Source organism: Pseudomonas sp. PAGU 2196, from assembly GCF_022179005.1.
Taxonomy (GTDB): domain Bacteria; phylum Pseudomonadota; class Gammaproteobacteria; order Pseudomonadales; family Pseudomonadaceae; genus Aquipseudomonas; species Aquipseudomonas kermanshahensis.
Map to the genome: position 1 here is coordinate 55,492 of NZ_BNTL01000030.1, position 55,398 is coordinate 110,889.

A 55,398-nucleotide genomic window follows, 5' to 3' on the forward strand; every position below is an offset into this window, starting at 1 on the left:
AGGCACACGATACAGTTCGTGTGCCTCGATGTAGGCCAGTACGGCGTCCGGCACCAGGAACCTCACCGATTTGCCGCTGGCCAGCAGCTGTCGGATCTGTGTAGCCGACACCGCAAGCGGTGTCTGCCAGACGAACGAAATATTTCCCGCCGGGCCGGACATGGCGGTGGGATCGCTCTCGGAGCGCGCAGCCAACAGGTTGCGCAGCTCGTCAGGGGGTTCAACGTCGGCATCGGGGCGTTGCAGCACCAGGATGTGACAGTGTTGCAGCAGCTCTTCCCAGCGGTGCCAGGCGGGCAGGCCACAAAAGGCATCCCAACCCAACACCAGGAACAGCTGGTCGTCAGCGCCCAGTTCGGCGCGGATCGACTCCAGGGTGTCGATGGTGTACGACGGCTTGTCGCGGGCAAGCTCGCGGGCATCCACGCTCAGGCAGGCGACGCCCTGCACGGCGCTGCGCACCATGGCCAGGCGATCTTGCGCGGCCACTTGCGGGGTGTCGCGGTGCGGCGGCCGGGCATTGGGCAACAGCCGCAACTCGTCCAACGCCATCAACTCGGCCACTTCCAGCGCGCTGCGCAGGTGGCCGATGTGAACGGGGTCGAAGGTGCCGCCTAGAATGCCGATGCGCCGGACTGCCTGGGCCTTGCTCAACTCAGCAGGACTCCTGGCCGCGTAGCTGGCCGTCGCCGATCACCACGTACTTCTCGCAGGTCAGGCCTTCCAGGCCAACCGGGCCGCGGGCATGCAACTTGTCGGTGGAGATACCGATCTCCGCGCCCAGGCCGTACTCGAAACCGTCGGCGAAGCAGGTTGGGGTATTGAGCATCACCGACGCCGAGTCGACCTCTGCCATGAACTGGCGGGCCTGGCCCTGGTGCTCGGTGATGATCGAATCGGTGTGGTGCGAGCCATAGTGATTGATGTGTTCGATGGCCTGGTCTAGGTCATCGACTACACGAATCGACAGGATCGCATCCAGGTATTCGGTGTGCCAGTCGTCTTCGCTGGCCGGCTTGGCCTCGATGAGCGCACGCGTGCGCTCGCAGCCACGCAGCTCGACGCCCTTTTCCTGGAAACGGCGGGCCATTTCCGGCAGGAAGCGCTCGGCTACACGCTGGTCGACCAGCAGGGTTTCCATGGCGCCACAGATGCCGTAGCGGTAGGTCTTGGCGTTGAAAGCGACGCGCCAGGCCTTGTCCAGGTCGGCATGTTCGCTGACATAGACATGGCAGATGCCGTCCAGGTGCTTGATGACAGGCACCCGCGCATCGCGGCTGATACGTTCGATCAGGCCACGGCCACCGCGCGGCACGATCACATCGACGAACTCGGGCATGCTGATCAGCGCGCCCACGGCTTCGCGATCGGTGGTCTCGACCACTTGCACTACCGCCGCCGGCAGGCCGGCCTCGGCCAGGCCACGCTGAATGCAGGTGGCGATGGCACGGTTGGAGTGGATGGCCTCGGAGCCGCCACGCAAGATGGTCGAATTGCCGGACTTCAGGCACAGGCTGGCGGCATCGATGGTCACGTTCGGGCGCGATTCGTAGATGATCCCGATCACCCCCAGGGGGGCACGCATCTTGCCGACCTGAATACCCGATGGGCGGTAGCTCATGTCGCGGATGGCACCGACCGGGTCCGGCAGGCTGGCCACTTGGCGCAAGCCCGTGATCATGCCGTCGATACGCGCCGGGGTCAGCGCCAGGCGGTCGAGCAGTGCGAGCTCCAGGCCATTGGCACGGCCTGCGGCGAGGTCCAGCGCGTTGGCGGCGGTCAACTCGGCGCGGGCAGCGTCCAGTGCATCGGCAGCCGCTTGCAGGGCGCGGTTCTTCTGCGCGGTGCTGGCACGGCCGATCACCCGGGAAGCCTGGCGAGCAGCGCGACCCAAACGGGTCATGTAGTCAAGAACGGACTCAGTCATGGGTTCGGTGTCTTGGCGAAGGGGAAATCGGCTGATTATAACTGTCGCGCAGGTATACGCCCAGCGGCGGGTGGCGGATGGTACAAAATGGCGGGCTTGGGTGGTTTTTTTTGGGGCTAAGGAGATCGGGCGCCGCGCGGGCGGTGCTCTATCTTCCAGGCACCAAATCCCCCAAGACGAACACCTCTCAACTCCCCAAAGAAACATGCAGATACCATTCAACCACCCACCCGGTTCAGCCTCGATTAAGCCATTCATTGCTATCATCCAGCCCATTGAAGCCACGAACCGCCAGCATGCCAGCCCTGCCCGACCGCTTTTTCGACCGTGACGCCCAGACCCTGGCCAAGGAGTTGCTGGGCAAGGTCATCCGCCATCGCCAGGGCGACCTGTGGTTGGCCGCGCGCATCATCGAGACCGAGGCCTACTACCTGACCGACAAAGGCAGCCATGCCTCGCTCGGGTATACGGAAAAGCGCAAGGCCCTGTTCCTCGACGGCGGGCACATCTACATGTATTACGCCCGCGGTGGCGACTCGTTGAACTTCAGCGCCCATGGCCCGGGCAATGCGGTGCTGATCAAGTCCGCCTACCCTTGGCAGGATGACCTCTCGGACGCCAACAGCCTGGCGCAGATGCAACTGAACAACCCCGACGCCAGCGGCAACCTGCGCCCGGCCGAGCGGCTGTGCGCAGGCCAGACCCTGCTATGCCGTGCACTGGACCTGAAAGTGCCGCGCTGGGACGCGCAGCGGTTCGACCCTGAGCACTTGTACGTCGACGACTGCGGCATCGCCGTTCCGCGGGTGATCCAGGCTGCGCGCCTGGGTATCCCGCAGGGCCGCGACGAGCACCTGCCGTACCGCTTCGTCGACGCCGAATACGCCCGCTTCTGTACACGGAACCCGTTGCGACGCGGCCAAGTCGAAGGCCGAGACTTCTTCATTCATCAACAAGGAAACTGACACATGGGCCAATGGCTCGACAGCCTGACCGGCTGGCTAAGCGCCAACCCCCAGTGGCTTGGCCTGGCGATTTTCCTGGTGGCCTGCATCGAATGCCTGGCCATTGCCGGCATCATCGTGCCTGGCACCGTGCTGCTGTTCGCGGTCGCCGTGCTGGCCGGCAGCGGTACCTTCAGCCTGGGCGAAACGCTGTTGCTGGGTTTTCTCGGTGGCTTGCTGGGTGACGCACTGTCGTACACCGTCGGCAAGTATTTCCACCAGAACATCCGCCGCCTGCCACTGCTGCGCAATCACCCGGAATGGATCGGCAGCGCCGAAACCTACTTCCAGCGTTATGGCATCGCCAGCCTGCTGGTCGGGCGCTTCATCGGGCCGCTGCGGCCAATGCTGCCGATGGTCGCCGGCATGTTCGACATGCCACTGCCACGCTTCATCGCCGTCAGCCTGGTGGCAGGCGCCGGCTGGTCGGTTGCCTACCTGCTGCCTGGCTGGGCCACGGGCGCCGCCATGCGCCTGCCTTTACCGGAAGGCTTCTGGCTGGATGCGGGCATCCTTGCCGGTGCGTTGGCGGTGCTCATCGGCCTGAGCCTGAACAGCAGCATCCGCGATCAACGCCACGGCACTCGGCTGATCGCCGCGTTGAGCTTCGCGGCCTTGGCCGGGGTATTCCTGGGCTGGCCGTACCTGCACGAATTCGATCAGGGCGTGATGACACTGGTGCAGGAACACCGCAGCCAAGTCATCGACGGTACCGTGGTACTCGTGACACGGCTGGGTGATTTTCGCACGCAGTTTTTCCTCGGTGGGCTGCTGACCGGCCTGCTGCTGCTCGCCCAACAATGGCGCCATGCACTGTTTGCGGGCGGCGCATTGATGGGTACGGCGATTGCCAATGGCACGCTCAAGTGGCTGTTCGCCCGCGCGCGGCCCGAGGTGCTGACCGACCCACTGACCAGCTACAGCATGCCCAGCGGCCACAGCTCGGCGTCGTTTGCGTTCTTTTTGGTAATGGCGGTGCTGGCGGGGCGTGGCCAGCCGCCGCGGATGCGCCTGACCTGGGTGTTGCTGGGGTGCATTCCTGCCTTGGCGATTGCGTTGTCGCGGGTTTACCTGGGGGCGCACTGGCCGACCGATATTCTGGCCGGCGCCTTGCTGGCGTGCTGCGTCTGCGCGGTTAGCCTGACCTTGGTGCAGCATCGCCAGCCGCTTCCAGCACTGCCGCTGCGGGTGTGGTGGTTGGTGCTGCCGGCGTGTGTCGCGCTGCTGGCGTTCTTTGCCATGCACGCGCTGCCGCAGGCTTTGGAGCGGTATCAGTATTGAGGTCGCCTGCCCCGCGAAGAGGCCACAACAAGCCACAGTGATCAGTCAGGCAAACAGCTCACCCTGAATCCGCTCCAACAGCCTTTGAATCTCCTCCAGCCGCAACTGCGGCGAGTCGATGCTCAGCAGGTCCAGCTTGTCCTCTTCCATGAACGGCAGCAGATACGCCAGCTGATTGGCCAACGCCTGCCGCCCATCCACCGGCCGAGGCATGTCCAGCGCCTCGACCATCGGGTGCTCACCCAGGGCAACCAGCAACGCCAGCAGGTCGTCGTCCGCCTCGCCCAGCTGGCTATCAGCCAGCTCCGGCAACCACTGCACCTGCCCGACCAGTAACTGGTCCTTCTGCACCTCGGTCTGCTCCAGGTTGAAACGCCGCACCCCTTCGACACGGATACCCAGCAAGCCGTTATCCTGCTGCACGAAGTCGCGGATCATCGCCTCGCAACCGATCGAAGCAACCGTCGGTGGCGCTTTGCCAACCTGCTCCCCTTCCAGGATGCACACCACCCCAAAGCCCTCGCCCTGCTTCATGCAGCGGCCAATCATGTCCAGGTAGCGCGCCTCGAAAATCTGCAAATCGAGGAAGCACCCCGGAAACAGCACGGTATTGAGGGGAAACAGCGGTAGCGTCATCACAACTCCTCAAGCCACCAGGCTGACCGCCAGCGGTAGGAACACCGCCGTGGCCACCCCCATCAGGCTCATCGCCAGCGCGGCGAAAGCGCCGCATTCATCACTTTCCTGCAGGGCCACCGAAGTGCCCACCGCATGCGCGGTCACGCCCAGCGACATGCCGCGTGCCTCAGGGCTGTGCACACCGAGGCGGGTCAACAGCGCCGGGCCGAAGATCGCGCCGATGACCCCGGTGATCAGCACGAACACCGCGGCCAGCGCCGCCACGCCACCAATCTGCTCGGCCACCAGCATGGCGATCGGCGACGTCACCGACTTCGGCGCCATGGTCATCAGGATCATGTGTTCGGCGCCGAACCACCAGCCCAGCAGCAGGCAACAGACCGTGGCGAACAGGCCTCCGATTACCAGCGTAGTAAATGTCGGCCAGAACAGTTGGCGAATACGCCGCAGGTTGAGGTAGAGCGGCACAGCCAGGGCAACGGTGGCGGGCCCCAGGAGCGTGTTCATGATCTCGGTGCGCTGGCGGTACTCGCTGTAGTCGATGCCGCACACCAGCAGCACGCCAATTACCAGCAGCATCGACACCAGCACCGGCTGCAGGAAGATCCAGCGGGTCTTCTCATAGCCCGCAAGCACGACCTGATAGGCCCCCAGGGTAATGCCGATGCCAAACAAAGGATGGTGGATGACTGCATCGAGCGCGCCTTGCCAGTCGAGCATCATGGCTGCTCCTCGTGCTTGCCTTGGCGGTGGATGAGCTTCTGCATCAACACGCCGACGAACACCAGGGTCAGCAGGCACGAAATGAACAGTGCACCGGCAATCGCCCAGAAGTCGGCGGCGATGTCCTTGGCATACACCATTACCCCCACCGCCGGCGGCACCAGCAGCAGTGGCAGGTAGCGCAGCAAGCTGCTGGCGGCTTCATTGAGCGGCTTGCCGACCTCCCCCCTGGCCATCAGGAAGCACAGCAGCAGCAACAGGCCGATGATCGGCCCCGGCAAAAACGGCACAAACAGGTGATTGATCGCCGTACCCAGCAGTTGAAACAACACCAGCCAGGTCAAACCACGCAACAGCATAAGCACCTCCCTCGGGCATGGCGGCCATTATAAGCACGCTAAGGGTATAAGCCGATAATCGCCGAAAAACGCGCAACTTGACTGAAACGGTGGGGCGTGCTGATCTTGCACCTTCGTACCAACTTACAACCTGGAGAGTCGCGATGCCCTATGTACCGGTTACAGAGCTTTCGCAGTACGTTGGCAAGGAACTGGGCCGTTCTGCCTGGCTGAAAATCGACCAACAGCGCATCAACCTGTTTGCCGAAGCCACAGGCGATTTTCAGTTCATCCATGTGGACCCGGAGAAAGCGGCGAAAACACCGTTTGGCTGCACGATCGCCCATGGTTTCCTGACGTTGTCGCTGATCCCCACGCTGATGGAGGACATCCTGGTCCTGCCGCAAGGGTTGAAGATGGTCGTGAACTACGGGCTGGACAGCGTGCGGTTCATTCAACCGGTCAAGGTCGACAGCCAGGTGCGGCTGAAGATCGATCTCGACGAAGTGCTCGAGAAAAAACCCGGCCAGTGGCTGCTCAAGGCAATCGCCACGCTGGAAATCGAAGGGGAAGAGAAGCCTGCTTATATAGCGGAGTCCCTGTCGCTCTGTTTTGTCTGAGTGATCGCCGGGGCGCTGTGCGCCCCATTCGCGACAGGCCCCCGATACAATCCACAAACCCCGCGCACTCGCGTAAACTGCCAGCCTTCGCGCAGCCTCGGGCTGCCCCTGTCGATTTACCAAAGGTGCCCGCCATGCCCTGGCTGCAAGTACGCCTGGCCATCAGCCCGGAACAAGCCGAAACCTACGAAGACGCCCTGCTTGAAGTCGGCGCCGTCTCGGTCACGTTCGTGGACGCAGAAGATCAGCCGATCTTCGAACCCGACCTCAACACCACCCCACTGTGGTCGCACACTCACCTGCTGGCCCTGTTCGAGGCCGATGCCGAGCCCGAGCAGGTGTTCGCCCACGTCCGCCTGCTGACCGGTGCCGAACTGCCCGAGCACCAGGCTGAAGTGATCGAAGACCAGGACTGGGAGCGCAGCTGGATGGACAACTTCCAGCCGATGCGCTTCGGCCGTCGCCTGTGGATCGTGCCAAGCTGGCACGAAGCGCCGGACAAGGACGCGGTAAACCTGCTGCTCGACCCAGGCCTGGCGTTCGGCACCGGTACCCACCCGACCACCGCCTTGTGCCTGGAATGGCTCGACGGCCAGCAACTCCAAGGCACCCAGGTGCTGGACTTTGGCTGCGGCTCGGGGATTCTGGCCATCGCCGCCCTGCTGCTGGGCGCGCGCGAAGCGGTCGGTACCGACATCGACGTGCAGGCCATTGAAGCCTCGCGCGACAATGCCCAGCGCAATGGCATCGCCGACGATAAGCTGGCGCTGTACCTGCCCGAGCACATGCCGGCCATGCAGGCCGACGTACTGGTCGCCAACATCCTGGCCGGCCCGCTGGTCTCGCTGGCGCCGCAGTTGTCTGGCCTGGTCCGCCCCGGTGGCCTGCTGGCACTGTCGGGCATCCTTGCCGAACAAGGCGATGAAGTGGCTGCCGCCTACGCCGCCGACTTCGAGCTGGACCCGATCGCCGTACGCGATGGTTGGGTGCGCATCAGTGGTCGCCGCCGTTAAGCGCGCCTAGAATAACCTCTGTACAACCCCGGATCGCCGCATGACCGACAGTTTCGTCACCCAGTGCCCGCATTGCCAGACCAGCTTTCGCGTCACCCATCACCAGTTGAGTGTGGCGCGCGGCGTGGTGCGGTGCGGCCATTGCCTGCAGGTGTTCAACGCCGCAAAGCAACTGCTGGAGCAGAACCGCGCCGGTGATGCCAGCGTGCCTGTGGAACCTAGGGTGCCCGTGGCGCCAGTGGTACCCGTCGCACCCACAGCACCTGCCGAGCCGATTGCCGAGCCTGCGGTCACGCCCGATCCCCCCGCCAGCGAACGCCCAGCGCCCCCTGAGGACGACTGGGCGCTCACGGCCCAGGCCCTGGATGAACTGGACCTGGACCAAGAGCTGGCCCGCCTTGAACGTCGTGGCGAACCTGCCGCCGCTCGCCCGCCCAGCGCGGACAACGGTTTGCAGGCCCGCCGTGAAGAACATCAGCCAGACGCCCATACCGATGAGCTGTTTGGCAACGCCACCGACGACCGCTTCGAGCCTGAACAGGCGCCTGAACCTGCACCCACGCTACTGACACAGCACGCGCTGGAGCAGGATGCGTTCGAGCAGGAGTCACTGGACCTGGAGCCCGCCCCGGGCGATCGCACCGAGCCGACCCTGGGCGGGCACCTGGATCTGGACATCGACGACGAGCCCCCCGTACGGCGCGACATCGAGGCCGACGAGCACCATGCGTTCGTCAGCGAGCACTTCGCTGCCAGCCACGATCCAGCCCCGGAAAAGGGCCTCAGCGCGCGCGACGATGACGAGCTGGACCTGCACCTGTCGGCCCACGACGACGACCCTGTCGAGCCGTTGCCCGGTGAACGCCTGGAGCCTGGCCTGTCCAGCAAGCCCGAGCGAGCGCCGCGCAAGGAACCACTGGTAGACGTGGTCGACGACCCGCTGCAACTGGGCTGGGAAAAGCCCCAGCCCAACTGGAACAAGCGCTTGCTGTGGGGCTTCCTGACGCTGCTGGCTGCAGGCCTGCTGGCGTTCCAGTACGTGTGGTTCCATTTCGATGAAATGGCCCGCCAGGACCAGTACCGGCCGATCTTCCAGCAGGTATGCCCGCTGTTCGGCTGCGAAGTGCCAACCCGCGTCGACATCGCCCGCATCAAGAGCAGCAACCTGGTGGTGCGCAGCCACCCTGACTTCAAGGGTGCGCTGATCGTCGATGCGATCATCTACAACCGCGCCCCCTTCGCCCAGCCGTTCCCGCTGCTCGAGCTGCGTTTCGCTGACCTCAATGGCCAACTGATCGCCAGCCGGCGTTTCAAGCCCAGCGAGTACCTTTCCGGCGAGCTGGCCGGGCGCGGCGAGATGCCCAGCCAGACCCCGATCCACATCGCCCTGGACATCCTCGACCCAGGCCCCAAGGCCGTGAACTACAGCCTGAGCTTCCGCTCGCCGGAGTAATCGGCTGATCCTGGGGGCACTTTGTGCCCCCAGCCTCGCCTACCCACACCAAAAGTCATAAGCCGACAACTGTTCAGATTTTATCCAAATCCATCTTTATCCGGTCACCGAGAGCGGGTATCATGCCCACCCTTTTTCGAACTCCAAGATTCGGCCCCACAACAGGGATCACCTATGTCGGCGGTACGCATCGGCCCATACACACTGCGAAACAACCTGATCCTCGCCCCTATGGCCGGGGTCACGGACCAGCCTTTCCGAACACTTTGCAAGCGCCTGGGCGCAGGCATGGTGGTGTCGGAGATGGTGTCCAGCGACATGAGCCTGTGGAACAGCCGCAAGTCGAGCCTGCGCCGCATTCACGAAGGCGATCCCGAGCCGCGCTCGGTGCAGATCGCCGGCGGGGATGCCCAGATGATGGCAGCGGCGGCCAAGGCCAACGTCGAAGCGGGTGCCCAGATCATCGACATCAACATGGGCTGCCCGGCAAAAAAAGTCTGCAACAAAGCTGCAGGCTCTGCTTTATTGAGAGATGAAGCCTTGGTCAGCGAGATTCTCCACGCCGTGGTAGGCGCCGTGGACGTCCCGGTGACGCTGAAGATCCGCACGGGGTGGGATCGGGCGAACAAGAACGGCCTGAATGTGGCGAAGATCGCTGAACAGGCCGGCATCCAGGCGCTAGCGGTGCATGGCCGCACACGCGCCGACCTGTACACAGGCGAAGCCGAATACGACACCATCGCTGCCATCAAGCAGGCGGTGTCTATCCCGGTATTTGCCAACGGCGATATCACCTCGCCAGAAAAGGCCCGGGCGGTACTGGACGCCACCGGGGTCGATGGCCTGTTGATCGGCCGCGCCGCCCAAGGGCGGCCCTGGATCTTTCGCGAGATCGAGCATTACCTGCGGACCGGCGAACAGTTGCCGGCCCCGCAGCTGGACGAAGTGGAACGCATCCTGCTAGAGCACCTGGCCGCGCTGCATGCCTTCTATGGCGATGTGATGGGCGTACGTATCGCCCGCAAGCACGTTGGCTGGTACCTGGCAACACGACCCGGCGGCAAGGAGTTTCGCTCCCGGTTCAATGCTTTGGAAGACACACAAGCGCAGTGCGCCAACGTTCGCGCGTTTTTCAGTGAACGTCGACAGAGCCTTGAGACAGAGGACGGACAAGGGGTGGCCGCATGACGATGATGACCGAGACATTTGTGAGTGGAACAACGCCCGTGAGCGACAACGCCAACCTGAAACAGCACCTCAACACGCCGAGCGAAGAGGGCCAGACCCTTCGCGACAGCGTCGAGAAGGCGCTGCACAACTACTTCGCCCACCTGGAAGGCGCGACCGTCACGGACGTGTACAACCTGGTGCTCTCCGAAGTCGAGGCGCCCCTGCTTGAAAGCGTGATGAATTACGTGAAGGGCAACCAGACCAAGGCCAGCGAGATGCTCGGGCTCAACCGAGGCACCCTGCGCAAGAAGCTCAAGCAGTACGACTTGTTGTAAGCCAGAATCCCAATCAGAAAAGGCGGCTCCCTGAACAGAGGCGCCTTTTTTGCTGACTCCACCGCGTTATGGAATCCGAAATGACCGACCAGACTACCCGCCTGCCGATCCGCCGCGCCCTGATCAGCGTCTCCGACAAGACCGGTATCCTCGAATTCGCCCGTGAGCTGCAGCAGCTCGGTGTCGAGATCCTGTCCACCGGCGGCACCTACAAGCTGCTCAAGGATAACGGCGTGAACGCGGTGGAAGTGGCCGACTACACCGGCTTCGCCGAAATGATGGATGGCCGGGTCAAGACCCTGCACCCGAAAATCCACGGTGGCATTCTGGGCCGTCGCGGCATCGACGACGCCATCATGAACGAGCACGGCATCAAGCCGATCGACCTGGTCGCCGTCAACCTGTACCCCTTCGAAGCCACCATCTCCAAGCCAGGCTGTGACCTGCCGACCGCCATCGAGAACATCGACATCGGTGGCCCTACCATGGTCCGCTCCGCTGCCAAAAACCACAAAGACGTTGCCATCGTGGTCAATGCCAGCGACTACACCAGCGTCCTCGACGGCCTGAAAGCCGGCGGCCTGACCTACGCCCAGCGCTTCGACCTGATGCTCAAGGCGTTCGAACACACCGCCGCCTACGACGGCATGATCGCCAACTACATGGGCACCATCGACCAGGCCAAGGACACCCTGAGCACTGAAGCACGCAGCGAATTCCCGCGCACCTTCAACAGCCAGTTCGTCAAAGCCCAGGAAATGCGCTACGGCGAGAACCCGCACCAAAGCGCGGCGTTCTATGTCGAAGCCAAAAAGGGTGAAGCCAGCATCTCCACCGCCATCCAGCTGCAAGGCAAGGAGCTGTCGTTCAACAACGTGGCCGACACCGACGCCGCGCTGGAGTGCGTGAAGAGCTTCGTCAAACCGGCCTGTGTCATCGTCAAGCACGCCAACCCGTGCGGCGTGGCCGTGGTACCGGAAGACGAAGGCGGCATCCGCAAGGCCTACGACCTGGCCTACGCCACCGACACCGAGTCGGCCTTCGGCGGCATTATCGCCTTCAACCGCGAGCTCGATGGCGAAACCGCCAAGGCCATCGTTGAGCGCCAGTTCGTCGAAGTGATCATTGCCCCGAAAATCTCCCAGGCCGCCCGCGACGTGGTCGCCGCCAAGCAGAACGTTCGCCTGCTGGAATGCGGCGAATGGCCAGCTGAGCGTGCTGCCGGCTGGGACTTCAAGCGCGTCAACGGTGGTTTGCTGGTGCAGAGCCGCGATATCGGCATGATCACCGCCGATGACCTGAAAATCGTCACCAAGCGTGCCCCGACCGAGCAAGAAATCCACGACCTGGTGTTTGCCTGGAAAGTGGCCAAGTTCGTCAAGTCCAACGCTATCGTCTACGCCAAGCAGCGCCAGACCATCGGCGTCGGCGCCGGCCAGATGAGCCGCGTCAACTCCGCTCGCATTGCTGCAATCAAGGCCGAGCATGCTGGCCTGCAGGTTCAAGGTGCGGTCATGGCGTCGGATGCGTTCTTCCCGTTCCGTGACGGCATCGACAATGCGGCTAAAGTGGGTATCAGCGCCGTGATCCAGCCAGGTGGTTCGATGCGTGATGCCGAAGTCATCGCCGCAGCCGACGAAGCCGGCATCGCGATGGTGTTCACTGGCATGCGCCACTTCCGCCACTGATTACACGGATTCCGGGGCGAGCAGCGGGCCTGTGGGAGCGGGCTTGTCCCGCGAATGCGGCGGTGAATTCACCATCGCATTCGCGGGGCAAGCCCGCTCCCACAAGGCCCGCCGCCAGCCTCGAGACCACCTTGAATTGAGGTTTTGACATGAAAGTTTTGATCATCGGCAGCGGCGGCCGTGAGCACGCCCTGGCCTGGAAAGTCGCCCAGGACCCACGCGTCGAGAAAGTTTTCGTTGCCCCGGGCAACGCCGGCACCGCCACTGAAGCCAAGTGCGAAAACGTCGCCATCGACGTCAACGCCCTGGAGCAACTGGCCGACTTCGCCGAACAGAACGTACAACTGACCATCGTCGGCCCAGAAGCGCCGCTGGTCGCAGGTGTCGTCGACCTGTTCCGCAGCCGCAACCTGGACTGCTTCGGCCCCACCAAAGGCGCCGCACAGCTCGAAGGCTCCAAGGCCTTCACCAAGGATTTCCTGGCGCGTCACAAGATCCCGACCGCCGACTACCAGAATTTCACCGAAATCGAGCCAGCCCTGGCCTACCTGCAGGAAAAGGGTGCGCCGATCGTAATCAAGGCCGACGGCCTGGCTGCGGGCAAAGGCGTGATCGTCGCCATGACCCTGCAAGAAGCCGAAGACGCCGTGCGTGACATGCTGGCCGGCAACGCTTTTGGCGATGCGGGTTCGCGTGTGGTCATCGAAGAGTTCCTGGACGGCGAAGAAGCCAGCTTCATCGTCATGGTCGACGGCCACAACGTGCTGCCAATGGCCACCAGCCAGGACCACAAGCGCGTCGGCGACGCCGACACCGGCCCGAACACCGGTGGTATGGGCGCCTACTCGCCTGCCCCAGTCGTGACCGCCGACGTGCACCAGCGCGTGATGGACCAGGTGATCTGGCCGACCGTGCGCGGCATGGCCGAGGAAGGCAACGTCTACACCGGCTTCCTTTATGCCGGCCTGATGATCGACAAAGCGGGCAACCCCAAGGTCATCGAGTTCAACTGCCGCTTCGGCGACCCGGAAACCCAACCGGTCATGCTGCGCCTGGAGTCGAGCCTGGTGCTGCTGATCGAAGCCGCCTTCGCCAAGGCCCTGGACAAGGTTGAAGCCCAGTGGGACCCACGGCCGAGCCTGGGCGTCGTGCTGGCTGCCGGTGGCTACCCGGGCGACTACGCCAAAGGTGACGCGATCAGCGGCCTGGACGCTGCCGCCAAGCTCGAAGGCAAGGTGTTCCATGCCGGTACCACCCTGAAAGACGGCCAAGTGGTTACCGCCGGCGGCCGTGTGCTCTGCGCCACCGCCCTGGGCCAAACCGTCGAAGCCGCTCAGCAGCAGGCCTACCGCCTGGCAGAGCAGGTCAAGTGGGACGGCAGCTTCTACCGTACCGACATCGGCTACCGGGCCATTGCCCGCGAGCGCGGTGAACACCAGCAGTAACCTTTACCGAAGCGCCGTGACGCCTTGCGCCCACGGCCTTCGGCTCGTCGACAGGGCCCTTTCTGGGCCTTGCCTTCGACTTGGCGCGCCGCGCATAGTTAGTATCCGGCACATCGGCTAAGAAGGGATTTCGTAGTGCGTCGGCTTCGGATTGCCACAGCTCTGATCGTCAGCTTGCTGACCCTGCTCTGCCTGCTCCCGGCCTCGGCCGAAGAAGGCGGAGGCTGGTCTGTTCTGCTCGACGAACAGGCCAACCTGCAATTAAGCGACGTGCGCTCCGATCGCTACCGCAACCAGTTCAGCCCGCTGCTGCTCAGCGACCTGGATGCTGCCCCTGCCGAACAAGCCCTGTGGCTGCACTATCGCCTGGAACCCGGCGATCAGGAGCAACTGCTGCGGGTGTTCGCCCCAGACCTTTCAGGCCTGGACCTCTACGCCCTCGAGGGCGACAAATTACTGCGTCAGCTGCACCACGGGCGCCAGGCCGGCAATGCCAGCCCAACCCTGCGCGGCAGCGACCATGTGCTGCCATTGCCCAACAGCCGGCAGCCGCTGGACATCTACCTGCGCCTGGTGTCCGAGCACCAATTGCGCCCAGCCATCAGCCTTGAGCCCGCGGCCGTTGCCGCTTCCGACCAGACCCAACCGCTGCTGTTCGGCATGCTGTTCGGCGGCCTGGTGATGCTGATCCTGCACAACCTGATCCGCTTCCTCTATGGCCGCTCCACCACCACGTTAATTTTGGCGCTCTACCACGGCCTGATGCTGCTCAGCGGGTTGATCCTGCTCAACCTCAGCGGCCCCTGGTGGCACGTGTGGCACAGTGCGCAAACGCCAGCGGCCTACCTCACCCTGGTCCTCGCAGGCCTGGCCGGGCTGTATTTCACCCTGCATTTCTTCTCGCCATGCCATTCGCCGCGGCTCAACCGCCTGTTGCAGGGGGAGATGCTGGTGGCTGCGGTCAGCGGCCTGGTGCTGCTGTTCGTCGACACCTTGCCACTCAACCTGATGACCTATGCCCTGCTGGCCCTGGGAAGCGTCAGCATGCTGCTGGTCAGCGCCTATCACTGGTACAAGGGCTACGCGCCCGCACGCCTGTTCACCCTTGCCATGGGGGTCTACAACCTTGGCGGCCTGGTGCTGTTGCCCGCGCTTCTGGGGCTGACCCGCACGTCGACGCCGTGGCTGCTGTGCGTGCTCATGGGCTTGACCGTCATTTGCGGCCTGCTGCTTAACCTGGCCGTCAGCGAACGCCTGCGCCGCATGAGCGAAGAGCGCTTCAGCGCCAGCCGCGCCCTGGCTGCCAGCGATGCCGAGATCAACGCCAAGGCCGAGTTCCTGGCCAAGATCAGCCACGAAATCCGCACGCCCATGAACGGCGTGCTGGGCATGACCGAGCTGCTGCTCGGCACGCCGCTGTCGGTCAAGCAGCGCGACTACGTGCAGACCATCCACAGCGCCGGCAACGAGCTGCTGACGCTGATCAACGAGATTCTCGACATCTCCAAGCTAGAGTCCCGGCAGATCGAACTGGACGATGTGCAGTTCGACCTCAATGCATTGATCGAGGATTGCCTGAACATCTTCCGGGCCAAGGCCGAACAGCAGAACATCGAGCTGATCAGCTTCACCCAGCCTCAAGTGCCTCGCGTGATCAGTGGCGACCCAACGCGCCTGCGCCAGGCACTGTCGAGCCTGCTGGAAAATGCCCTGAAAAACACCGACCAGGGGGAGATCCTGCTGGTGGTGGCACTCGACCAACGTGGCGAAGCGCCGCGCTTGCGCATTGCCGTGCAGGACAGCGGCGAACCGTTGCCCGCCGCCGAGCGCGAAGCCTTGTTGCAAGCCGAGCTGCACAGCCATCACTTCCTCTCCAGCAACAAGCTCGGCGGCCACCTCGGGCTGGTCATCGCCAAGCAGTTGATCGGCCTGATGCAGGGCGAATTCGGCATCAAGAGCAGCAGCGGCATGGGCAACACCCTGTGGCTGACCCTGCCGCTGGACCCTTCGCGCCTGGAACAACCGCCCGCCGACCTCGATGGCCCATTGCGCGACGCGCGGGTACTGGTGGTGGACGACAACGACACCTGCCGCAAGGTGCTGGTGCAGCAGTGCAGCGCCTGGGGCATGAATGTCAGCGCGGTGCCTTCCGGCAAGGAAGCGCTGGCATTGCTGCGCACCAAGGCGCACCTGCGCGACTACTTCGATGCCGTGCTGTTGGACCAGAACATGCCCGGCATGACGGGCATGCAACTGGCGGCCAAGATCAAGGAAGACCCAAGCCTTAACCACGACATCCTGGTGGTAATGCTCACGGGCATCAGCAACGCGCCGAGCAAAGTCATCGCACGCAATGCCGGGGTCAAGCGGATACTCGCCAAACCGGTGGCAGGCTATACGCTAAAGACCACACTGGCCGAAGAGCTGGCCCAACGCGGCCGTGAGCAAGCGGTGCCGGCCACCCCTCCCGGTGTGCCACAAGCACTGGACCTGCCCCGCGACTTCCGTGTGCTGGTCGCCGAGGACAACAGCATCTCGACCAAAGTGATCCGCGGCATGCTCGGCAAGCTCAACCTCGAGCCAGACACGGCCTGCAATGGTGAAGAAGCGTTGCAAGCCATGAAGGCGCAGCGCTATGACCTGGTGCTGATGGATTGCGAAATGCCCGTGCTGGATGGCTTCTCTGCCACCCAGCAACTGCGCGCATGGGAAGCCGCGCACCAGCGCCCACGTACGCCCGTGGTGGCGCTGACCGCGCACATCCTTGCCGAGCACAAGGAGCGCGCCAAGTTGGCGGGTATGGATGGGCACATGGCCAAGCCGGTGGAGCTGTCGCAATTGCGTGAGCTGATCCAATATTGGGCGAATCACCGGGAAGCCAAGACGGATCCCGCGCCTATCCCGTAAGCAATGCCGACGATGCATCGACAGGCATCCACCGCAGCCGAGGATCCCAACCCATGCTCCATGAGTTGTTCAGTGTCTACCTGAAGATGCTCGTGCTCTACAGCCCATTCTTTGTGCTGTCGTGCTTCATCAGCCTGACCCGCGGCCATTCCAGCAAGGAACGCAAGCAGCTTGCCTGGAAGGTGGCCTTCGCCGCCCTGGTCGCCAGTGTGCTCCTGTACCTGTTCGGCCGGGCGATTTTCGGCATTTTCGGCATCACCGCCGACGCCTTCCGCATCGGTGCCGGCAGCGTGCTGTTCATCTCGGCGTTGGGCATGGCGCAAGGCAAACCGGCGGTGCAGGCCGACAACGCTCAGCAGGACGTGACCATCGTGCCCTTGACCATCCCCCTGACCGTCGGCCCCGGCACCATCGGTGCCCTGCTGGTGATGGGCGTGGGCCAGCCGCATTGGGACGACAAGTTGCTGGCCATCGCCAGTATCGCGCTGGCCAGCTTCACCGTGGGCCTGGTGCTGTACCTCTCGCACGGCATCGAGCGGATTCTCGGCGACCAAGGCCTGCAGATCGTCAGCCGCTTGATGGGATTGTTCGTCTGTGCCCTGGCGGCGCAGATCATCTTTACCGGGATCAAAGGCTATCTGAGCGCCTGAGTGGAATGTTGTGTATCAGTGCCCGATTGTTTTTCTTCACGTTGGCCAGTTTCGCTTTGAACTCATTGCGAAATAGCCTGAGATTGAAACGAATCAACTCGGCGCTTTGTACTGCATTCTTGAACTGCAAGCCAAAAGGTAGAAAAAGAAAGCCATCTATTTTGAATTCCAGTGGCATGTCGAATTCCGAGTGAAATACCACCATGTCATAGAAATCACCTGAGTGACGAATGCACGGCAGCATCTGAAAGTGCAGCCGGCTCCCACTTATCGCATTCAGTTCAAATGCTTTCAAGGCATAATCATTATTTCTTAACACTTCCGAGGACTTCTGAGCGACCTCCGCAAGTGCCGTCGAACCCGCTGCTTCGATGGCTTTGACTGCCTCTGCCACCACACTGGCTCTGTCTCCCCCACTTCGTCGAATGTTGGGCGGCGGGGTGGCGTCCCAGCCGAGAAAACTCAGCTTACGTCGATAATTGGAAAACCAGTCCAGGTTCAACCCAGAGGCATATTCCTGACGTGTCGCTTGCTGTGCAAAAATATTTGCCAGCATAATGTCTTCCCGGTCTTCAACAGGGCAAGTAGCACCAAAAGACATGACACTACCAGAAACAACACTGGCAGCTGATAGTTTTTCAGATGTATCAGTCATACGTTGTTCCTTGTTTTAAACTGTCGGCATCTTCAAACTGTACGCCGCCCTCAGCGGAGCATACCGTTGATGGAGTTCATCCCGAATGCTGTTCAGCACGACATCATTAATTAAATATTGAGTGCATTGAATACTGATGTCACCCAGGGAGGCAGAGTCGAAGCGCTGCCTGGACCAGTCGACTTCAACTGAAACCTGGCTCTCGAACCTTAACTGAGCGCTCACGATAATCACCCCTGGCATAACCACACGTAACTCAGTGACCAACGTCGAAGGTTTTCCAGATTGCGCTGGCCGCACACATTCAACCCACAGTGCTTTAAGGGCTGCATGCTCCGGCGGTAGGCAAAAAGCGTCCAGACAACGCATGGCGCCGTCCCGATATTGAACTGGCAACGCAGCAAGAACGGTTTCGCGCAAGCACTTGAAAGGCTGTGAAACTGCCTTGGGCCTTTCGGCCGGCCTTATTTCAACAAAACTACAGCCAAAATCGCCTTGGCTTTCCCTGTATTCAGCGCACCAATCCCAATACTCGTGAAACATTGAGAATTCATGCTCCGCCTTGACGTACGCTGCCAATTGAACATCAAGTTGCGCATCAACTTCCGTTGCCGCCCAAGCGCGAGGTAATAGCACCAACGCATTGCCGTTCAGCCACATGCAGAATTCATACGGCATAGCTCGTCTCCTCAAGGAGGGCCGGGAACGCTGGCTCCCGGCCCCTTATTCAGCCCTTGCGGCGCTTGAGTGGCGCAGACAGCAAGACCTTGCGAGACTCCCCGCCAAGACGGCTTACGAGCACGTCTTTGTTATCCTCGTACAAACTTCTATGGAGGCTTAGCTTGGCAGTCGAGGTGTAGACCGTGCCGCCGCTGCTGGCCCAGGTAAACAACAACGGGTTGGTTTTTTTGTTGGGGTCGGCATCCGTTTGTGCAGCACTCAGCAGCATGACAACTTCACCTTTTTCCGATTCATCACAAAAGGCCAGGCTCAGCGCGGTGCAGTCATCTTCTTCTGACGTTCGATCGAACAATTTAACTGTGTCGGGGGACTCCGCCAACATCTGTACAGCAGCCTCCCCTACTTCTTTCGCCGCACCGAGGACACCCCCCGTAGCCGCACCCAATGCGATCTTCAGCCCTTGGCCAAGCAGGTTACTCAGTTCCAGCTTCATGGTGCTACTGGTGACCGTGTTCGTTTTATACAAATTGACAATCCAGCCAGTAGCCTGGACCATCTCGATATAACATTCGAACCATTGAACAGCTTGCTTGCTGGGATGAAACTGGGCAGTGGCTGCTTGTGAAGCAAACTGGTGGCAGTTTTTGACGGCTTCACAGCTGTCGATCTTCATGTGCTCGGGGAACACAAACACACTACCACCTGGGAGCACTTCTAAACGCTTGGCAACAAGTTCGTCGGTCATGGCTATTACTCTTCGTAAGTTGCTGGGGAGCCGTCTGGCTCCAGCCATCAACCTACCGAGCACGATGTACTCTGCCTTCCCTGAAACGCTTCCCAACCCTCAGGGTTTCATTCCGTACCACCGTGGGGTGTAGGACCACACCCCACCCGACAGGCGAGGAAACACGCAGGTTGTAGAGGAGCCGACCAAGACCATGGTGCGCATGTCGACCATTTCCGGCAGCAGTTCGGCCAAGGTGACTACCTTCAGCGTCTGCCCCGGCCTACCGATGTCACGGCCAAGGACTACAGGCGTGCTCCCCTCGCGGTGCCGACGCACCACCTCCAGCGCCCCCCCTAGCTGGTGCGGCCTGGACTTGGAAATCGGGTTGTAGAAGGCCAGCACCAGGTCAGCCTGGGCCGCCAGATCCAGACGTTTTTCGATGATCGACCAGGGCTTGAGGTTGTCCGACAGCGACATCACGCAGAAGTCGTGACCTAGCGGTGCACCTGCCTGGGCGGCCGTGGCAAGCGAGGCCGAAACGCCAGGGAGGATCTCGAGGTCCACGCGATGCCACGCTGGGTCACTGGACTCATGCAGCGCTTCAAGCACCGCAGCAGCCATGGCGAACACGCCCGGATCACCCGACGACACCACCACCACCGAACGGCCCTGGGCCGCCAGCTCGAAGGCATGCCGGGCGCGCTGCATCTCTTCACGGTTGTCGGTACAGTGCAGCACCTGGTCGTCACGGAAGGGCCCGGCCATGCGCACGTAGGTTTCATAGCCAAGTACGTCTTCGGCACGCGCCAGCTCGGCCTTGACCGCCGGCACCATCAGTTCGGCAGCGCCCGGCCCCAAGCCGATGACGGCCAGACGACCACGACGGCGGCCAACCTGCGCTACCTCAACCGGGGCAGGCGCCACGGCAATGGCCGCCCCCTCAAGCTCGGTCAGCCGGGCATCGGGCAACGCCGCTGCAAGCATGCTGGCTACACCGTCTGGATTGGCAGCGAAGCGCAAGGGCACACCCATAGCCTGCGCGGCCTCGTGCAAGCCGCTGTCGGCCATGGCCTGCTCGTCCGCCAGCAGGCAGGCTACTGACGGCTCGGCGATGCCGGCCCGCTGCAGCGCAGCACGGATACCGTGCACGTTCCCGCCTGCAACACCCACGACCACCGAGCGCGGGTGAATCAGCAGTTCGTCGCGGTTGGCCGGGCGCAACTGATGCCCCACATGAATGCTGCGCCGAGCCACCTCGCTGGCGGGTAACTGCGCCTGCTGCAGCCAGGGGGCATCACCTTCGATGCGCACCGACTCGCCGGCCAGCAGGTCAGAGACAAAGCGCTTGCCTTGCTCGATATCCACCAAGGCATAGCCCGGCGGCGGGTTCAGCAAGCAGGTACCAAAACGCAGCTCGCCACTGGTGGTAATGGCTGCGGCAACACCCAGCGCCTCAGCCATTTCACGCGCCATCACGTTCACGCCGCTCAGACCACCGAGTAGCGGCACTACCGCGCTGCCATCTTCAGCCACGGCCAGCACCGGCGGCTCGACGCCCTTCTCGCTGAGCAGGCTGGCCAGGCTGCGGATGACGATACCCGCTGCGCACAGGGCAATGATCGGCGTGTCCTGCTGGTACAGCCCGCGCAAGGTATCGCCGAACGAGGTGTACGACTGGTCAGCACCCTCGACACGCCCCTCCAGGCCATGGATCGTGGCCTGTGGATAACAGTGCTGGATACGTTGCGCCGTCGCCAGGCTGCCCGGGCCAAGGATGACGATCGCCGGTGCCTTCTGCATGTTCAGCCCTGCCATTTTTCCCCCGGCACGATGATCAGCGAGAAATACGGTGACGACTGCGGATTGACCTGGTCCAGCGGCACGATCTTCTGGTTGGCCATGGTTGCCCGCTCCACATACAGCGCACGCCCGTCCAGGCCCAGTTCGGCCAGCACATCGCGCACCTTGGGGAAGTTGCGGCCAAGCTTCATGATCACCGCAGCATCGGCGTCGGCCAGGCGGCGCTTGAGCTCTTCGGCCGGCAATACGCCCGACAACACCGACAGGCTCTGGTTGCGGTACACCAGCGGCGCACCCAGCACCGAGGCGCCCCCGAGCATCGAGCAGACGCCAGGAATCACTTCAGCCTCATAGCGCTGCGCCAGGCGGTCATGCAGGTACATGTAGGAGCCGTAGAAGAACGGGTCGCCCTCGCAGATCACCGCCACATCGCGGCCGGCGTCCAGGTGCTCGGCAACCTGCACGCTGGCTTCATCGTAGAAGTCGCTGATTACCTGCTCATAGGACAGCGGTGCCGGCAAGGCTTCGGTAGTGACCGGGTAGACCAGCGGCAGCAAGGTCTGCTCTGGCTGCAGGTGCGCCTCGATGATGCCGAACGCATTGCCGCGCTTACCCTTGGCCACGAAGTAGCCAACCACCGGCGCCTCGCGCAACAGGCGCAGCGCCTTGACGGTGATCAGTTCAGGGTCGCCAGGGCCCACGCCCAGGCCCAGCAATCGTCCACGTGGCGCCATCATTCCACCTCCGTGGCAAGGGCGTTGACTGCGGCGGCGGCCATCGCGCTACCGCCTAGGCGGCCTTGCATGATCACGAACGGCACGCCACGGCTGTCGGCGGCGAGCATGGCCTTGGATTCAGCCGCACCGACGAAGCCGACCGGGAAGCCGAGGATGAGCGCAGGCTTGGGTGCGCCGGCGTCGATCATCTCCAGCAGGTAGAACAGCGCGGTCGGGGCATTGCCGATCACCACCACGCTGCCTTCCAGGTACGGCCGCCACAGCTCCAGGGCCACGGCGGAACGGGTATTGCCGGCGTCTTTGGCCAGGCCAGGCACGCTCGGGTCGCGCAATGTGCAGACCACTTTGTTGTCGGCGGGCAGGCGCGCGCGGGTGATGCCTTCGGCGACCATGTGCGCATCGCAGAGGATCGGTGCGCCCTTGGCCAGGGCTTCACGGCCGGCGCGGCCGGCCCCTTCGGAGAACTGCAGGCCGTCGATGGCTTCGACCATGCCGCAGGCATGGATCACGCGCACGGCGAGCTTTTCGAGGTCTGCGGGTATCCGCTCGAGTCGGGCTTCCTCACGGATGATCCGGAAGGAATTGCGATAGATCTCCTGACCATCGCGGATGTAGTCAATCATCAAGGTGCTCCGTCGGCAGGTCGAGCATGGCGCCTGCTTCGTTCAAGGTGAGGTCGATGGCACGCAGGGCGCCGAAGCCCGGCAGGCGTGCATCGCGCTCATACACGTCGTAACGGCCCGGTGAACGGGCCAGCAAGGTGGCCGGGGCAACATGGGCCACGGCGCAGGATCGGGGGCAACCAGACAGGTGCACGCTGCCCGGCACGCCAGGGCCCAGCAGCGCGGCCAAGGCCACGGCATCGGCCTTGGTCTCGCCCTGTGCCTTGGCGCAGCCACTACTGCCGGTGCAGGCGCTGATGCGGGCCAGTGGCTCGTGGCTGTGGCACAGCAGGCCCAGCGTGGACATTTCGCCCTGGGCTTGCGTGATCTGGTCCGGGTCGAGATTGGTCAGCACCAGGCTTTGCCAAGGGCTCAGGCGCAGGCTGCCGTCGCCCAGGTGCCGGGCGATGCGCGCGGCACCCCGCAGCATCTCGGGGGTCAAGCGGCCCTGCGGCGGAGCAACGCCCAGGGCGAGACCGTGGGCTTGTGGCAACACACCCAGCCACTCGGGCTGGCGTGTCGGGCGGCGCCATTCAAGCACGGCGGCATCGCGGCGGATGTCCAGGCCGAGCCCTTCGACAAACGATGCAGGCGAACAGCATTCGAGCAACTGGCGCATGCGCGACTGGTCCACAGCGGCCAGGTCAAGGAAGCGCTCCAGCACCGCACGCACCAGGGCCAGGCCCTGCTCCACCGGCACCGCCCCGAGCACCTGGCCGTCCGCAGGGCAGCCCGCCAGGCCAAACGCCAGCCACGTCCGCTGCTCGATAGGCAGCGCCGAGAGCCACAGGTCATGCGGGTGCTCAAGCATCGCCAGGCCTTCGCCGGCGTCCAGTAGCACGGCGAACTTCGCCGACAACTGGTGAAACCGCGGTGTGCCTTCCAGCAGGTCGAGGATCTGCCCCGCCAGCGGCCGGGCATCCAGCAACATGGCAGGGTCATGCCCGGCCAGCGGGCTGAGCATCAGGTTGCGCACATCGTCACCGGCGGCTTCGCGCGGGCCCAGGCCTGCCGCGAGCAGCCTGGCGATCAGGCCTTGGTGGTCGCTGCCAATACCGCGAATCTGCAGGTTGCCGCGGTTGGTTGCCTCGATCACACCACCGGCAAAGCGCTCGGCGGCCTCGGCCACGGCATCGGCCTGGTCGGCCAGCAGCAGACCACCCGGCAGCTTGATGCGGCAAATCCCGCCATCACGGGCACTGACGATGCGCCACAACCCCGGGCAGGCCGAGGGGCGAGGTGAAACGTCGGGGGCGTGGGCCTGCTTCAAAGGGGTGTCCGGCAATCTGTGAAAGTGCGCTTGAGTGTAGAAGGCGCGGTATTATGCCTGCTTTGTCCGGCGGCATGAAAAGCCGGTGGTCGAGCTTATCGTTTACCCGGGGCGCGAAGCGGCCTCAGAAATGGCGGATTGAAACACATGGCACCCTGGCTGACAGTAGTAGGCATCGGCGAAGACGGCTTCAATGGCCTTGGCAAGCAGGCCCGGCGTGCCCTGCTGGGCGCTTCGCGGATCTTCGGCAGCCCCCGCCAACTGGCTTTACTGCCACGCTGCGTGGTCGGCGAGCGGATGCTTTGGCCAACCCCTTTCTCTTTGGCGCCCGTGCTCGCCCAGCGCGGCGAACCGGTCTGCGTGTTGGCCAGCGGCGACCCGATGTTCTTCGGCGTCGGTGCCAGCCTGGCGCGCCAGGTGCCCGCCAGCGAGATGCGGGTGCTGTCGATGCCGTCCTCCTGTGCACTGGCCGCCGCCCGCCTCGGCTGGCCGCTGCAGGACGTGCAGGTGGTGTCGGTGGTCGCCCGGCCGCTGGCGGCGCTCAATGCACACCTGCACAGTGGCGCCCGCCTGTTAGTACTGAGCAACGACGGTGACAGCCCCGCGGCGATCGCTGCACAGCTTTGCCAGCGTGGCTTCGGGCCGAGTCGCCTGCGCGTGTTCGAACACCTGGGTGGCACCGATGAACGCGCACTGGCCGGCACCGCTCAGGACTGGCCTCACACCCAGGTTGCAGCGCTCAACTTGGTGGCCATCGAATGCCTCGCCGCGCCCGATGCCCTGCGCCTGCCGCGGGTCGCCGGGCTGCCGGACAGCGCCTTCATGCACGACGGCCAACTGACCAAGCGCGATGTCCGCGCCATCACCCTGGCCCGCCTCGCCCCCCTGCCCGGTGAGCTGCTGTGGGACGTGGGCGCGGGCTGCGGCTCGATCGGCATCGAGTGGATGCGCACCCACCCCGCCTGCCGTGCGCTGGCCATCGAGGCCGACGAAGGGCGCCAGGGTTTTATCGAACACAATCGCGATGCGCTGGGCGTGCCCGGCCTGCAACTGGTCCGTGGCAAGGCGCCTGAAGCCTTGGCAGAGCTTGAGCAGCCCGACGCGGTCTTCATTGGCGGCGGGGTAACGCGTGAAGGCGTGCTCGACCTGTGCTGGCAGCGGCTGCGCCCCGGCGGGCGACTGGTGGCCAACGCGGTCACCCTGCAAAGCGAACTGGCACTGGCGCACTTTCGCGAGCGACACGGGGGTGAATTGACCCGCATCCATGTTGCCCATGCGCAGCCGCTGGGCACGTTCGACACCTGGCGCCAGGCACTGCCAATCACCTTGCTCGATGTGGTGAAGCCCCTCGATGCGTGAAGAAACCCACGAGCAGCCCGCGCCCCTGCGCAGCGGCCTGACCACCGGCAGCTGCGCCACCGCCACCAGCCTCGCGGCGGCGCGCCTGCTGCTGACCGGCGTCTGCAGCGACGCCGTGAGCATCACCCTGCCCAAGGGCAAGGTCGTGCAGATGCGCCTGGAGTTCTGCCGCCGCGATGGCGAATGCGCCGAAGCCGGCACGCTGAAGGACGCCGGCGACGACCCGGACGTGACCCATGGTGCCCTGCTGTTCAGCCAGGTCCGCCTGCTGGCAGAGCCCGGCATCCGCTTCGTCGCAGGCCAAGGCGTCGGCACCGTGACACGCCCGGGGCTGGTGCTGGCAGTGGGTGAACCGGCGATCAACCCAGTGCCCCGGCGCATGATGGGCGAACACCTGCAACGCCTGGCTGACGAGTGCGCCTACCGCGGCGGTTTCGAAGTCACGGTCAATGTTCAGGGCGGTGAACAGCTGGCACTGAAAACCATGAACCCGCGCCTGGGCATCCTCGGCGGGCTGTCGATTCTGGGCACCAGCGGCATCGTTCGGCCGTTTTCCTGCGCGGCCTACATCGCCTCGATCCATCAGGGCATCGACGTGGCCCACACCAACGGCTACACGCACATCGCCGCCTGCACCGGCAACGCCAGCGAAGACACCATGCGCCGGGTCTACGGCCTGCCGGAAATCGCCCTGATCGAGATGGGCGACTTCGTCGGCGCCGTGCTCAAGCACCTGCGCAAGGTGCCGGTACCGCGCCTGAGCCTGTGCGGGGGGTTCGGCAAGATCAGCAAGCTGGCTGCCGGGCACATGGACCTGCACAGCCGCCACTCAAGCATCGACCTGCCGCAGTTGGCCGGCTGGGCGGCGGATATCGGCGCTGACGCAAACCTTCAGGCCGCAATCATCGCCGCCAACACCAGCCAGCAAGCCCTGGCACTGGCGCATGCCGCAGGCATCGCCCTGGGCGACGCCGTCTGCGCGCACGCGCTGGCCTTCGCCCGCAGCGTGGTGCCGCCGCAGGTGCAGGTAGAGGTGTTCGCCATCGACCGCCAAGGCGGCATCGTCGGCCAGGCAGGTGTGCAATGACCGCGCGCATCCTGCTGCTGGGCGGCGTTACCGAGGCCCTGGCCATCGCCCGCCAGTTGGGCCCGCAGCACGTCTACAGCCTGGCAGGCATCGGCCGCGTACCGCAGGACCTGACCTGCAAGGTGCACGTCGGTGGCTATGGCGGTGCTGAAGGCCTTGCCCAATACCTGCGCGAGGCGGGCATTACCCTGCTGATCGATGCCACCCACCCCTATGCCGCGCAGATCAGCCGCAACGCCGCCATCGCTTCACGTCGTGCAGGTATCCCCTGCTGGGCGCTGCGCCGCCCCGCCTGGCAGGCACAGCCGGGTGACGATTGGCGCGAAGTGGACGACTGGGCGGGGCTGATCGAGGCGCTCGCGCCATTCCGGCGGCCGCTGTTCACCCTGGGCCGCGAGCCGCTGCAACACCTGGCAGAGATCCCGCCGGATCAGTTCTGGACCTTGCGCGCACTGGAGGCCTGCCCCGGTAACGAACGTTGCGAGGTGATCGGCGCACGCGGGCCATTCCGAATCGAAGACGAACGTGTGTTGTTCGCGCGCCGCAAGATCGACGTACTGATCAGCAAGAACAGCGGCAGCGTGGCGACCGAGCCCAAGCTGGACGTGGCGCGGGAGCTAAGGGTGCCAGTATTGATCCTGCGGCGCCCGGAACTACCGGTGGTCGATGAGACATTCATTCACTCAGACGCATTGCTTGCCAGGCTGACGCTTTGACTGCTCGCCAGTCATGACGTATATCCCATTGACATATACGACATGCAACCTAAACTTCTGTCACACATTGTCGCTACCCTAGGAGGCCCATCATGGAGCAAGGTGCTGTCTTCAAAAGCAACCGCAGCCAGGCCATCCGCTTGCCAAAATCCGTCGCACTTCCCGATGGCATCACCCGAGTGGATATTGTTGCAGTTGGGCGTACGCGCATCATCACACCTGCTGGTGAATCATGGGACAGCTGGTTCGAAAGTGAGCCTGCAAGCGCGGATTACATGGCCAGCCGTGACCAACCTGCAGACCAGGAACGTGAAGGTTTTTAATGCTCAGGTACCTGCTCGACACCAATATCTGCATTTTCACGATAAAGAATAAACCGCAACGCGTCCGCGAAGCGTTCAATCGCCATCACGGCCAATTGGCGATCAGCACAATTACTTTGATGGAACTGATCTACGGCGCTGAGAAGTCGGATCATCCTGAGCGCAATCTTTCGGTGGTCGAGGGCTTTGCCGCGCGCCTTGAAGTACTCGATTACGATAGCCATGCGGCTGAGCACAGTGGCCAGCTTCGTGCGGAATTGGCCAGATCAGGGACCCCCATTGGTCCTTACGACCAACTGATTGCCGGGCATGCCCGAGCGCTTGGCTTAATTTTGGTAACTAACAATGTGCGCGAGTTTCAACGAGTACCCGGTCTAAGGGTTGAAGACTGGCTCGTTTCGCCCTGACAGCGTAACGGTTAGTACTGCTTTCCTACAGGTCCTATCGACTTTGCCACCGCTTCACGCGGTCGCACCCGAATGGCCTTTCTTCGCTCCGTTGCCTTAGACTTCAGCCCTCTCCTCCAGAAGGCTTCATTCATATGGACATGCAATGGTGGATCTGGCTGGTCTTCGGTATCGCGCTGATCCTGCTCGAACTGGTCCTGCCCACGTTCTTCATTCTCTGGTTCGGCATCGGCGCCGTGCTGGTTTCGCTCATCTCGCTCGCCGCGCCCAGCCTGCAACTGGATATGCAGATGCTGTTGTGGGTGCTGCTTTCTTCAGTCACAACTGCGCTGTGGTTCAAGGTGTTCCGGAACAAGAAGCCGGATGTGCGCTGGACAGCCGACAGCGTGATTGGCGAAGTCGGCCTGCTCACCGCCAGCGTTTCCGAGTTCCAGAAAGGCCGCGTGCGTTTCCAGAAGCCAATCCTCGGCAACGAGGAATGGACCTGCATCGCCGACACTGACATCCCATCCGGCGAGCGCGTGCGCCTTACCGCCATCGAAGGGAACACCGCCCGCGTCATCCGAGCCTGAATCCGTACTAAAAGGAAGTTCGTATCATGACCAGCCTTATCGTCGTGGGCGCCCTCGCCCTGTTCGTCCTGATCACCGTGTTCAAGGGGGTGCGTATCGTGCCTCAGGGCGAAGAGTGGATCGTCGAGCGCCTGGGCCGCTACAACAACACCCTCAAGCCCGGCCTGAACATCGTCATTCCTTACGTGGACGTGGTCGCCTATCGCCTGCCCACCAAAGACATCATCCTCGATGTACAAGAGCAGGAAATCATCACCAAAGACAACGCGGTGATCGTCGCCAATGCCCTGTGCTTCGCCAAAGTAGTCGACCCACAGAAGGCCTCCTACGGCGTGCAGAACTTCTCCTTCGCCGTCACCAGCCTGACCATGACCTCGCTACGCGCCATCGTCGGGGCCATGGACCTGGACGAGGCCCTGTCCAGCCGTGAGCAGATCAAGGCACGCCTGCGCGAAGCGATGTCCGAGCAGACCGAAGACTGGGGCGTGACTGTGCGCTCGGTAGAAATCCAGGACATCAAGCCGTCACAGAACATGCAACTGGCCATGGAGCGCCAGGCCGCCGCCGAACGTGAGCGTAAAGCCGACGTGACCCGCGCCGAAGGTGCCAAACAGGCCGCGATCCTCGAGGCAGAAGCGCGTCTGCAATCGGCCAAGCTGGACGCCGAGGCACAAATCAACCTGGCCGAGGCTTCGGCGCGGGCGATTTCGCTGGTCAAGGACGCGGTGGGTAACGAGACCGTGCCGGCCATGTATTTGCTGGGCGAACGGTACATCGGCGCGATGGAGAACCTGGCCAGCAGCGACAATGCCAAGGTGGTAGTGCTGCCGGCTGACCTGCAGGAAACCGTGCGCGGCTTGATGGGCCGCAACAAGGTTTGAGAATGCCGGGGCCGCTCTGCGGCCATTCGCGGGGCAAGCCCGCTCCCACACCCTGTGGGAGCGGGCTTGCCCCGCGAATGGGCTGCAGAGCAGCCCCAGAAACCACCGCCAACTGCGTCACTTCACCGCACCCCACCTTTTTTACCTATACTGCGCCTTACAATAGCCACCACGATTCCTGACCGGATCTCTCCATGCCCCCACGTCGGCACATTGCCTGGATAGCCTGCCTAGCAGTGCTGTTCAACCTGCTGGCCATGCCGCTGTCCTCTGCCGCGCCCAAGGGCCCGGCCGAGCAGTTGCTGTGGGGGGCGTTCTGTTCCAGCATGGCCAACAAGGCCAAGGTCGACGTCCAGGCCCTGGCCAAGATCGACCTCGGCCCGCAGAGCGATGACAGCGCCAGCATGATGAACTGCTGGTGCTGCTCCGGTGCCGCCCCACTGCTGGCCCTGCCTGGCTACCCGCCGCAGTTGCATAACCCGCCGACCCTGCACGCGGGGCACTCGCCGCAACTTGCCGATTATCAACCCACGCCGCGCCAGCTATGGCCTGCGCTCAACCCCCGCGCCTCCCCTTTGGTCTGAGTTGCTCACGCTGTCTGCCTGAACCTGAACAGATCGGAGACTCACCATGCTCAAGCACGCTCTCGTCGTGGCTGCCCTGCTGCTGCCCAGCGCCTTCGCCACTGCCCATGAATACACCGTGGGTGACCTGCACATCGCGCACCCCTGGTCGCTGCAACTGCCACCGAATGCACCCAACGTCGCCGCGTATTTCGTCGTGCACAACAATGGCCAAGCGGATGATCGCCTGCTCAGTGTCGACAGCCCCATCAGCGACGACGCTCAATTGCACGAGCACGCCATGACGGCCAGCGGCACCATGAAGATGCAGCAGGTGCCCAACGTAGTAGTGCCCGCTGGCAAAGATGTGACCTTCGCCCCCAGCGCCTACCACGTGATGCTGATGCAGCCTAAAAACCGCAGCCTGCTCACCGACGGCAAGCGTTTCCCGCTGACCCTGCATTTTGAAAAAGCCGGTGACGTCACCGTCGAAGTCGCCGTGCAGAAAGAGGCGCCCTCGGGAACGCCCCAGGCCCACGAACACGCGCACTGACCATTAGCTGACAGGCACTCGCCATGAGCCTGCCGCGCAACAGCCTCAGCCGTACCACCCGCCCTGAACGCAGGCGCGTCGGTGGCGGCTGGTTGAGCCTGTTCGCCATGTGGATGATCTTCATCGGCCCGCTGATTTCCCAGTCGATGCCGATGGATCACCACGCCGGCATGAACATGCCGATGGACATGTCGATGCCCACCGGGCATCAGCATGGCGCCGACTCGCATCACGGCCACGGTGGCGATGGCCAATTGCATGTGATGTGGGAAAAGTGCGGTTACTGCAGCCTGCTGTTCAACTGCCCCGCACTGCCACAAACCCTCAGCCCGCTCAGTGCCAGCATCGTAGTACCCGCCACCCACCTTACTGCCGCCACGCACCAGGGGCATGCCCGGCAGGCTGTATTCCCTGGGGCGCGCAGCCGCGCACCGCCCTCCTCGATCAGCGTCTGAAAACCCATTGTTCGCACGGAGCCAGGAGGCTTCGCGCCCACTCATGACTGATCGACTGGAATCATTATGTCCGGCTGCACCCCTGTTTTTGCCCTGTCCCTGCGTGGGGCCATCGCCGCCGTGTGCGGTTCGCTGCTCGCGCCCGTGGCCCTGGCCAGCGACCTCGGCCACGCTGACCACGCGCACGACGCACCCGAGCTGAGCCCGACGGTGATCACTGCCGTGGCGCCCAGCTCGCCGCTGACCGTGGTCACCAACCCGAAAGACCCTCGCCAGCCTGTACCGGCCAGCGACGGGGCCGACTACCTCAAGACCATCCCCGGCTTCTCGGCCATCCGCTCCGGCGGCACCAACGGCGACCCGGTATTGCGCGGCATGTTCGGTTCACGCCTGAACATCCTCACCAATGGCGGCGTCATGCTGGGCGCCTGCCCCAACCGCATGGATGCCCCCACCTCGTACATCTCCCCAGAAACCTACGACCGCCTGACCGTGATCAAAGGCCCGCAAAGCGTGATCTGGGGGCCTGGCGGCTCGGCCGGCACCATCCTCTTCGAGCGTGAGCCTGAAAAGTTCGTCACCCTCGGCAGCCGCGTCAACGCAAGCCTCTTGGCCGGCTCCAATGGCCGCTTCGACAAAGTGCTGGACGCCGCGGCAGGCAACAGCCAGGCCTACGCCCGCTTCGTCGGCAACCAGTCGCGCTCGGACGACTACCACGACGGCAACGATGACACCGTGCCCTCGCGCTGGGACAAGTGGAACGGCGATGTGACCCTCGGCTGGACCCCCGACCAGGACACCCTGCTCGAACTCACCGCAGGCAAGGGCGATGGCGAAGCACGCTATGCCGGGCGCGGCATGGACGGCTCGCAGTTCCAGCGTGAAAGCCTTGGGCTGCGCTTCGAGAAGTCCAACCTCGGCGAGGTGCTCGACAAGGTCGAGGCACAGGTCTACTACAACTACGCCGACCACGTGATGGACAACTACAGCCTGCGCACGCCCTCGGGCAGCGGCATGATGGGGATGCCGATGGTCAGCAACGTCGACCGCCGCACGATGGGCGCCAGGGTCAAGGCGACCTGGCGCTGGGCCGACGTGCAACTGGTCAGCGGTATCGATGCGCAGACCAACGAACACCGCCAGCGCGGCGGCATGGGCGTCGATGCGCACAAAGGCCAGGCCTGGACCAAGGATGCCGATTTCCACAACTACGGTGCCTTCAGTGAGCTGACCTGGTACGTCAGTGGCGAGGACCGGCTGATCACCGGCGCCCGCCTGGACCGCGCCTCGGCCCGCGACTTCCGTAAAGGCAGCGCCACCGAAGGCGACAACCGCGCAGACACCCTGCCCAGCGGTTTCGTCCGTTACGAACATGACCTGGCGGCCATCCCCGCCACCACCTACATCGGCCTCGGCCACGCCCAGCGCTTCCCCGACTACTGGGAGCTGTTCTCGCCCAAGTTGGCGCCAGCCGGCGCAGCCAACGCCTTCGACGGCATCAAGCCGGAAAAGACCACCCAGCTCGACTTCGGCATCCAGTACCGCGACGCCCGCCTCGAAGCCTGGGCATCGGGTTATGTCGGGCAGATCCGTGACTACATCCTGTTCGACTACCGCACCGGCATGATGGGCATGAGCACGTCCCAGGCCCAGAACATCGACGCCCGCATCATGGGCGGCGAAGTGGGCGCGGCCTACAAGCTCAGCGAAAACTGGAAGGCCGACGCTACCCTGGCCTACGCTTGGGGCAAGAACAGCAGTGATGGCAAAGCGCTACCGCAAATGCCGCCCCTGGAAAGCCGCCTGGGCCTGACCTACAGCCGCGACGTCTGGAGTGTGGGTGCGCTGTGGCGGCTGGTGGCCGCGCAAAACCGCATCGCCGAGAACCAAGGCAACGTGGTCGGCAAGGACTACGAAAAGAGCGCGGGCTTTGGTGTGTTCTCGCTCAATGGTGCCTACAAGGTGAACAACAACCTCAAGCTCAGCGCAGGGGTCGACAACCTGTTCGACAACACCTACGCCGAGCACTTGAACCTGGCCGGGAACGCCGGGTTCGGCTACCCGGCCACAGATCCACAGCCGGTGAACGAGCCAGGCAGGACCTTCTGGACCAAGGTCGATTTCAGCTTCTGACAACAACAACGGGCGCGGCCACGGTCGCGCCCCTCACCTGGTCAAACAGGAGGTTCCCATGCGCGGAACACGCATATCTTTCTACAACCTGGCCTGGCGTTGGCATTTTTACGCGGGGCTGTTCGTCGCCCCGTTCATGATCCTGCTGGCGATCACCGGGATCATCTACCTGTTCAAGCCGCAGCTCGACCCGCTGCTGTACCGCGACCTGATGGTGGTCGAAACCGGCCATCACCGACAGGCCGCGGATGTGATGCTGGCCGAGGTACGGCAGGCGTATCCGCAAGGCCATGTGGGGCAGTACCTGCCGCCCCTGAATGCCGAACGCAGCGCGCAGTTCGTGGTACATGACGGCGGCCGTGAACTGAACGTGTTCGTCGACCCCTACAGCGGCAAGCTGCTCGGTGCGCAGGACGGCAAGCAGAACCTGCAAGCGATTGCTCGTGCCCTGCACGGTGAGCTGATGGTCGGCACGGTCGGTGACCGCCTGGTGGAGCTGGCAGCAGGCTGGGGCATCGTGCTGGTGGTGTCCGGCCTGTACCTCTGGTGGCCACGTGGGCGCAACAGCGCGGGCGTGCTGTGGCCGCGTTTTTCCGCACGCGGTCGGCTGCTGTGGCGTGACCTGCATGCGGTGACGGGGTTTTGGGGCTCGGCCCTGCTGCTGCTGATGCTGCTCAGTGGCATGACCTGGACGGGCCTGTGGGGCAAGCAATACGCCGATCTGTGGAACCGCTTCCCGGCCGCGATGTGGAACGACGTACCCAAGTCCGATCAGCAGGCAGGTGAGCTCAACAGCGCCCATCGCCAGACCGTGCCCTGGGCAATGGAAAACACCCCCATGCCGCAGTCCGGCGCCCATGCCGAACATGCCGGGCATCACATGATGTCGAATGCCCCGGCAGCGCCGCAGGTGAGCCTGCAGCAGGTCGAGGACATCGCCACTGCGCGCCAGGTCGAACCGGGCTACAGCATCACCTTGCCGACCACGGCCGACGGTGTGTTCAGCGTTGCGGTATTCGCCGATGACCCGCGCAACGACGCCACGCTGCATGTCGACCAGTACACCGGCAAGGTGCTGGCCGACGTGCGCTGGCAGGACTACAGCCCGGTTGCGCGTGCCACCGAGCTGGGCGTGATGCTGCATGAGGGCAAGATGTTCGGGGCGTTCAACCAGGTCATCATTCTGCTGGTGTGCCTGATGATCTTGCTGGGTTCGGTCAGTGGCCTGGTGATGTGGTGGAAACGCCGGCCGGCTGGCGGGTTGGGTGTGCCGCCGCTGCGCCATGACCTGCCGCGCTGGAAGACGGCGGTTGCGGTGATGGTGGTGTTGGGGGTGTTGTTCCCGCTGGTGGGGGTGTCGATGGTGGTGATGTGGCTGGTCGATAGCCTGGTGGTGCGCAGGCGCCGAGTGCTGGCCAGCGCCTGATCCTTGCTGTGACCTTACGGGCCTCTTCGCGGGACAAGTCGGACCGCGAAGAGGCCCGTACTGCACCGCCAGAATCGTGTCGATCTGTCGCGCCCCGAATTGGGACGCCCGTGTTAGCCTACTCGGCTTTCACAAAAAGACTGACCCTCAATGGAATGCAGCCAATGACCCGGACCTCTTCCCCGCCCGCTGAAGAGCAGCATCTGCAGCGCAACCTGACCAACCGTCACATTCAGCTCATCGCCATCGGTGGCGCCATCGGCACCGGCCTGTTCATGGGCTCGGGCAAGACCATCAGCCTCGCCGGCCCGTCGATCATCTTCGTCTACATGATCATCGGCTTCATGCTGTTCTTCGTCATGCGCGCCATGGGCGAATTGCTGCTGTCGAACCTCAACTACAAGTCGTTCATCGACTTCTCGGCCGACCTGCTCGGCCCCTGGGCCGGCTACTTCACTGGCTGGACCTACTGGTTCTGCTGGGTAGTCACCGGTATCGCCGACGTGGTCGCGATTGCCGCCTACACGCAATTCTGGTTCCCCGACCTGCCGCAGTGGATACCCGCGCTGACCTGCGTGGCGGTGCTGCTGTCGCTGAACCTGGTTACCGTGAAGATGTTCGGCGAGCTCGAGTTCTGGTTCGCGCTGATCAAGATCGTCGCCATCCTCGGCCTGGTCGCCACCGGCCTGTACATGGTCATCAGCGGCTTCGAATCGCCGAGCGGGCGCACTGCGCAGCTGGCCAACCTGTGGAATGACGGCGGTATGTTCCCTAATGGCCTGATGGGCTTCTTCGCCGGGTTCCAGATTGCCGTGTTCGCCTTCGTCGGTATCGAGTTGGTCGGCACCACCGCCGCGGAAGCGAAGAACCCCGAACGCACTTTGCCACGGGCGATCAACTCGATCCCGATCCGTATCATCGTGTTCTACGTGCTGGCGCTGATCGCAATCATGGCCGTGACCCCGTGGCGCGATGTGGTGCCGGGCAAGAGCCCATTCGTCGAACTGTTCGTGCTGGCCGGCCTGCCAGCGGCGGCCAGCATCATCAACTTCGTGGTGCTGACCTCGGCCGCCTCGTCGGCCAACAGTGGCGTGTTCTCTACCAGCCGCATGCTGTTCGGCCTCGCCCAGGAAGGCGATGCACCCCGCGCGTTCGAGAAGCTGTCGCGGCGCGCCGTGCCGGCCAACGGCCTGTACTTCTCGTGCACCTGCCTGCTGTTGGGCGCGGTGCTGATCTACCTGGTGCCCGATGTGGTCGAGGCGTTCACCCTGGTCACCACGGTGTCGGCGGTGCTGTTCATGTTCGTCTGGACGCTGATCCTGCTGTCGTACCTCAGCTACCGCAAACGCCGCGCCGCGCTGCACCAGGCGTCGAAGTACAAAATGCCCGGCGGGCGCTTCATGTGCTACGTGTGCCTGGTGTTCTTTGCCGGCATTCTGGTGCTGCTGAGCCTGGAAGACGACACCCGCGCAGCGCTGCTGGTGACGCCAATCTGGTTCGTGCTGCTGGCAGTGACCTACCAGGGTGTGCGCAGCAAACGCCATCCGCGCACGGCGGTGCGTAACGGCTGATGCCGCATGGGGCTGCTTTGCAGCCCCAATCCTGTGCACACACATCTGCAAGGCACCAACCTGGACCTTGCAAACGCCCCAACACCTCGCACACCCCCTCTATTACGCACCTTCCGCCACTCGGCACACCCCTTGCAACGCCCCTCCCGCTTGGCCAACACCATAAAAAATCTCAGCGGAGAGAGCACATGAAGCGTCGCAGTCTGATCAAGGCCTTTACCCTCAGCGCATCGATTGCGGCGATGGGTCTTAGCTGGAGCATCCAGGCCGCCGAGACCATCAAGGTCGGCATCCTGCATTCGCTGTCCGGGACCATGGCCATTTCCGAAACGTCGCTCAAGGACATGGCGCTGATGACCATCGACCAGATCAACGCCAAGGGCGGTGTGAACGGCAAGATGCTCGAAGCGGTGGTGGTCGACCCAGCGTCCAACTGGCCGCTGTTCGCTGAAAAGAGCCGCCAGTTGCTGACCCAGGACAAGGTCGCCGTGGTGTTCGGCTGCTGGACCTCGGTGTCGCGCAAATCGGTGCTGCCGGTGTTCGAGGAGCTCAACGGCCTGCTGTTCTACCCGGTGCAGTACGAAGGTGAAGAGATGTCGCCGAACGTGTTCTACACCGGCGCCGCGCCTAACCAGCAGGCCATCCCCGCCGTGGAATACGTGATGAGCGAAGAAGGCGGCAGCGCCAAGCGCTTCTTCCTGCTGGGCACCGACTACGTCTACCCGCGCACCACCAACAAGATCCTGCGCGCCTTCCTGCACAGCAAGGGCGTGGCCGACAAGGACATCGAAGAGGTCTACACCCCGTTCGGCCACGCCGATTACCAGACCATCGTCGCCAACATCAAGAAGTTCTCCGCGGGCGGCAAGACGGCGGTCATCTCCACCGTCAACGGCGACTCCAACGTGCCGTTCTACAAAGAGCTGGCCAACCAAGGCCTGAAAGCCACCGACGTGCCCGTGGTGGCGTTCTCGGTGGGTGAGGAAGAACTGCGCGGCATCGACACCAAGCCGCTAGTGGGCCACCTCGCCGCGTGGAACTACTTCGAGTCGGTGGATAACCCGGTCAACCAGAAGTTCGTCGCCGACTGGAAGGCCTACGCCAAGGCCAAGAACCTGCCGGGCGCCGACAAGGCGGTGACCAACGACCCGATGGAAGCCACTTATGTGGGCATTCACATGTGGGCGCAGGCGGCTGAAAAAGCCAAGTCCACCGATGTCGACAAGGTGCGCGAGGCACTGGCTGGCCAGAGCTTCCAGGCACCGTCCGGTTTCACCCTGACCATGGACAAGACCAACCACCACCTGCACAAGCCGGTGATGATCGGCGAGATCCAGGATGACGGGCAGTTCAGTGTGGTCTGGGAAACCGAGCAGCCGCTGCGGGCGCAGCCTTGGAGCCCGTTCATCCCAGGCAACGACAAACGCCCTGACTATGCGGTGAAAGGTAACTGAGTGCACGGGGCCGCTCTGCGGCCCATTCGCGGGGCAAGCCCGCTCCCACAGAGATCGCTTTACATAGGTTCACTGTGGGGGCGGGCTTGCCCCGCGAAGAATCCACCGCCGATTTCCAGGATTACCCGCATGCTCAGACTCCTGCTCACCCTGCTGCTCCTGCTGCCCCTGGCAACCCTGGCCAGCGAGGGCGAATTCTTCCTCACCGCCAAGCCCGCCGAGCAAGCCCGCCTGCTCGAAGGCTGGGCAGCCCAACCCGATGCCGCGCGCCTGCCGCTGCTGGAAAACCTGCGCCAAGGCCGCATCGCCGAGGGCGACACCCGCAAGGTGCGCCTGAACAACCGCCTGCGCAGCCTGATCGACAACGCCCTGGCCAGCCACCAGTTGCTCAGCGACAACAGCGACACTCGCCTGGCCGCTGCCCAGCAACTGCAAAAGAGCGCGCAACCCGCACAGATGGCCTTCCTCGACCGGCGCTTTGCCAGCGAACCGGACACAGCCGTACACGCAGCCCTGGGCTTGGCCTTGGCCAACCTGCAACTGGGTGCCAGCGAACCTGCCGTACGCCTGGCCGCCGTGCGCTTGCTGGGCGAGACCGGCGACCCGGTCGCCCGTACGCGCCTGGAAGCGCTGCTGCAGCCCGGCGTCGAAAGCGACGCCGCCGTGCGCACGGCCGCTGAAACCAGCCTGGCCCAGGTCAAACGCAAACTCATGGTCGGCGAACTGCTCGGCCAAGCCTTCAGCGGCCTGTCGCTGGGTTCTATCCTGCTGCTGGCAGCCCTGGGCCTGGCGATTACCTTCGGCCTGCTCGGGGTGATCAACATGGCCCATGGCGAGATGCTCATGCTCGGGGCCTACAGCACCTACATGGTTCAGGTGCTGCTGCAGCGTTACGCGCCCGGCGCGATCGAGTTCTACCCGCTGATCGCCCTGCCCGTCGCCTTCGCCGTCAGCGCCGGGGTCGGCATGGCGCTGGAGCGCACGGTGATCCGTCACCTTTACGGTCGCCCACTGGAAACCTTGCTGGCGACTTGGGGGATCAGCCTGATCCTGATCCAGGCCATCCGCCTGCTGTTCGGCGCGCAGAACGTCGAAGTCAGCAACCCGGCGTGGTTGTCCGGCGGTATCCAACTGCTGCCCAACCTGGTGCTGCCGTACAACCGGCTGGTGATCATCGGCTTCGCCCTCGCCGTGGTACTGCTCACCTGGCTGCTGCTCAACCGCACGCGGCTTGGCCTTAACGTGCGCGCAGTGACCCAGAACCGCAACATGGCCGCCTGCTGTGGCGTGTCCACCGGGCGCGTCGACATGCTCGCCTTTGGCCTGGGCTCGGGCATCGCCGGGCTGGGTGGCGTGGCCTTGAGCCAGGTCGGCAACGTTGGCCCGGACCTTGGCCAGAGCTACATCATCGACTCGTTCCTGGTGGTGGTGCTCGGCGGTGTCGGGCAACTGGCTGGGAGCCTCTGGGCCGCCTTCGGTCTCGGCATCGCCAACAAGCTGCTGGAGCCGCAGATCGGCGCGGTGCTTGGCAAGATCCTCATCCTTGCGTTGATCATTCTGTTCATCCAGAAGCGCCCGCAAGGCCTGTTCGCCCTCAAGGGACGGGTAATCGACTGATGAACCAGCCACTGCTTGTCACCGCTTCGCAAAAAGCCGGGCCGCGCCTGTCGCTGGCCATCGGCGCAGTCGTCGTCCTGCTGTTGCTGGCCCTGCCGCTGCTGTCGTTGTTGCCGGCGGACCATGCCCTGCAGGTTTCGGCCTACACCCTGACACTGGTCGGCAAGATCCTCTGCTATGCCATTGTCGCCCTGGCCCTGGACCTGGTCTGGGGCTATGCCGGGCTGCTGTCGCTGGGCCACGGCCTGTTCTTCGCCCTCGGCGGCTACGCCATGGGCATGTACCTGATGCGCCAGGCCGCCGGGGACGGACTGCCGGGTTTCATGACCTTCCTGTCGTGGACCGAACTGCCTTGGTACTGGGCCGGTACTCAGCATTTTGCCTGGGCGCTATGCCTGGTGGTGCTGGCGCCGGGCCTGCTGGCGCTGGTGTTCGGCTTTTTCGCCTTCCGTTCGCGGATCAAGGGCGTGTACTTCTCGATCATGACCCAGGCCCTGACCTTTGCCGGCATGCTGCTGTTCTTCCGCAACGAAACCGGGTTTGGCGGCAACAACGGCTTCACCAGCTTCCGCACCATCCTGGGCTTCGACATCGCCGCGCAAGGCACCCGTGCGGTGCTGTTCCTGCTCACTGTCGGCCTGCTGCTGGCCAGCCTGTACCTGTGTTGGCGCCTGACCCAAAGCAAATTCGGCCGCCTGCTCACCGCCGTGCGCGACGCCGAAAACCGCCTGATGTTCTGCGGCTACGACCCACGCGGCTTCAAGCTGCTGGTGTGGGTGCTGAGCGCCGTGCTGTGCGGCCTTGCCGGTGCGCTGTACGTGCCTCAGGTAGGCATCATCAACCCCAGCGAGATGTCGCCGACCAACTCCATCGAAGCCGCCGTGTGGGTCGCCCTTGGCGGGCGTGGCACGTTGATTGGCCCGCTGCTCGGCGCTGGCCTGGTCAACGGCATGAAGAGCTGGTTCACCGTGGCCTTCCCGGAGTTCTGGCTGTTCTTCCTCGGTGCGCTATTCATTCTCGTCACCCTGTACCTGCCCAAGGGCGTGGTCGGTCTGTTGAAGAAAAGGAGCCAACCATGAGAGGCGTGCCCCCTGTGCATCCAGAATTCATGCTTGAGCCGGTGTTCGACAACCTCGGCGCCGGCCGCGACGCCATCGGCCTGGGCAGCCGCCGTACAGCGGGCCTGGACACCCGCCATGGCACCGTGCTGAGCCTGGAAGACATCAGCGTCAGCTTCGATGGTTTCAAGGCCCTCAACGCGCTCAACCTGTACATCGGCGTCGGTGAACTGCGCTGCATCATTGGCCCCAACGGCGCCGGCAAGACCACGATGATGGACGTGATCACCGGCAAGACCCGTCCCGACACCGGCAGCGCCTTCTTTGGCGACACCCTCGACCTGACCCGCATGAGCGAATACCAGATCGCCCAGGCCGGCATCGGCCGCAAGTTCCAGAAGCCGACTGTGTTCGAAGCACTGACCGTGTTCGAGAACCTGGAGCTGGCCCTGAAGACTGAAAAGTCGGTGTGGGCCAGCCTGGCCGCGCGGTTGAGTGGTGAGCAACAGCAGCGCATCGACGAGGTGCTCGCCACCTTGCGCCTGCAATCCCTGGCGCAGCGCCAGGCGGGGCTGCTGTCTCACGGCCAGAAACAGTTCCTGGAGATCGGCATGTTGCTGGTGCAAGAGCCACAACTGCTGCTGCTCGATGAACCGGTGGCCGGCATGACCGACGCCGAGACCGAGTTCACCGCCGAACTGTTCAAGGGCCTCGCCGGCAAGCATTCGCTGATGGTGGTGGAGCACGACATGGGGTTTGTCGGGAGCATTGCCGACCATGTGACCGTGCTGCACCAAGGTAGCGTGCTGGCGNNCCTGCACCAATACTACGGCGGCAGCCACATCCTGCGCGGCCTGTCCTTCGAGGCCAAGGTCGGCGAAGTCACCTGCCTGCTGGGCCGCAACGGCGTGGGCAAGACCACCCTGCTGCGCTGCCTGATGGGTCTGGTCGCCGCCCGCGAAGGCAGCGTCGAATGGGAAGGCAAGCCGATCACCACGCTCAAGCCACAGCAACGGGTCCACGCCGGCATCGCCTACGTGCCCCAAGGCCGGGAGATCTTCCCGCGGCTGACCGTGGAAGAGAACCTGCTGATGGGCCTGTCGCGCTTTCCCGCCCGCGAGGCCCGCGAAGTGCCCGCCTTCATCTACGAGCTGTTCCCGGTACTGGAACAGATGAAACAGCGCCGCGGCGGGGACTTGTCCGGGGGCCAGCAGCAACAACTAGCCATTGGCCGTGCCCTGGCCAGCCGCCCGCGCCTGTTGATCCTCGACGAGCCCACCGAAGGCATCCAGCCCTCGGTGATCAAGGAAATCGGCGCGGTCATCCGGCGCCTGGCCGAGCGTGGCGACATGGCCATCCTGCTGGTCGAGCAGTTCTACGACTTTGCCGAGGAACTGGCCGACCAGTACCTGGTGATGGCGCGTGGCGAGATCATCCAGCGTGGGCGTGGTGAAAACATGCAAGCCGAGGGTGTACGCGGGCTGGTAACCATTTAATCTGCGCCCATCGACCTTGTGAGACGCTGCAATGAGCCACGAAATCCGCGACGCCTTGCCCGCCGACGTGCCGGGCATCCTCGACATCTACAACGACGCCGTGCGCAACACCACGGCGATCTGGAACGAAACCCCGGTGGACCTGGCCAACCGCCAGGCCTGGTTCGAGGCCAGGGCACAACAGGGCTACCCGATCCTGGTGGCGGTGGATGAGACCGGCGTGCTGGGGTATGCATCGTTCGGCGACTGGCGGCCGTTCGAGGGTTTTCGCCATACCGTCGAGCACTCGGTGTATATCCGTGGCGACCAGCGCGGCAAGGGTTTGGGGCCGGTGTTGATGGCCGCGTTGATCGAGCGTGCGCGGGGCTGTGGCAAGCACGTGATGGTGGCAGCGATCGAAAGTGGCAATGCGGCGTCGGTACGCCTGCATGAGCGGCTAGGGTTCGTGGTGACTGGGCAGATGCCGCAGGTGGGGGTGAAGTTTGGGCGGTGGCTGGATTTGACCTTTATGCAGCGGGTGCTGAACCCGGGGGCTGAGCCCGCTTAAGTATTGTGCTGGCTGTACCGGCCTCTTCGCGGGGCAAGCCCGCTCCCACAGGTACCCCACTGTAATCTGATTCAGTGCGGTACCTATGGGAGCGGGCTTGTCCCGCGAAGAGGCCGGTGCAGGCAGACAGACTCACATCTGGATAAACCTACCTAAGCGCTGCTTCAGCATGCTGTTCTCACTGCGCAACTGCTGCACTTCCTGCAGCAGCTCCAGCGCCAGCGCCACGCCTTCCCACTCCAGTTCCAACTCTTGGTGCAGCTTCGCCGCACGCTTGGCCAACAGCGGCGCCTGATCGTCGAACAACCAATCCTCGGGCGTTCGCCCAGAGGGTTCGACGATGCCGTGTTCGACAATTTCGATCACGTAGTCGGCCGTAATATCGGCCTCCTGGCAGAGGGTGCGCATGTCCAGTTGAACGATCAAGGTGCTGCTCATGATCACTTACTCCATTGTGCCCTCGGGTTGAACGCGGCCTTCTCGGAAAGCTTGGCCCACAGTTCACGGGTAGACTCGTCGGATGCCGTCGGCATGACCACTTTGAGCTGCGCGTAGAGGTTGCCGCGCTCGCCCTGCTTGTTGGCCAGGCCCTTGCCCGGTACCCGCAGGCGTTGGCCGCTCTGGCTGTCGGGGCGGATGGTCAGGTTGATCTTGCCATCCAGGGTCGGCACCGCCACCTTGGTGCCCAGCGCAGCCTCCCACGGTGCCAACGGCACGGTGATGATCAGGTCATGACCTTCGACATCGAACAGCGGATGCGGTGCCATGCGGATGGTCAGGAACAGGTCGCCATTGGGCCCGCCGCCACTGCCCGGCGCACCCTGGCCCTTGAGGCGAATGCGCTCGCCGTCGGTCACCCCGGCAGGGATCTTGACGTTCAGGGTCTTGGTGGTGAACCCGGTGCGCTGCCCGGCGGCATTGGTTTGCGGCACCTGGAAGCTGATCTGCTTGGATTCCTTGCTCAGGGTCTCCTCAAGGAAAACCGCCAGTTCCAGCTCCACGTCCTGCCCTCGCCTGCCTGCACTGCGCTGTTGCCGGGCGCCACCAAAGGGGTTGCCCCCGCGCGCGCCAAAAATCGAGCTGAAGAAGTCCGAGAAGTCGCCCCCTTCGAAACCACCGCCCGCACCACCGCCCCGGTTTTCCCAGCCCGGCGGCGCCTGGAACGGCCGGCCATGCTGGCCGCCGTACTTGCGGATTTCGTCGAATTCGGCACGTTTCTGCGCGTCGCCCAGCACTTCGTAGGCCTCGTTGGCCTCTTTGAACTTGTCCTCGGCGTCGCGCTCCTTGCTGACATCGGGGTGATACTTGCGCGCCAGCTTGCGGTACGCGGCCTTGATCGCCTTGTCATCCGCCGTGGGCTCTACGCCGAGTATCTTGTAATAGTCTTTGAAGTCCATCTGTGGATCACCAATGTGAAATTGCGTGTTGCAACTGAAGATAGGGGTCAAGCATAGCCTTTCAAGGCCCACTTGGGATTGCTGCATGGCAGACGACTGGTCTTGATTCTCTTGCCAACTGGCATAAACTGCGCGGCCGTTTTGCCTCCGGAAGCCCTTTTCCCATGTCTGACGTATCCCCGGCCCGCGCCCTGGGCATCGACTTTGGCACCTCTAACTCCACGGTCGGCTGGCACCGCCCTGGTACTGAGTCGCTGATCGCCCTGGAAGACGGCAAGATCACCCTGCCTTCGGTGGTCTTCTTCAACATCGAGGAGCGTCGCCCGGTGTATGGTCGCCTGGCGTTGCACGAATACCTGGAAGGCTACGAAGGCCGCCTGATGCGCTCGCTCAAGAGCCTGCTCGGCTCCAAGCTGATCAAGCACGACACCAGCGTGCTGGGCAGCGCCCTGCCGTTCAAGGACCTGCTGGGCATGTTTATCGGCGAGCTGAAAAAGCGCGCTGAAACCGCCGCCGAGCGCAGCTTCGACCAGGTGGTGCTGGGCCGTCCGGTGTTCTTCGTCGACGAAGACCCGGCCGCCGACCAGGAGGCCGAGGATACCTTGGCCGACGTGGCACGCAAGATCGGCTTCAAGGACGTGTCGTTCCAGTACGAACCGATTGCCGCAGCCTTCGACTACGAGTCGAGCATCAGCCGTGAAGAGCTGGTACTGATCGTCGATATCGGCGGTGGTACCTCCGACTTTACCCTGATCCGCCTGTCGCCCGAGCGCCACCTGGTGGCCGAACGCCAAAGCGACATTCTCGCCACCGGCGGCGTGCACATTGGTGGTACCGACTTCGACAAGCAACTGAGCCTGCAGGGCGTGATGCCGCTGTTCGGCTATGGCAGCCGGATGAAGAGCGGCGCGCTGATGCCGACCAGCTATCACCTCAACCTGGCCACCTGGCACACCATCAACGCCCTGTATTCGCAGAAGTCGCAGCTGGCCTTGGGCAACATGCGCTACGACATCGAAGACACCCTGGGCATCGACCGCCTGTTCAAGCTGATCGAACAGCGCGCCGGCCACTGGCTGGCGATGGAAGTGGAAGCCAGCAAGATCGAGCTGACCGAGCACGACAGCCGCCATATCGACCTGCGCCGGGTAGAGCCGGAGCTGACAGCGGAACTGACCCGTGCCGTGTTCGAAGCGGCGATCGAAGGCCTGCTGGAGCGCGTGCGCGGCAGCGTCAGCGAGCTGCTGAACAAGGCGGGCGTCAGCGAAGGGCAGGTGGATACCGTGTTCTTCACCGGGGGTTCGAGCGGGATCCCGGCGTTGCGTAACAGCGTGGCGGCGATGCTGCCCAACGCCCGGCATGTGGAAGGCAACATCTTCGGCAGCATTGGTAGCGGGTTGGCGATTGAGGCGCGTAAGCGCTACGGCGCAGCCTGACAGTTCTTTACTGCCTGAAAGGGCCTCTTCGCGGGGCGAGCCCGCTCCCACAGGTACACCACAGTGTTCAACCACAGTGGTGTACCTGTGGGAGCGGGCTCGCCCCGCGAAGAGGCCAGTTAGGGTTAAACCAGCTCCACCCGCCGCAGCTCACTCTTCAGGTAGGCATAGTAGATCGGCCCCGCCACCACCCCCGGCAAGCCGAATGCCGCCTCGAACACCAGCATCGCCAGCAACAGTTCCCATGACTTGGCACTGATCTGCCCGCCGACGATCCGCGCGTTGAGGAAGTACTCGACCTTGTGGATGACGATCAGATAACCCAACGCCGCTAGCGCCACCCAGATCGACAACGACAACCCGACAATGGTGATCAGGGTGTTGGACATCAGGTTGCCGATCACCGGCAGCAGCCCGAGCAGGAAGGTCAGCACGATCAGCGTCTTGGTCAGCGGCAGGTGCACACCGAACAGCGGCAGCACCACGGCCAGGAAGATGCCGGTGAAGGTGGTGTTGAGCAGCGAAATCTTGATCTGCGCGAAGACAATGTTGCGAAACGCCTGCACCAGCAGGTTCAGACGCTCGAACAGCGCTGCCGCCAACGGCTTGCGCCGCGAGATGTCAGGGATGCGCTGCAGGGCAACGATGGCGCCGAGGATCATGCCGATCAGCAAGGTGACGAACATGTGCGCCATGCCCTTGCCCACCAATTGCAGCTCACCCAGGTGGCTCTTGAGCCAGTCACCGATGGCCACTTTGAACTCGGCGGCACTGGCCGGCAGGTAGCCTTCGATGAACGGCGGCAACTGCCCACGGGCTCGCTCGACCAGGGCCATGAACTTGTCCAGCGAAGCCCCGGGGTTTTCTGCCTCGTGCAGCAGGAAGCTGAACGCGCCGGCGATCAGCAGGGTCAGGGTGGTAACCACCAACGTGCCGAGCAGGGCCACGGCCAGCCAACGCGCACGTTGCCCGGCGATCAGCGGCTGCAACCGTGGCGTCAGCATGTTGACCAGTTCGAACACCAGCAAACCGGCTAACAGGCTCGGCAGCAACTTCAGGGGCAACGCCAGCAACAGGCCGGCAAACACGATGATCCAGCTGGCCAGGGTGACCTGGCGGGGGGTGAAAGTCATACAGCCTCAGGGGCAGACAACGGAAAAGACCCGCAGTCTGCCAGCCTTCGTCCTACAGGCATAGGCGCAGGTCATTTCTTCTTCAGGCAGTCGCTCATGAACGCTTTGCGCTCATCACCCTTGAGTGCCTTGGTGCTGGCGTCAGCGTTGCAGGTCTTCATCTTTTCCTGCTGGGTGGCAGGCACGCTCTTCTTCAGGCAGTTGCTCATGAACGCCTTGCGTTCGTCGCCCTTGAGCGCCTTGGCGGTGGCGTCGGCGTTGCACGAGGTCATCTTTTCCTGTTGCGCGGTGGCGGCGAACCCTTGCGCGCTGAACAACACAGCCAACACCAGCAGTGGCATTTGCAACAGCTTCATGGAGTGGTCTCCCTGTTTCCGCGCCCGATGCGCGGTGGTGCCACTGAGTGTAGACAAGAATTTTTACAGCTCAGCCCGCGACTGGCGCCGGTACTGCTCCGGCGTGCAGTGGGCCTGGCGCTGGAACATGGCGATGAAGGCCGAGCCGCTGCTGTAGCCAAGGTCGAAGGCAATGGCCTGAATCGGCAAGCCCGCTTCCAGCGCCTCGATGGCGCGTAAAAAGCGCAGGCGCAGGCGCCATTCACCGAAACTGATGCCCAGTTCGCGAAGAAACTGGCGGGCCAGGGTGCGCTCGCTGACATGCACCTGCGCGGCCCAGTCGGCCAGCGGGCGGTTGTCACCCGGGGCGTGGCTCAAAGCGTCGAGCACCTGGCCCAGGCCCTCGCTGCGGGCGAAGGGCAGGTAGCAGGTTTGGGTCGGGGCCAGCAGCAACTGGTCGAGCAGTACCTGCACCAGGCGCTGGTCGCGTTCATCGTGCGCCACCTTCAGGTCACGCCGGGCGAAGTCGCCAAGGATGGCCTTGAGGATGTCGCTGATGACCAGGCTGCACGGTTGTTGCGGCAGGTCGGCGCACAGGCTGCGCGCCAGGTAGACCGAGCGGTAGACGATGGCCTGGGGGTTGTAACAGCCATGCTCGGTGCCCGGCGGCACCCAGACGGCGTAGTGCGGCGGCGAGAGAAAGCGCTGGCCTTCGACGTCCAGGTGCATGACACCGTGGGCCGCGTAGTTCAGTTGGCCCCAGGCGTGGCGGTGTGGCGCGCTGTGGGTGTCGGCGCCAAATTCGTCATGGCGGAAGTACACCGGCGCCGGAAGTTGGTCGAAACCGGGGATGTCGAGGTATTTGCGCGGCATGCTGTCTGCTTCAAAGGGTGGGTTGTCTGGATACAAGTATAGGCTTGCGAACAGACAGCGGATAATACCGGGCTATCGGGGCCTGTTGTGCAGGCCTTCGCGGGCAAGCCCGCTCCTACAGGTGCAGCGCTGCCTGCAAACTGCGCGCTGCAAAGCAGGCCCAACCTTGCCAAACCGAGTAACCGCGACATGAACTACACCTTCCCCCTGCTCGCCATCCTCATCTGGGCTGGCAACACCGTCGTCACCAAGCTGTCGGCCGGTGCCATCCACCCTGCCGAGATCGGCTTCTATCGCTGGCTGCTGGCCGGCCTGCTGTTCACCCCCTTCCTGCTACCGGCCGTGTGGCGCAACCGCGCCGCCATCCGCCCGCACCTGGGCAAAGTCTTCGTCCTCGGCGTGCTGGGCATGGCCCTGTACCAGAGCCTGGCGTACTTCGCCGCCAGCATCACCAGCGCCACCAACATGGGCATCATCCTCTCGCTGATGCCGTTGATGTCGCTGGCCCTGTCCATCGCCTGGCTCGGCCAGCGCCTGACCTTCGGCGCCTTGATCGGCGCCCTGGTGTCGTTTTTCGGCGTGCTCGAGGTGGTCTCCGCCGGCCACCCCGGGGCGCTGCTTGAACAGGGCCTGAACAGCGGCGACCTGCTGATGCTGGTGGCCACCCTGGCCTACGCGCTGTACAGCTTCCTGCTGAAGAAATGGCAATTGCGCCTGCCGCCCTTGCAGCTGCTGTACCTGCAGGTGCTGGTGGCTATCATCGTGCTGCTGCCGTTGTTCCTGCTGTCGGACAAGACCGGCCTGAACGCCCACAACGTCGGCCTGGTGCTGTACGCCTGCGTGCTGGCTTCGATGATCGCGCCGCTGGTATGGATGCAGGCCGTGCACCGCCTGGGGCCAAGCCGTACCACGTTGTTCTTCAACCTGCTGCCGCTGGTCACCGCGCTGATCGCCGCCGTGGTACTGGATGAACAACTGGCCCGCTATCACCTGATCGGCGGCCTGCTGACCCTGGCCGGGGTGATCCTTGCCGAGCGCTGGACCACACCCGTACGCCGCCGCGTCACAGCCCCGCAGCTTTGAGCCGGGCGGCGTGTTCAGTGAACAGCCGCACCGGTTCAGCGCCGTTGCCGACTGCCCCCAGCGACTGGTTGACGATGTCCAGGTGATCGAGCGGGTAGTCATCGCCGATCACCTGCCCCAGGTGCGAGCTGAAACGCCCGACCATGCCGTCGCAATGGCCCTTTTCCTTGACGAAGCTGCGGGCGAACAAGCGGCAGAAGCGGTTGCTGCCGTCAAAGCGGTTGCGCCCTTGGTCAGTCAGGCCAGGCTGCAAGGTGCCTGACCAGGAGTAGTAGCGCACGCCGTTGACCTGCGCGGGCCCTTCACCGCCCCAGGTGTCGGGCAGGCCCTGTGGATAAGCCTGGTTGAACAGCGCCACCCCGGCGCTGGTCAGCGACTGGTGCGAGGCGTGCACGTCGATGGGCAGCGGATCGCGCCGCCAGCCGGTTTCCAGCCACACCAGCAGCACTGCCACGCCATGCAGCACCGCCTTGAGCATGCGCCCTTGGGGTGAATCGCCAGGCGCTGTGCGTTCCAGGTGGTCAGCCAGTTCGGAGCCATGGTTGGGCCCCGCCACCGAGGTCACCGAAGCCACCCGGTCGGGCCGTTTGGCGGCCGCATAGCGCGCATCCAAGGCGCCTTGGCTGTGGCCGATGAGGTTGACCTTGGCCGCGCCGCTGCGCTGGCAGATGCCTTCGATGATCGCCAGCAACTGTTCGCCGCGCACTTCGCTGGAATGCAACGGCGACACTTGTACGGCATGCACCTGCGCGCCGCCCTTGCGCAAGGCCGGCACGATCCCGAACCAGTAGGGATAAAGCAGTACCCGCACGAAGCCGAGCATGCCCGGCACCAGCACCACAGGGTATCGCGTAGCCAGTTCCTGCCCCATTGCCCTGCCCCTCTCCGTGGACGACGGCCCACACTACAGCGGCTTCGATGACCATCGCAATCGAACTCCTGACGCGCCGTGCGGTTCCAAACCAGAACAGACCCTTGAGCAAGGAGCGGGACCATGTACAAGCAGACCCTGGCAATCCTTCTGGCCAGTGCAACCCTGGCCGCCTGCGGCAGCCGCCCGGAAAACCCGGTGGATTACGTCACCTACCGTGACGAACCGTTGGTCAAGCAGGTCGAGCACGGCATGACCATGCAGAAGGTCATTGCCATCGGCGGCAGCCCGTCGAACGTGATCGACCTGCCGCACGGGGGCACCTGCAACGACTACATCCTCAACCGCGACGGCAAGCAGCAGCCCTACTACGTGCGTTTCGACGCCACTGGGCATGTCGACGCCAAGGGCTTCAAGACGTGCAAACAACGACAAGAGGACAGCGACGCCGTCCACGGCGCGTGAGCCTTCGTTACCACTTGACCCCCCGTCCTGATTCGTTTGGAGATAACCATGAGCAACGTTGAACTGACCGATGTGAAAACCCTGCGCGAACGTGCCCGCCAGCACGTGGAGCAAGGCGCGGTGACCGAGGGTTACCACGCCGACCGTACCGAGATCCTGCGCCTGCTCAACGAGTCGCTGGCCACCGAGCTGGTCTGCGTGCTGCGTTACAAGCGCCACTACTTCATGGCCAGCGGCATCAAGGCCAGCGTGGCAGCCGAAGAGTTTCTGGAGCATGCCAACCAGGAAGCCGAGCATGCCGACAAGCTGGCCGAGCGGATCGTCCAACTGGGTGGCGAGCCGGACTTCAACCCGGACAACCTGACCAAGAATTCCCATGCCCAGTACGTGGCAGGTAGCAACTTGAAAGAAATGGTGCTGGAAGACTTGGTGGCCGAGCGCATTGCGATCGACAGCTACCGGGAGATCATTCAGTACATTGGTGATAGCGACCCAACTACGCGCCGTATTTTTGAAGACATTTTGGCGCAGGAAGAAGAGCACGCGGACGATATGTCCGATCTGTTGCAAGGGTTGTAATCGTACGGGGCTGCGTTGCAGCCCATTCGCGGCACAAGGCCGCTCCTACAGGGGAATGCGATCTCCTGTAGGAGCGGCCTTGTGCCGCGAATGGGCCGCAAAGCGGCCCCCTTCACTCATTTCTTGCCTTTCACCTCAGTCGGCGCCTTGCCCGCCCTCATCTGCTGCAACAACGGTGTGCACTGATTAGGCTCATCCCCACTGCTCGGCGCGATCAATGCCAGCAACCCCGCCGCCGGCCCCGCGACCACCCCTAATGCCACCATCCCCGCGCCACGCAACGCCAATGGCACTGCCTGCACCCCGGCACTGGGCTTGGCAAACGGCCCGCGCACGTACAAAGGCGAACGCAGCGAGAACAGCCGCAGCCCTTTCGACTCTGGGGTGATTTTCAGGTCAAGCTGCTCGCTGGCAAAATTCGCCGTGCCGTTGATGTAGATGATCGCGTTCTCGGTATCGAAGATGAACAGGCGTGTCGTCGCCAGCCCATCCTTGATGCCGACATCGGCCGCCGCGCAGTTGATCTGCACGTCCTCGTCACCGAACAACTTGCCAATCACGTAGTTGCCCACGTTCAGCCCGGCGATTTCCATCAGGCTGCGGCTCACCGCACCATCGTTGATCAACATGCGCAGGTCGCCATTGGCCGTGCCCAGCAGTGCCGCCACCGAGTTACCGCGGCCGGTGATGTCGGCATCGCCGTTCAGCTCGCCAAAACTGGTCTGCATCGGTGCGAAGGTGGGGAACAGTTGCTTGAGCTTGAAGCCCCGCGCAGTCAGCTGTGCCCGGCCTTGCAAGGGTACGCTGCGGCCATCCAGGCGGATCCTGGAAGCCAGGTTGCCGCCGGCCACGCCAAAGCGCAGCGGTGCCATGCGCAGCAGGCCGTCTTCGAGAATCACGTGGGCAGACAGGTCGTTGAACGGCAATTGCTCACTGTGGACGATGCGCTTGCCGGCAAATTCGACGTCGGCGTCCATGGCGCGCCAGCGGTCGGTGCGAAACTCCTCCACCGGCAGCACTTTGCCCGTCGGCTGCTTGCTGGCCCCGCCGCGGGCCTTCTGCTCGGCGTTGGAGTCGGCACCGATCAGCGGCGCCAAGTCCTTGAACAAGAGCTGGTTGGAGACCAGCTTGCCGGAGAGTTTGGGCCGTGGCTGGCTGGCCACGAAGGCCAGGTCGCCGTGGATGTCGCTGTCGCCGATCTTGCCGTTGAACCCTTGGTAATTGAATGTGGCGCCTTGCTCGGCATGCAGGTTGGCGCTGAGGTGGCCGTCGGTGGCATAAGCCGGGGTGTCCGGCAGGGTCACGCCGGTCAACGGGTAAAGGTTGCCCAGGCTGTTGCCAGACAGGCGCAGGCGCAGGTCGAGCGCGCCGAGGTTGCGCGGGTCGGTCAGGGTACCGGCAAGCACCACGTGGGTATCCGCGATGCGCACATCGGCCTGCAACGGGAACGGTTGGCTGGCGTCCTGCAGCGCCAGCAGGCCACCGATCTTGCCGGTGCCGGACACTGGCTGGCCCTTGTAGCGGCCTTGGGCCTTGAAGCCGAAAGCGTAGTCCTGGGCGCCGCCGGTTTTTTCGGCACGCGCCTTGCCGACGATGTCGCTGAACGGGATCGGCTTGCCCAGCGGGTCGACCTGCACCTTCATGCTGGTCTTCAGGGTCTGGTCATCGAGGCTGACGTTGCCTTGGTCAAAACCGATGGCCCCGATGTCCAACGCCCATTTCGACGGTTCCGCGTTTTCGTCCTTCGGGCCGAAGTCAAAGGTCCAGTTAGCGCGTCCGTCGGCCAGGCGAGTGAGGCTGGCCGTCGGTTTGGTCAGGTTGATGCGGGGGATGACAATCTGCTGGAACACCAGCGGCAGCGGCGCCAGGCGGAATTCCACCCGCTCGAGGCCAACCATTTTCGGCTCCTTGAGCCAATCCGGGTTGCCCAAGGTCAGGTCCTCGGCAATGAAGTGCGGCCAGGGCACCCAGGCGCGCCAACCACCTTCTTCAGGTTCGGTCCGCCACTGCACGGCAAGGTTGCCTGTGATCGCGAACGGCCGGTGCAGGGCTTCGGATACCTTCTCGTTGAGCAACGGCTTGACGCGGTTCCAGTCGAAGGTGGCAATTACCACCACCAGTATCGCCACGAGGGTCAACAGGGTGGCAAGGGTCCAGACGAGGATTCTGGCGGGTCGCGTCATTGCGTGATTCTCCTGACGGCATGGCACAAAGCGGGCGCCGATGGCACTCATTAACTCGGACTGATGAAAACCCGCTGGGTTTTATCCGTGGCGCCATGATAGCGAAGTTTTTCCTGGCTTCTTGTTCAGCATTTGCGCTGGGCAAAGGCGTTACCCTGGCCCTAAAGCGTGAAGCCAAAAAGCCATCACTCACCTCAAGACACTTGCACTAGAGCCTTCACCAGCCTCTATCAATGCTGTCGATTGTTACCATTATCCTTATGAACTTTTCTCTGGCGTTCCCGGGCGTAGCATTGGCTCCGTACCCACTTTCCAGCCCCCCAGAGGAGCACCGAAATCATGAAACGCCACCTGCTGACCCTGACCTTGTCCCTGCTTGCTGCCAACGCGTTCGCCCTGCCGGCCGCTGAACAGCACCTGACCGCCGAATCGCGTTCCAGCGCCGCAGAAATCGCCCAGCCTCTGAAAACCGTTGCCGAAGGCGGTTCGGATCGCTTGATCGAACGCACTGGCCGTGTAGCCGAAGGTGGCTCCGATCGCCTGATCGAACGCACTGGCCGCGTAGCCGAAGGTGGCTCCGACCGCCTGATCGAACGCACTGGCCGGGTTGCCGAAGGTGGCTCTGATCGCCTGATCGAGCGTGCTGGCCAAGTCGCCGAAGGCGGTGCCGACCGTTTGATCGAACGCAGTGGCCGCGTAGCTGAAGGTGGCTCGGATCGCCTGGTTGAACTCAGCCGTGTGAGCTGATCGCCATGGCCGAAAAGAACAACCTGCAGCACATTGCCTGCTCACCTCCAAGCCCGGTCCATTGACCGGGCTTCGTTTTTTTAACTAGAGTGCCCAGCCTCGACCGACACAGAATCCTGCCCCCATGCTGCCGCGCGCCGAACAGAAGCTACAGACCCGCCAGGCCCTGCTCGATGCCGCCTGCCAGCTCATGGAGAGTGGCCGTGGTTTCGGCAGCATCAGCTTGCGCGAAGTGGCGAAAACGGCGGGGATCGTACCGACCGGTTTCTACCGGCATTTCCCCGACATGGACGCACTGGGCCTGGCCTTGGTGGCCGAGGTCGATACCACCTTCCGCCAGACCATCCGCCTGGTGCGCCAGAACGAATTCGAGTTTGGTGGCATTACCGACGCCTCGGTACGCATCTTCCTCGACGTGGTCGCCGCCCACCGCGCCCAGTTCCTGTTCCTGGCCCGTGAGCAATACGGGGGCTCGCAGGCGGTCCGCCAGGCGATTGCCCGCCTGCGCCAGGACATCAGCGACGACCTGGCCACCGACCTGGCGCGCATGAAGCGCTGGCAGCACCTGGACGCTGCGGCACTGGCGGTAATGGCCGACCTGGTGGTGAAGACCGTATTCGCCACCCTGCCGGAGCTGATCGACAGCCCCGACGCGGGTTATCCACAGGCCCTGACCGCGCAGGAAAAGATCACCCAGCAGCTGCGCTTCATCTTCGTCGGCGCACGCCATTGGCAAGGCTTGGGTAACCCGAGCTGATCTGTTGGCTACACGGGCCTCTTCGCGGGCNNGCCCGCGAAGAGGCCCGTGTAAACAACCCAAAACCCCAGTTCTGCTACCATGGCGCACTGCCCGATTGTGACGAGCGCTTTCATGTCCGACCCCCGCCCCACTCCGCCCGAACTGGCCCGTTTCAACCAGCACTTTGCCGAGCGTATCGTGCCGCTGTGGCAAGGCCCGGGCTGGAACGACGAAATGGCCCTGCCCTTCGAAGCCCTGGACGCCCAGCACCGGCCATTGCCCGTGCAACGCTACCGGGCGATGGCCTGCGCTCGCCAACTGTACCTGTTCAGCAGCCGCATCGAGCAACCCGGCGCGGCAGCGCGAGCGGCGGCGTTGTTCCGTTCGTTGCAGCGGCACTTTCACGATGCCGAGCACGGTGGCTGGTTCTACAGTGTCGATGCCGAAGGCAAGCCGCTGGACCGCCGCAAAGACCTCTACACCCATGCGTTCATCGTGTTTGCCTGCGCCCATTACTGGGGCAAGGTTCGCGAGAGCCTGGTGGAGTCTGCACTGAACGCTGCGCTGGAAATCGTCAGCGAGCAGTTCGCCCGCGACGACGGCCTGTACGAGGCCAGCCTGGGTGAAGACTGGTCCGACCTGGGCAGCGGCCCGCTGCAGAATCCGCAGATGCACCTGGCCGAAGCGTTCCTGCAGGTGCTTGCCGTGCGTGAGGATGAAGGCGTGCAGCAGGCCCTGCTGCACCTGTGCGAGGCCCTGCAGGCGCAGTTCATCGAACCGCAGCATGGCCTGATGCTGGAAAAGCCAAACGGCGCTGTGGATAACTGGTTCGAACCGGGTCATCAGTTCGAGTGGTTTTACCTGCTCGATACCTCGCCCCTGCTACGTGGCACGCCACTGCATGGCTCCATTGCCCGCGCCTTCGAATACGCCGAGCAGTACGGGGTTAAAGATTCGGCCGTGCTGGCGATGCTCGCGGTGGACGGCAAGGTGCTCGATGCCACCCAGCGGATCTGGGCCCAGGCGGAGTACCTGCGGGCGCTAGCGTTGCGATCAGGGAATGAGGCGAAACTGGCTGCGCAATTGCAGGCGATGGAGCAGCGGTTCCTGCATGACGGCGGCTGGTATGAGTGCCGAGATGGCGAGGGTGCGGTTAGCCGGCATGACATGCCTTCGACTACGCCTTATCACTTGGCGACTTGCCTGGAAGGCCTGCAGCGCCTGAGCTGACGTATTCGCGGGACAAGCCCGCTCCACAGGATTACCGCTTTACTCAACTGAGCGGGAATCTGTGGGAGCGGGCTTGCCCCGCGAAGAGCCCTTGGGATTAACCTTTGACCGACCGATCGATCAAGAACCCCGCCCAGTCCTCCCATAGGATTACCGCTGTACTCAACTGAGCGGGAAATCTGTGGGAGCGGGCTTGCCCCGCGAAGAGGCCTTGGGATTAACCTTTGACCGACCGATCGATCGAGAACCCCGCCCAGTCCTGGCTCACTGGCATCAGCTCCAGGCTGTTGATGTTGATGTGCGCCGGCTGGTTGAGAATCCAGAAGATGGTCTCGGCAATATCCTGCGGCTGGATCGGCTCGGCACCTGCGTAGGTGGCGTCGT

At 63.5% G+C, this 55,398-nt stretch carries 56 protein-coding genes and 1 pseudogene (2 of these 57 cut by a window edge); 37 read left to right on the forward strand and 20 right to left on the reverse strand.

What is annotated here, in order from left to right; genetic code table 11:
- Both nadD and MFF34_RS23150 read right to left on the reverse strand, forming a co-directional pair.
- Positions 1-654 carry the 5' portion of a nicotinate-nucleotide adenylyltransferase gene (gene nadD, locus MFF34_RS23145; protein WP_027592607.1) on the reverse strand. Its footprint begins 6 nt before the window's first position, so the window shows 654 of its 660 coding nt (coding positions 1-654); its start codon is at positions 652-654; its stop codon lies beyond the left edge, outside the window.
- 1 nt (position 655) lies between these two features.
- Positions 656-1,927 carry a glutamate-5-semialdehyde dehydrogenase gene (locus tag MFF34_RS23150; protein ID WP_238216651.1) on the reverse strand — a complete coding sequence of 424 codons (1,272 nt, stop codon included), beginning with the start codon at positions 1,925-1,927 and terminating at the stop codon, positions 656-658.
- 296 nt (positions 1,928-2,223) lie between these two features.
- Here MFF34_RS23150 and MFF34_RS23155 point away from each other — a divergent pair, with 296 nt between their 5' ends.
- Both MFF34_RS23155 and MFF34_RS23160 read left to right on the forward strand, forming a co-directional pair.
- Positions 2,224-2,892, forward strand: coding sequence for a DNA-3-methyladenine glycosylase (locus tag MFF34_RS23155; RefSeq protein ID WP_238216653.1), 669 nt, complete (start codon positions 2,224-2,226; stop codon positions 2,890-2,892).
- 3 nt (positions 2,893-2,895) lie between these two features.
- A complete protein-coding gene (locus tag MFF34_RS23160; protein WP_238216654.1) occupies positions 2,896-4,212 on the forward strand; it encodes a bifunctional DedA family/phosphatase PAP2 family protein in 1,317 nt (438 codons plus the stop codon).
- A gap of 45 nt (positions 4,213-4,257) precedes the next feature.
- On the opposite strand, the gene MFF34_RS23165 is transcribed toward MFF34_RS23160, so the two are convergent.
- The 3 genes from MFF34_RS23165 to MFF34_RS23175 are packed head-to-tail and all read right to left on the reverse strand — an operon-like array spanning position 4,258 to position 5,933.
- The gene (locus tag MFF34_RS23165) at positions 4,258-4,848 is read right to left on the reverse strand and encodes an LON peptidase substrate-binding domain-containing protein (RefSeq protein WP_238216656.1); all 591 of its coding nucleotides are present in this window, start codon (positions 4,846-4,848) and stop codon (positions 4,258-4,260) included.
- Between the two features lie 9 nt (positions 4,849-4,857).
- Positions 4,858-5,574, reverse strand: a complete 717-nt coding sequence (locus MFF34_RS23170; RefSeq protein ID WP_027592602.1) for an LrgB family protein — start codon at positions 5,572-5,574, stop codon at positions 4,858-4,860.
- Complete coding sequence (locus MFF34_RS23175) at positions 5,571-5,933, reverse strand: CidA/LrgA family protein (protein WP_027592601.1); 363 nt, start codon at positions 5,931-5,933, stop codon at positions 5,571-5,573. The genes MFF34_RS23170 and MFF34_RS23175 overlap by 4 nt, the downstream gene beginning before the upstream one ends.
- Positions 5,934-6,076: 143 nt before the next feature.
- Between MFF34_RS23175 and MFF34_RS23180 the strand changes: the two genes are divergently transcribed.
- The 9 genes from MFF34_RS23180 to MFF34_RS23220 all read left to right on the forward strand — a co-directional run bounded on the left by MFF34_RS23180 (position 6,077) and on the right by MFF34_RS23220 (position 17,193).
- Positions 6,077-6,532 carry a MaoC family dehydratase gene (locus MFF34_RS23180; RefSeq protein ID WP_238216658.1) on the forward strand — a complete coding sequence of 152 codons (456 nt, stop codon included), beginning with the start codon at positions 6,077-6,079 and terminating at the stop codon, positions 6,530-6,532.
- Between the two features lie 134 nt (positions 6,533-6,666).
- A complete protein-coding gene (gene prmA / locus MFF34_RS23185) occupies positions 6,667-7,545 on the forward strand; it encodes a 50S ribosomal protein L11 methyltransferase (RefSeq protein WP_238216660.1) in 879 nt (292 codons plus the stop codon).
- Between the two features lie 40 nt (positions 7,546-7,585).
- Positions 7,586-8,998, forward strand: a complete 1,413-nt coding sequence (locus MFF34_RS23190) for a DUF3426 domain-containing protein (protein WP_238216662.1) — start codon at positions 7,586-7,588, stop codon at positions 8,996-8,998.
- Positions 8,999-9,172: 174 nt separating this feature from the next.
- On the forward strand, positions 9,173-10,186 hold the full coding sequence (dusB, locus tag MFF34_RS23195) for a tRNA dihydrouridine synthase DusB (RefSeq protein WP_027592597.1): 1,014 nt from the start codon (positions 9,173-9,175) through the stop codon (positions 10,184-10,186).
- Positions 10,183-10,503, forward strand: coding sequence for a DNA-binding transcriptional regulator Fis (fis, locus tag MFF34_RS23200; RefSeq protein ID WP_012274390.1), 321 nt, complete (start codon positions 10,183-10,185; stop codon positions 10,501-10,503). Before dusB ends, fis begins: the two co-directional genes overlap by 4 nt.
- Before the next feature lie 80 nt (positions 10,504-10,583).
- Positions 10,584-12,191, forward strand: a complete 1,608-nt coding sequence (purH, locus tag MFF34_RS23205; protein WP_238216664.1) for a bifunctional phosphoribosylaminoimidazolecarboxamide formyltransferase/IMP cyclohydrolase — start codon at positions 10,584-10,586, stop codon at positions 12,189-12,191.
- A 149-nt stretch (positions 12,192-12,340) separates the two neighbouring features.
- Complete coding sequence (gene purD, locus MFF34_RS23210; RefSeq protein WP_186677431.1) at positions 12,341-13,636, forward strand: phosphoribosylamine--glycine ligase; 1,296 nt, start codon at positions 12,341-12,343, stop codon at positions 13,634-13,636.
- A 135-nt stretch (positions 13,637-13,771) separates the two neighbouring features.
- A complete protein-coding gene (locus tag MFF34_RS23215; RefSeq protein ID WP_085272337.1) occupies positions 13,772-16,543 on the forward strand; it encodes a hybrid sensor histidine kinase/response regulator in 2,772 nt (923 codons plus the stop codon).
- A 53-nt stretch (positions 16,544-16,596) separates the two neighbouring features.
- Positions 16,597-17,193: a MarC family protein gene (locus tag MFF34_RS23220; RefSeq protein ID WP_238216666.1), complete on the forward strand. Its 597-nt coding sequence runs from the start codon at positions 16,597-16,599 to the stop codon at positions 17,191-17,193.
- Here the strand turns inward: MFF34_RS23220 and MFF34_RS23225 are convergent.
- From MFF34_RS23225 to cobG, 7 genes are all read right to left on the reverse strand, one after another.
- Positions 17,171-17,848 (reverse strand): hypothetical protein, encoded by a 678-nt coding sequence (locus tag MFF34_RS23225; protein ID WP_238216668.1) that lies wholly within the window; start codon positions 17,846-17,848, stop codon positions 17,171-17,173. The genes MFF34_RS23220 and MFF34_RS23225 overlap by 23 nt on opposite strands.
- 15 nt (positions 17,849-17,863) lie before the next feature.
- The gene (locus tag MFF34_RS23230) at positions 17,864-18,526 is read right to left on the reverse strand and encodes a hypothetical protein (RefSeq protein WP_238216670.1); all 663 of its coding nucleotides are present in this window, start codon (positions 18,524-18,526) and stop codon (positions 17,864-17,866) included.
- Positions 18,527-18,575: 49 nt separating this feature from the next.
- Positions 18,576-19,274 carry a hypothetical protein gene (locus MFF34_RS23235; protein ID WP_238216671.1) on the reverse strand — a complete coding sequence of 233 codons (699 nt, stop codon included), beginning with the start codon at positions 19,272-19,274 and terminating at the stop codon, positions 18,576-18,578.
- Positions 19,275-19,373: 99 nt separating this feature from the next.
- The gene (cobJ, locus tag MFF34_RS23240; RefSeq protein ID WP_238216673.1) at positions 19,374-21,071 is read right to left on the reverse strand and encodes a precorrin-3B C(17)-methyltransferase; all 1,698 of its coding nucleotides are present in this window, start codon (positions 21,069-21,071) and stop codon (positions 19,374-19,376) included.
- Complete coding sequence (locus MFF34_RS23245; RefSeq protein ID WP_238216674.1) at positions 21,059-21,793, reverse strand: precorrin-2 C(20)-methyltransferase; 735 nt, start codon at positions 21,791-21,793, stop codon at positions 21,059-21,061. Before MFF34_RS23245 ends, cobJ begins: the two co-directional genes overlap by 13 nt.
- A complete protein-coding gene (locus tag MFF34_RS23250) occupies positions 21,790-22,416 on the reverse strand; it encodes a precorrin-8X methylmutase (protein ID WP_027592587.1) in 627 nt (208 codons plus the stop codon). Before MFF34_RS23250 ends, MFF34_RS23245 begins: the two co-directional genes overlap by 4 nt.
- Positions 22,409-23,740 carry a precorrin-3B synthase gene (gene cobG / locus MFF34_RS23255; protein WP_283236628.1) on the reverse strand — a complete coding sequence of 444 codons (1,332 nt, stop codon included), beginning with the start codon at positions 23,738-23,740 and terminating at the stop codon, positions 22,409-22,411. Before cobG ends, MFF34_RS23250 begins: the two co-directional genes overlap by 8 nt.
- Positions 23,741-23,872: 132 nt before the next feature.
- Here cobG and cbiE point away from each other — a divergent pair, with 132 nt between their 5' ends.
- The 19 genes and pseudogenes from cbiE (at position 23,873) to MFF34_RS23350 (ending at position 41,943) form a co-directional block, all read left to right on the forward strand.
- Positions 23,873-25,084, forward strand: coding sequence for a precorrin-6y C5,15-methyltransferase (decarboxylating) subunit CbiE (gene cbiE / locus MFF34_RS23260; protein WP_238216678.1), 1,212 nt, complete (start codon positions 23,873-23,875; stop codon positions 25,082-25,084).
- On the forward strand, positions 25,077-26,171 hold the full coding sequence (locus MFF34_RS23265) for a cobalt-precorrin-5B (C(1))-methyltransferase (protein ID WP_027592584.1): 1,095 nt from the start codon (positions 25,077-25,079) through the stop codon (positions 26,169-26,171). Before cbiE ends, MFF34_RS23265 begins: the two co-directional genes overlap by 8 nt.
- Positions 26,168-26,887, forward strand: a complete 720-nt coding sequence (locus MFF34_RS23270) for a cobalt-precorrin-6A reductase (protein ID WP_238216680.1) — start codon at positions 26,168-26,170, stop codon at positions 26,885-26,887. Before MFF34_RS23265 ends, MFF34_RS23270 begins: the two co-directional genes overlap by 4 nt.
- Before the next feature lie 92 nt (positions 26,888-26,979).
- Complete coding sequence (vapB, locus tag MFF34_RS23275; protein ID WP_085272331.1) at positions 26,980-27,210, forward strand: type II toxin-antitoxin system VapB family antitoxin; 231 nt, start codon at positions 26,980-26,982, stop codon at positions 27,208-27,210.
- Positions 27,210-27,617, forward strand: a complete 408-nt coding sequence (gene vapC / locus MFF34_RS23280; RefSeq protein ID WP_027592581.1) for a tRNA(fMet)-specific endonuclease VapC — start codon at positions 27,210-27,212, stop codon at positions 27,615-27,617. Before vapB ends, vapC begins: the two co-directional genes overlap by 1 nt.
- A 134-nt stretch (positions 27,618-27,751) precedes the next feature.
- Positions 27,752-28,189, forward strand: a complete 438-nt coding sequence (locus MFF34_RS23285; RefSeq protein ID WP_238216682.1) for an NfeD family protein — start codon at positions 27,752-27,754, stop codon at positions 28,187-28,189.
- A 26-nt stretch (positions 28,190-28,215) separates the two neighbouring features.
- Positions 28,216-29,070, forward strand: a complete 855-nt coding sequence (locus MFF34_RS23290; RefSeq protein WP_027592579.1) for an SPFH domain-containing protein — start codon at positions 28,216-28,218, stop codon at positions 29,068-29,070.
- A gap of 194 nt (positions 29,071-29,264) precedes the next feature.
- Positions 29,265-29,654, forward strand: coding sequence for a DUF2946 domain-containing protein (locus tag MFF34_RS23295; RefSeq protein ID WP_099430555.1), 390 nt, complete (start codon positions 29,265-29,267; stop codon positions 29,652-29,654).
- Positions 29,655-29,700: 46 nt separating this feature from the next.
- Positions 29,701-30,186 (forward strand): copper chaperone PCu(A)C, encoded by a 486-nt coding sequence (locus MFF34_RS23300; RefSeq protein WP_238216684.1) that lies wholly within the window; start codon positions 29,701-29,703, stop codon positions 30,184-30,186.
- A gap of 23 nt (positions 30,187-30,209) precedes the next feature.
- Positions 30,210-30,641 (forward strand): DUF2946 domain-containing protein, encoded by a 432-nt coding sequence (locus tag MFF34_RS23305; RefSeq protein WP_238216686.1) that lies wholly within the window; start codon positions 30,210-30,212, stop codon positions 30,639-30,641.
- 66 nt (positions 30,642-30,707) lie between these two features.
- Positions 30,708-32,774 (forward strand): TonB-dependent copper receptor, encoded by a 2,067-nt coding sequence (locus MFF34_RS23310; protein WP_238216688.1) that lies wholly within the window; start codon positions 30,708-30,710, stop codon positions 32,772-32,774.
- A 58-nt stretch (positions 32,775-32,832) separates the two neighbouring features.
- On the forward strand, positions 32,833-34,200 hold the full coding sequence (locus MFF34_RS23315; protein ID WP_238216690.1) for a PepSY domain-containing protein: 1,368 nt from the start codon (positions 32,833-32,835) through the stop codon (positions 34,198-34,200).
- A gap of 164 nt (positions 34,201-34,364) precedes the next feature.
- The gene (cycA, locus tag MFF34_RS23320; protein ID WP_027592573.1) at positions 34,365-35,771 is read left to right on the forward strand and encodes a D-serine/D-alanine/glycine transporter; all 1,407 of its coding nucleotides are present in this window, start codon (positions 34,365-34,367) and stop codon (positions 35,769-35,771) included.
- Between the two features lie 188 nt (positions 35,772-35,959).
- Entirely contained in the window at positions 35,960-37,225 is a 1,266-nt protein-coding gene (gene urtA / locus MFF34_RS23325; RefSeq protein ID WP_027592572.1) for an urea ABC transporter substrate-binding protein, read from the forward strand.
- A gap of 129 nt (positions 37,226-37,354) precedes the next feature.
- A complete protein-coding gene (gene urtB, locus MFF34_RS23330) occupies positions 37,355-38,842 on the forward strand; it encodes an urea ABC transporter permease subunit UrtB (RefSeq protein ID WP_238216692.1) in 1,488 nt (495 codons plus the stop codon).
- Positions 38,842-39,921 carry an urea ABC transporter permease subunit UrtC gene (gene urtC / locus MFF34_RS23335; protein WP_027592570.1) on the forward strand — a complete coding sequence of 360 codons (1,080 nt, stop codon included), beginning with the start codon at positions 38,842-38,844 and terminating at the stop codon, positions 39,919-39,921. The genes urtB and urtC overlap by 1 nt, the downstream gene beginning before the upstream one ends.
- Positions 39,918-40,712, forward strand: a pseudogene (urtD, locus tag MFF34_RS23340) (urea ABC transporter ATP-binding protein UrtD); the annotation flags it as partial. The gene urtC and the pseudogene urtD, both read left to right, overlap by 4 nt.
- On the forward strand, positions 40,704-41,396 hold the full coding sequence (urtE, locus tag MFF34_RS23345) for an urea ABC transporter ATP-binding subunit UrtE (RefSeq protein WP_238216717.1): 693 nt from the start codon (positions 40,704-40,706) through the stop codon (positions 41,394-41,396). The pseudogene urtD and the gene urtE, both read left to right, overlap by 9 nt.
- 31 nt (positions 41,397-41,427) lie before the next feature.
- Positions 41,428-41,943, forward strand: a complete 516-nt coding sequence (locus MFF34_RS23350; RefSeq protein ID WP_238216694.1) for a GNAT family N-acetyltransferase — start codon at positions 41,428-41,430, stop codon at positions 41,941-41,943.
- A gap of 132 nt (positions 41,944-42,075) precedes the next feature.
- On the opposite strand, the gene MFF34_RS23355 is transcribed toward MFF34_RS23350, so the two are convergent.
- Both MFF34_RS23355 and cbpA read right to left on the reverse strand, forming a co-directional pair.
- The gene (locus MFF34_RS23355; protein ID WP_027592566.1) at positions 42,076-42,381 is read right to left on the reverse strand and encodes a chaperone modulator CbpM; all 306 of its coding nucleotides are present in this window, start codon (positions 42,379-42,381) and stop codon (positions 42,076-42,078) included.
- A gap of 2 nt (positions 42,382-42,383) precedes the next feature.
- Positions 42,384-43,340, reverse strand: coding sequence for a curved DNA-binding protein (cbpA, locus tag MFF34_RS23360; protein WP_027592565.1), 957 nt, complete (start codon positions 43,338-43,340; stop codon positions 42,384-42,386).
- 164 nt (positions 43,341-43,504) lie between these two features.
- On the opposite strand from cbpA, the gene MFF34_RS23365 reads away from it, so the two are divergent.
- On the forward strand, positions 43,505-44,776 hold the full coding sequence (locus MFF34_RS23365) for an Hsp70 family protein (protein WP_027592564.1): 1,272 nt from the start codon (positions 43,505-43,507) through the stop codon (positions 44,774-44,776).
- Positions 44,777-44,901: 125 nt separating this feature from the next.
- Here MFF34_RS23365 and MFF34_RS23370 read toward each other — a convergent pair whose 3' ends face one another.
- The 3 genes from MFF34_RS23370 to MFF34_RS23380 form a co-directional block, all read right to left on the reverse strand.
- The gene (locus MFF34_RS23370; protein WP_027592563.1) at positions 44,902-45,909 is read right to left on the reverse strand and encodes an AI-2E family transporter; all 1,008 of its coding nucleotides are present in this window, start codon (positions 45,907-45,909) and stop codon (positions 44,902-44,904) included.
- A 71-nt stretch (positions 45,910-45,980) separates the two neighbouring features.
- Entirely contained in the window at positions 45,981-46,265 is a 285-nt protein-coding gene (locus MFF34_RS23375) for a PsiF family protein (RefSeq protein ID WP_027592562.1), read from the reverse strand.
- Between the two features lie 63 nt (positions 46,266-46,328).
- Entirely contained in the window at positions 46,329-47,117 is a 789-nt protein-coding gene (locus MFF34_RS23380) for a helix-turn-helix transcriptional regulator (RefSeq protein ID WP_238216696.1), read from the reverse strand.
- 189 nt (positions 47,118-47,306) lie between these two features.
- Here MFF34_RS23380 and MFF34_RS23385 point away from each other — a divergent pair, with 189 nt between their 5' ends.
- Positions 47,307-48,200: a DMT family transporter gene (locus tag MFF34_RS23385; RefSeq protein ID WP_238216698.1), complete on the forward strand. Its 894-nt coding sequence runs from the start codon at positions 47,307-47,309 to the stop codon at positions 48,198-48,200.
- Here the strand turns inward: MFF34_RS23385 and MFF34_RS23390 are convergent.
- Entirely contained in the window at positions 48,181-49,071 is an 891-nt protein-coding gene (locus MFF34_RS23390) for a triacylglycerol lipase (RefSeq protein ID WP_238216700.1), read from the reverse strand. The two genes, MFF34_RS23385 and MFF34_RS23390, sit on opposite strands and share 20 nt — an antisense overlap.
- A 123-nt stretch (positions 49,072-49,194) precedes the next feature.
- Here MFF34_RS23390 and osmE point away from each other — a divergent pair, with 123 nt between their 5' ends.
- Positions 49,195-49,536 (forward strand): osmotically-inducible lipoprotein OsmE, encoded by a 342-nt coding sequence (osmE, locus tag MFF34_RS23395; RefSeq protein ID WP_027592558.1) that lies wholly within the window; start codon positions 49,195-49,197, stop codon positions 49,534-49,536.
- Between the two features lie 48 nt (positions 49,537-49,584).
- Positions 49,585-50,115 carry a bacterioferritin gene (locus tag MFF34_RS23400; RefSeq protein ID WP_027592557.1) on the forward strand — a complete coding sequence of 177 codons (531 nt, stop codon included), beginning with the start codon at positions 49,585-49,587 and terminating at the stop codon, positions 50,113-50,115.
- Positions 50,116-50,231: 116 nt separating this feature from the next.
- Here the strand turns inward: MFF34_RS23400 and MFF34_RS23405 are convergent, their stop codons facing one another.
- Positions 50,232-52,298 (reverse strand): AsmA family protein, encoded by a 2,067-nt coding sequence (locus MFF34_RS23405; RefSeq protein WP_238216702.1) that lies wholly within the window; start codon positions 52,296-52,298, stop codon positions 50,232-50,234.
- A 339-nt stretch (positions 52,299-52,637) separates the two neighbouring features.
- Between MFF34_RS23405 and MFF34_RS23410 the strand changes: the two genes are divergently transcribed.
- The 3 genes from MFF34_RS23410 to MFF34_RS23420 all read left to right on the forward strand — a co-directional run bounded on the left by MFF34_RS23410 (position 52,638) and on the right by MFF34_RS23420 (position 55,014).
- Complete coding sequence (locus MFF34_RS23410) at positions 52,638-53,045, forward strand: hypothetical protein (RefSeq protein ID WP_027592555.1); 408 nt, start codon at positions 52,638-52,640, stop codon at positions 53,043-53,045.
- A gap of 124 nt (positions 53,046-53,169) precedes the next feature.
- Entirely contained in the window at positions 53,170-53,802 is a 633-nt protein-coding gene (locus MFF34_RS23415; RefSeq protein WP_027592554.1) for a TetR family transcriptional regulator, read from the forward strand.
- 114 nt (positions 53,803-53,916) lie between these two features.
- A complete protein-coding gene (locus MFF34_RS23420; RefSeq protein ID WP_238216704.1) occupies positions 53,917-55,014 on the forward strand; it encodes an AGE family epimerase/isomerase in 1,098 nt (365 codons plus the stop codon).
- A 217-nt stretch (positions 55,015-55,231) separates the two neighbouring features.
- Here MFF34_RS23420 and MFF34_RS23425 read toward each other — a convergent pair whose 3' ends face one another.
- Positions 55,232-55,398: the 3' end of an SDR family oxidoreductase gene (locus MFF34_RS23425; protein WP_099430977.1), read on the reverse strand. 601 nt of this gene lie beyond the right edge of the window; only the last 167 of its 768 coding nucleotides appear in the window; its start codon lies beyond the right edge, outside the window; the stop codon is at positions 55,232-55,234.

Excerpts from the sequence above, each read along its gene's own strand:
- MFF34_RS23150 (WP_238216651.1), bottom strand. The coding sequence starts at position 1,927 with ATGACTGAGTCCGTTCTTGACTACATGACCCGTTTGGGTCGCGCTGCT.
- MFF34_RS23155 (WP_238216653.1), top strand. The coding sequence starts at position 2,224 with ATGCCAGCCCTGCCCGACCGCTTTTTCGACCGTGACGCCCAGACCCTG.
- MFF34_RS23160 (WP_238216654.1), top strand. The coding sequence starts at position 2,896 with ATGGGCCAATGGCTCGACAGCCTGACCGGCTGGCTAAGCGCCAACCCC.
- MFF34_RS23165 (WP_238216656.1), bottom strand. The coding sequence starts at position 4,848 with ATGACGCTACCGCTGTTTCCCCTCAATACCGTGCTGTTTCCGGGGTGC.
- MFF34_RS23170 (WP_027592602.1), bottom strand. The coding sequence starts at position 5,574 with ATGATGCTCGACTGGCAAGGCGCGCTCGATGCAGTCATCCACCATCCT.
- MFF34_RS23175 (WP_027592601.1), bottom strand. The coding sequence starts at position 5,933 with ATGCTGTTGCGTGGTTTGACCTGGCTGGTGTTGTTTCAACTGCTGGGT.
- MFF34_RS23180 (WP_238216658.1), top strand. The coding sequence starts at position 6,077 with ATGCCCTATGTACCGGTTACAGAGCTTTCGCAGTACGTTGGCAAGGAA.
- prmA (WP_238216660.1), top strand. The coding sequence starts at position 6,667 with ATGCCCTGGCTGCAAGTACGCCTGGCCATCAGCCCGGAACAAGCCGAA.
- MFF34_RS23190 (WP_238216662.1), top strand. The coding sequence starts at position 7,586 with ATGACCGACAGTTTCGTCACCCAGTGCCCGCATTGCCAGACCAGCTTT.
- dusB (WP_027592597.1), top strand. The coding sequence starts at position 9,173 with ATGTCGGCGGTACGCATCGGCCCATACACACTGCGAAACAACCTGATC.
- fis (WP_012274390.1), top strand. The coding sequence starts at position 10,183 with ATGACGATGATGACCGAGACATTTGTGAGTGGAACAACGCCCGTGAGC.
- purH (WP_238216664.1), top strand. The coding sequence starts at position 10,584 with ATGACCGACCAGACTACCCGCCTGCCGATCCGCCGCGCCCTGATCAGC.
- purD (WP_186677431.1), top strand. The coding sequence starts at position 12,341 with ATGAAAGTTTTGATCATCGGCAGCGGCGGCCGTGAGCACGCCCTGGCC.
- MFF34_RS23220 (WP_238216666.1), top strand. The coding sequence starts at position 16,597 with ATGCTCCATGAGTTGTTCAGTGTCTACCTGAAGATGCTCGTGCTCTAC.
- MFF34_RS23225 (WP_238216668.1), bottom strand. The coding sequence starts at position 17,848 with ATGACTGATACATCTGAAAAACTATCAGCTGCCAGTGTTGTTTCTGGT.
- MFF34_RS23230 (WP_238216670.1), bottom strand. The coding sequence starts at position 18,526 with ATGCCGTATGAATTCTGCATGTGGCTGAACGGCAATGCGTTGGTGCTA.
- MFF34_RS23235 (WP_238216671.1), bottom strand. The coding sequence starts at position 19,274 with ATGACCGACGAACTTGTTGCCAAGCGTTTAGAAGTGCTCCCAGGTGGT.
- cobJ (WP_238216673.1), bottom strand. The coding sequence starts at position 21,071 with ATGGCAGGGCTGAACATGCAGAAGGCACCGGCGATCGTCATCCTTGGC.
- MFF34_RS23245 (WP_238216674.1), bottom strand. The coding sequence starts at position 21,793 with ATGATGGCGCCACGTGGACGATTGCTGGGCCTGGGCGTGGGCCCTGGC.
- MFF34_RS23250 (WP_027592587.1), bottom strand. The coding sequence starts at position 22,416 with ATGATTGACTACATCCGCGATGGTCAGGAGATCTATCGCAATTCCTTC.
- cbiE (WP_238216678.1), top strand. The coding sequence starts at position 23,873 with ATGGCACCCTGGCTGACAGTAGTAGGCATCGGCGAAGACGGCTTCAAT.
- MFF34_RS23265 (WP_027592584.1), top strand. The coding sequence starts at position 25,077 with ATGCGTGAAGAAACCCACGAGCAGCCCGCGCCCCTGCGCAGCGGCCTG.
- MFF34_RS23270 (WP_238216680.1), top strand. The coding sequence starts at position 26,168 with ATGACCGCGCGCATCCTGCTGCTGGGCGGCGTTACCGAGGCCCTGGCC.
- vapB (WP_085272331.1), top strand. The coding sequence starts at position 26,980 with ATGGAGCAAGGTGCTGTCTTCAAAAGCAACCGCAGCCAGGCCATCCGC.
- vapC (WP_027592581.1), top strand. The coding sequence starts at position 27,210 with ATGCTCAGGTACCTGCTCGACACCAATATCTGCATTTTCACGATAAAG.
- MFF34_RS23285 (WP_238216682.1), top strand. The coding sequence starts at position 27,752 with ATGGACATGCAATGGTGGATCTGGCTGGTCTTCGGTATCGCGCTGATC.
- MFF34_RS23290 (WP_027592579.1), top strand. The coding sequence starts at position 28,216 with ATGACCAGCCTTATCGTCGTGGGCGCCCTCGCCCTGTTCGTCCTGATC.
- MFF34_RS23295 (WP_099430555.1), top strand. The coding sequence starts at position 29,265 with ATGCCCCCACGTCGGCACATTGCCTGGATAGCCTGCCTAGCAGTGCTG.
- MFF34_RS23300 (WP_238216684.1), top strand. The coding sequence starts at position 29,701 with ATGCTCAAGCACGCTCTCGTCGTGGCTGCCCTGCTGCTGCCCAGCGCC.
- MFF34_RS23305 (WP_238216686.1), top strand. The coding sequence starts at position 30,210 with ATGAGCCTGCCGCGCAACAGCCTCAGCCGTACCACCCGCCCTGAACGC.
- MFF34_RS23310 (WP_238216688.1), top strand. The coding sequence starts at position 30,708 with ATGTCCGGCTGCACCCCTGTTTTTGCCCTGTCCCTGCGTGGGGCCATC.
- MFF34_RS23315 (WP_238216690.1), top strand. The coding sequence starts at position 32,833 with ATGCGCGGAACACGCATATCTTTCTACAACCTGGCCTGGCGTTGGCAT.
- cycA (WP_027592573.1), top strand. The coding sequence starts at position 34,365 with ATGACCCGGACCTCTTCCCCGCCCGCTGAAGAGCAGCATCTGCAGCGC.
- urtA (WP_027592572.1), top strand. The coding sequence starts at position 35,960 with ATGAAGCGTCGCAGTCTGATCAAGGCCTTTACCCTCAGCGCATCGATT.
- urtB (WP_238216692.1), top strand. The coding sequence starts at position 37,355 with ATGCTCAGACTCCTGCTCACCCTGCTGCTCCTGCTGCCCCTGGCAACC.
- urtC (WP_027592570.1), top strand. The coding sequence starts at position 38,842 with ATGAACCAGCCACTGCTTGTCACCGCTTCGCAAAAAGCCGGGCCGCGC.
- MFF34_RS23350 (WP_238216694.1), top strand. The coding sequence starts at position 41,428 with ATGAGCCACGAAATCCGCGACGCCTTGCCCGCCGACGTGCCGGGCATC.
- MFF34_RS23355 (WP_027592566.1), bottom strand. The coding sequence starts at position 42,381 with ATGAGCAGCACCTTGATCGTTCAACTGGACATGCGCACCCTCTGCCAG.
- cbpA (WP_027592565.1), bottom strand. The coding sequence starts at position 43,340 with ATGGACTTCAAAGACTATTACAAGATACTCGGCGTAGAGCCCACGGCG.
- MFF34_RS23365 (WP_027592564.1), top strand. The coding sequence starts at position 43,505 with ATGTCTGACGTATCCCCGGCCCGCGCCCTGGGCATCGACTTTGGCACC.
- MFF34_RS23370 (WP_027592563.1), bottom strand. The coding sequence starts at position 45,909 with ATGACTTTCACCCCCCGCCAGGTCACCCTGGCCAGCTGGATCATCGTG.
- MFF34_RS23375 (WP_027592562.1), bottom strand. The coding sequence starts at position 46,265 with ATGAAGCTGTTGCAAATGCCACTGCTGGTGTTGGCTGTGTTGTTCAGC.
- MFF34_RS23380 (WP_238216696.1), bottom strand. The coding sequence starts at position 47,117 with ATGCCGCGCAAATACCTCGACATCCCCGGTTTCGACCAACTTCCGGCG.
- MFF34_RS23385 (WP_238216698.1), top strand. The coding sequence starts at position 47,307 with ATGAACTACACCTTCCCCCTGCTCGCCATCCTCATCTGGGCTGGCAAC.
- MFF34_RS23390 (WP_238216700.1), bottom strand. The coding sequence starts at position 49,071 with ATGGGGCAGGAACTGGCTACGCGATACCCTGTGGTGCTGGTGCCGGGC.
- osmE (WP_027592558.1), top strand. The coding sequence starts at position 49,195 with ATGTACAAGCAGACCCTGGCAATCCTTCTGGCCAGTGCAACCCTGGCC.
- MFF34_RS23400 (WP_027592557.1), top strand. The coding sequence starts at position 49,585 with ATGAGCAACGTTGAACTGACCGATGTGAAAACCCTGCGCGAACGTGCC.
- MFF34_RS23405 (WP_238216702.1), bottom strand. The coding sequence starts at position 52,298 with ATGACGCGACCCGCCAGAATCCTCGTCTGGACCCTTGCCACCCTGTTG.
- MFF34_RS23410 (WP_027592555.1), top strand. The coding sequence starts at position 52,638 with ATGAAACGCCACCTGCTGACCCTGACCTTGTCCCTGCTTGCTGCCAAC.
- MFF34_RS23415 (WP_027592554.1), top strand. The coding sequence starts at position 53,170 with ATGCTGCCGCGCGCCGAACAGAAGCTACAGACCCGCCAGGCCCTGCTC.
- MFF34_RS23420 (WP_238216704.1), top strand. The coding sequence starts at position 53,917 with ATGTCCGACCCCCGCCCCACTCCGCCCGAACTGGCCCGTTTCAACCAG.